General features: G+C 47.0%; 41 protein-coding genes, 3 tRNA genes and 2 pseudogenes (1 of these 46 running past the window's edge). 17 read left to right on the top strand and 29 right to left on the bottom strand.

From position 1 onward, the window contains the following. Nucleotides 1-600, bottom strand: the start of a protein-coding gene (locus ACO4R2_RS07925; RefSeq protein WP_484769823.1) for a C10 family peptidase. 1,827 nt of this gene lie to the left of the window's left edge; only the first 600 of its 2,427 coding nucleotides appear in the window; its start codon is at nucleotides 598-600; its stop codon lies off the left edge, out of view. Nucleotides 601-854: 254 nt separating this feature from the next. On the opposite strand from ACO4R2_RS07925, the gene ACO4R2_RS07920 reads away from it, so the two are divergent. From ACO4R2_RS07920 to ACO4R2_RS07905, 4 genes are all read left to right on the top strand, one after another. Beyond that, complete coding sequence (locus ACO4R2_RS07920; protein ID WP_484769822.1) at nucleotides 855-1,919, top strand: hypothetical protein; 1,065 nt, start codon at nucleotides 855-857, stop codon at nucleotides 1,917-1,919. 692 nt (nucleotides 1,920-2,611) lie between these two features. Then, nucleotides 2,612-2,686 (top strand) — tRNA-Arg (locus tag ACO4R2_RS07915). Between the two features lie 8 nt (nucleotides 2,687-2,694). Further along, a tRNA-His gene (locus tag ACO4R2_RS07910) sits at nucleotides 2,695-2,770 on the top strand. An 11-nt stretch (nucleotides 2,771-2,781) separates the two neighbouring features. Next, nucleotides 2,782-2,859 (top strand) — tRNA-Arg (locus ACO4R2_RS07905). Nucleotides 2,860-3,046: 187 nt separating this feature from the next. On the opposite strand, the pseudogene ACO4R2_RS07900 reads toward ACO4R2_RS07905, so the two are convergent. Together ACO4R2_RS07900 and ACO4R2_RS07895 are read right to left on the bottom strand one after the other, a co-directional pair. Continuing rightward, nucleotides 3,047-3,338: pseudogene (locus ACO4R2_RS07900) on the bottom strand (hypothetical protein); the annotation flags it as partial. Nucleotides 3,339-3,919: 581 nt separating this feature from the next. Further along, nucleotides 3,920-4,798: a helix-turn-helix domain-containing protein gene (locus ACO4R2_RS07895; RefSeq protein ID WP_484769821.1), complete on the bottom strand. Its 879-nt coding sequence runs from the start codon at nucleotides 4,796-4,798 to the stop codon at nucleotides 3,920-3,922. A gap of 518 nt (nucleotides 4,799-5,316) precedes the next feature. Here ACO4R2_RS07895 and ACO4R2_RS07890 point away from each other — a divergent pair. From ACO4R2_RS07890 to ACO4R2_RS07875, 4 genes are all read left to right on the top strand, one after another. Next, nucleotides 5,317-8,022, top strand: coding sequence for a SusC/RagA family TonB-linked outer membrane protein (locus tag ACO4R2_RS07890; protein WP_484769820.1), 2,706 nt, complete (start codon nucleotides 5,317-5,319; stop codon nucleotides 8,020-8,022). A 2-nt stretch (nucleotides 8,023-8,024) separates the two neighbouring features. Continuing rightward, nucleotides 8,025-9,599, top strand: coding sequence for a RagB/SusD family nutrient uptake outer membrane protein (locus ACO4R2_RS07885; protein WP_484769819.1), 1,575 nt, complete (start codon nucleotides 8,025-8,027; stop codon nucleotides 9,597-9,599). 422 nt (nucleotides 9,600-10,021) lie between these two features. After that, nucleotides 10,022-10,210, top strand: coding sequence for a hypothetical protein (locus ACO4R2_RS07880; RefSeq protein WP_484769818.1), 189 nt, complete (start codon nucleotides 10,022-10,024; stop codon nucleotides 10,208-10,210). A 30-nt stretch (nucleotides 10,211-10,240) separates the two neighbouring features. Further along, nucleotides 10,241-12,220: a hypothetical protein gene (locus tag ACO4R2_RS07875; protein WP_484769817.1), complete on the top strand. Its 1,980-nt coding sequence runs from the start codon at nucleotides 10,241-10,243 to the stop codon at nucleotides 12,218-12,220. Nucleotides 12,221-12,313: 93 nt separating this feature from the next. Here the strand turns inward: ACO4R2_RS07875 and ACO4R2_RS07870 are convergent, their stop codons facing one another. The 12 genes from ACO4R2_RS07870 to ACO4R2_RS07815 all read right to left on the bottom strand — a co-directional run bounded on the left by ACO4R2_RS07870 (nucleotide 12,314) and on the right by ACO4R2_RS07815 (nucleotide 24,914). Continuing rightward, nucleotides 12,314-13,969 (bottom strand): hypothetical protein, encoded by a 1,656-nt coding sequence (locus tag ACO4R2_RS07870; protein WP_484769816.1) that lies wholly within the window; start codon nucleotides 13,967-13,969, stop codon nucleotides 12,314-12,316. 66 nt (nucleotides 13,970-14,035) lie between these two features. Next, on the bottom strand, nucleotides 14,036-14,188 hold the full coding sequence (locus ACO4R2_RS07865; RefSeq protein WP_311490347.1) for a hypothetical protein: 153 nt from the start codon (nucleotides 14,186-14,188) through the stop codon (nucleotides 14,036-14,038). Between the two features lie 125 nt (nucleotides 14,189-14,313). Then, the gene (locus ACO4R2_RS07860) at nucleotides 14,314-14,454 is read right to left on the bottom strand and encodes a hypothetical protein (protein ID WP_484769815.1); all 141 of its coding nucleotides are present in this window, start codon (nucleotides 14,452-14,454) and stop codon (nucleotides 14,314-14,316) included. A 345-nt stretch (nucleotides 14,455-14,799) separates the two neighbouring features. Further along, entirely contained in the window at nucleotides 14,800-16,254 is a 1,455-nt protein-coding gene (locus tag ACO4R2_RS07855; RefSeq protein WP_484769814.1) for a PepSY domain-containing protein, read from the bottom strand. A gap of 212 nt (nucleotides 16,255-16,466) precedes the next feature. Beyond that, nucleotides 16,467-17,372 carry a hypothetical protein gene (locus ACO4R2_RS07850; protein WP_484769813.1) on the bottom strand — a complete coding sequence of 302 codons (906 nt, stop codon included), beginning with the start codon at nucleotides 17,370-17,372 and terminating at the stop codon, nucleotides 16,467-16,469. A 5-nt stretch (nucleotides 17,373-17,377) separates the two neighbouring features. Beyond that, nucleotides 17,378-18,076, bottom strand: a complete 699-nt coding sequence (locus ACO4R2_RS07845; protein ID WP_311490350.1) for an HmuY family protein — start codon at nucleotides 18,074-18,076, stop codon at nucleotides 17,378-17,380. Beyond that, entirely contained in the window at nucleotides 18,073-20,430 is a 2,358-nt protein-coding gene (locus tag ACO4R2_RS07840) for a TonB-dependent receptor domain-containing protein (protein WP_484769812.1), read from the bottom strand. The genes ACO4R2_RS07845 and ACO4R2_RS07840 overlap by 4 nt, the downstream gene beginning before the upstream one ends. Nucleotides 20,431-20,511: 81 nt before the next feature. Then, the gene (locus tag ACO4R2_RS07835; protein ID WP_484769811.1) at nucleotides 20,512-21,159 is read right to left on the bottom strand and encodes a DUF4903 family protein; all 648 of its coding nucleotides are present in this window, start codon (nucleotides 21,157-21,159) and stop codon (nucleotides 20,512-20,514) included. Between the two features lie 65 nt (nucleotides 21,160-21,224). Continuing rightward, a complete protein-coding gene (locus ACO4R2_RS07830; protein WP_484769810.1) occupies nucleotides 21,225-21,680 on the bottom strand; it encodes a calycin-like domain-containing protein in 456 nt (151 codons plus the stop codon). A gap of 715 nt (nucleotides 21,681-22,395) precedes the next feature. Continuing rightward, the gene (locus ACO4R2_RS07825) at nucleotides 22,396-23,034 is read right to left on the bottom strand and encodes a DUF4903 family protein (RefSeq protein WP_484769809.1); all 639 of its coding nucleotides are present in this window, start codon (nucleotides 23,032-23,034) and stop codon (nucleotides 22,396-22,398) included. A gap of 2 nt (nucleotides 23,035-23,036) precedes the next feature. Beyond that, nucleotides 23,037-23,507: a hypothetical protein gene (locus ACO4R2_RS07820; protein WP_484769808.1), complete on the bottom strand. Its 471-nt coding sequence runs from the start codon at nucleotides 23,505-23,507 to the stop codon at nucleotides 23,037-23,039. Nucleotides 23,508-23,522: 15 nt separating this feature from the next. Further along, the gene (locus tag ACO4R2_RS07815; protein WP_484769807.1) at nucleotides 23,523-24,914 is read right to left on the bottom strand and encodes a hypothetical protein; all 1,392 of its coding nucleotides are present in this window, start codon (nucleotides 24,912-24,914) and stop codon (nucleotides 23,523-23,525) included. A 500-nt stretch (nucleotides 24,915-25,414) separates the two neighbouring features. On the opposite strand from ACO4R2_RS07815, the gene ACO4R2_RS07810 reads away from it, so the two are divergent. Further along, a complete protein-coding gene (locus ACO4R2_RS07810; RefSeq protein WP_484769806.1) occupies nucleotides 25,415-26,809 on the top strand; it encodes a hypothetical protein in 1,395 nt (464 codons plus the stop codon). 477 nt (nucleotides 26,810-27,286) lie between these two features. Here the strand turns inward: ACO4R2_RS07810 and ACO4R2_RS07805 are convergent, their stop codons facing one another. The 6 genes from ACO4R2_RS07805 to ACO4R2_RS07780 form a co-directional block, all read right to left on the bottom strand. Further along, nucleotides 27,287-28,549 (bottom strand): vWA domain-containing protein, encoded by a 1,263-nt coding sequence (locus tag ACO4R2_RS07805; protein WP_484769805.1) that lies wholly within the window; start codon nucleotides 28,547-28,549, stop codon nucleotides 27,287-27,289. 165 nt (nucleotides 28,550-28,714) lie between these two features. Then, nucleotides 28,715-29,110, bottom strand: a complete 396-nt coding sequence (locus ACO4R2_RS07800; protein ID WP_484769804.1) for a dynamin family protein — start codon at nucleotides 29,108-29,110, stop codon at nucleotides 28,715-28,717. Nucleotide 29,111: 1 nt separating this feature from the next. Further along, nucleotides 29,112-29,333: a DUF6140 family protein gene (locus ACO4R2_RS07795; protein WP_484769803.1), complete on the bottom strand. Its 222-nt coding sequence runs from the start codon at nucleotides 29,331-29,333 to the stop codon at nucleotides 29,112-29,114. A gap of 477 nt (nucleotides 29,334-29,810) precedes the next feature. After that, complete coding sequence (locus ACO4R2_RS07790) at nucleotides 29,811-29,969, bottom strand: hypothetical protein (protein ID WP_484769802.1); 159 nt, start codon at nucleotides 29,967-29,969, stop codon at nucleotides 29,811-29,813. Between the two features lies 1 nt (nucleotide 29,970). After that, nucleotides 29,971-30,192: a DUF6140 family protein gene (locus ACO4R2_RS07785; protein ID WP_347720133.1), complete on the bottom strand. Its 222-nt coding sequence runs from the start codon at nucleotides 30,190-30,192 to the stop codon at nucleotides 29,971-29,973. A 380-nt stretch (nucleotides 30,193-30,572) separates the two neighbouring features. Further along, on the bottom strand, nucleotides 30,573-31,583 hold the full coding sequence (locus tag ACO4R2_RS07780; protein ID WP_484769801.1) for an alpha/beta hydrolase: 1,011 nt from the start codon (nucleotides 31,581-31,583) through the stop codon (nucleotides 30,573-30,575). A gap of 1,729 nt (nucleotides 31,584-33,312) precedes the next feature. Between ACO4R2_RS07780 and ACO4R2_RS07775 the strand changes: the two genes are divergently transcribed. The 6 genes from ACO4R2_RS07775 to ACO4R2_RS07750 all read left to right on the top strand — a co-directional run bounded on the left by ACO4R2_RS07775 (nucleotide 33,313) and on the right by ACO4R2_RS07750 (nucleotide 42,028). Next, nucleotides 33,313-36,231, top strand: a complete 2,919-nt coding sequence (locus ACO4R2_RS07775) for a SusC/RagA family TonB-linked outer membrane protein (RefSeq protein WP_484769800.1) — start codon at nucleotides 33,313-33,315, stop codon at nucleotides 36,229-36,231. After that, nucleotides 36,228-37,634, top strand: coding sequence for a RagB/SusD family nutrient uptake outer membrane protein (locus ACO4R2_RS07770; protein ID WP_484769799.1), 1,407 nt, complete (start codon nucleotides 36,228-36,230; stop codon nucleotides 37,632-37,634). The genes ACO4R2_RS07775 and ACO4R2_RS07770 overlap by 4 nt, the downstream gene beginning before the upstream one ends. Nucleotides 37,635-37,654: 20 nt before the next feature. Next, the gene (locus ACO4R2_RS07765) at nucleotides 37,655-38,347 is read left to right on the top strand and encodes a DUF4843 domain-containing protein (RefSeq protein WP_484769798.1); all 693 of its coding nucleotides are present in this window, start codon (nucleotides 37,655-37,657) and stop codon (nucleotides 38,345-38,347) included. A gap of 61 nt (nucleotides 38,348-38,408) precedes the next feature. After that, a complete protein-coding gene (locus tag ACO4R2_RS07760) occupies nucleotides 38,409-39,935 on the top strand; it encodes a hypothetical protein (protein WP_484769797.1) in 1,527 nt (508 codons plus the stop codon). Between the two features lie 40 nt (nucleotides 39,936-39,975). Then, on the top strand, nucleotides 39,976-41,367 hold the full coding sequence (locus ACO4R2_RS07755) for a leucine-rich repeat domain-containing protein (protein ID WP_484769796.1): 1,392 nt from the start codon (nucleotides 39,976-39,978) through the stop codon (nucleotides 41,365-41,367). A 28-nt stretch (nucleotides 41,368-41,395) separates the two neighbouring features. Then, nucleotides 41,396-42,028 (top strand): hypothetical protein, encoded by a 633-nt coding sequence (locus tag ACO4R2_RS07750; protein WP_484769795.1) that lies wholly within the window; start codon nucleotides 41,396-41,398, stop codon nucleotides 42,026-42,028. Between the two features lie 213 nt (nucleotides 42,029-42,241). On the opposite strand, the gene ACO4R2_RS07745 is transcribed toward ACO4R2_RS07750, so the two are convergent. From ACO4R2_RS07745 to ACO4R2_RS07730, 4 genes are all read right to left on the bottom strand, one after another. Continuing rightward, nucleotides 42,242-42,433 (bottom strand): hypothetical protein, encoded by a 192-nt coding sequence (locus tag ACO4R2_RS07745; RefSeq protein ID WP_484769794.1) that lies wholly within the window; start codon nucleotides 42,431-42,433, stop codon nucleotides 42,242-42,244. 173 nt (nucleotides 42,434-42,606) lie between these two features. Beyond that, a complete protein-coding gene (locus ACO4R2_RS07740; RefSeq protein WP_484769793.1) occupies nucleotides 42,607-42,804 on the bottom strand; it encodes a hypothetical protein in 198 nt (65 codons plus the stop codon). A 1,104-nt stretch (nucleotides 42,805-43,908) separates the two neighbouring features. Further along, nucleotides 43,909-46,677 (bottom strand): fimbrillin family protein, encoded by a 2,769-nt coding sequence (locus tag ACO4R2_RS07735; protein ID WP_484769792.1) that lies wholly within the window; start codon nucleotides 46,675-46,677, stop codon nucleotides 43,909-43,911. A gap of 39 nt (nucleotides 46,678-46,716) precedes the next feature. Then, complete coding sequence (locus tag ACO4R2_RS07730) at nucleotides 46,717-46,923, bottom strand: hypothetical protein (RefSeq protein ID WP_311491156.1); 207 nt, start codon at nucleotides 46,921-46,923, stop codon at nucleotides 46,717-46,719. A gap of 338 nt (nucleotides 46,924-47,261) precedes the next feature. Between ACO4R2_RS07730 and ACO4R2_RS07725 the strand changes: the two are divergent. Continuing rightward, a pseudogene (locus ACO4R2_RS07725) lies at nucleotides 47,262-47,495 on the top strand (IS1380 family transposase); the annotation flags it as partial. 1,108 nt (nucleotides 47,496-48,603) lie between these two features. Here ACO4R2_RS07725 and hutI read toward each other — a convergent pair. From hutI to ftcD, 4 genes are all read right to left on the bottom strand, one after another. Next, nucleotides 48,604-49,821, bottom strand: a complete 1,218-nt coding sequence (hutI, locus tag ACO4R2_RS07720; RefSeq protein WP_484769791.1) for an imidazolonepropionase — start codon at nucleotides 49,819-49,821, stop codon at nucleotides 48,604-48,606. 1 nt (nucleotide 49,822) lies between these two features. Continuing rightward, entirely contained in the window at nucleotides 49,823-51,334 is a 1,512-nt protein-coding gene (gene hutH / locus ACO4R2_RS07715) for a histidine ammonia-lyase (protein ID WP_484769790.1), read from the bottom strand. 22 nt (nucleotides 51,335-51,356) lie between these two features. Then, nucleotides 51,357-53,366, bottom strand: coding sequence for a urocanate hydratase (locus tag ACO4R2_RS07710; RefSeq protein ID WP_484769828.1), 2,010 nt, complete (start codon nucleotides 53,364-53,366; stop codon nucleotides 51,357-51,359). A 152-nt stretch (nucleotides 53,367-53,518) separates the two neighbouring features. Further along, nucleotides 53,519-55,231 carry a glutamate formimidoyltransferase gene (gene ftcD / locus ACO4R2_RS07705; protein ID WP_484769789.1) on the bottom strand — a complete coding sequence of 571 codons (1,713 nt, stop codon included), beginning with the start codon at nucleotides 55,229-55,231 and terminating at the stop codon, nucleotides 53,519-53,521. Between the two features lie 247 nt (nucleotides 55,232-55,478). On the opposite strand from ftcD, the gene ACO4R2_RS07700 reads away from it, so the two are divergent. After that, nucleotides 55,479-56,318, top strand: a complete 840-nt coding sequence (locus ACO4R2_RS07700; protein WP_484769788.1) for a DNA/RNA non-specific endonuclease — start codon at nucleotides 55,479-55,481, stop codon at nucleotides 56,316-56,318. The last annotated feature ends 1,353 nt before the right edge of the window (nucleotides 56,319-57,671 follow it).

Genomic DNA, 57,671 nt, shown 5'->3' with positions numbered 1-57,671 from the left:
ACTCTTCTGCGCCTCGGAACCTTCCGATTTTATGTATGATTCGGGGCGCGACTTTGGCCACTTGTGAAAATATAGAAGTTGGGCAGTGGCAGTAGCCACGCATCCCGTTGGCGTGTTCACGCCATCCTGCTTGGGGGTGTACTGATTAAAAGGATAATTCTGCTCCCAATGGCAAGTGAGCAAGGGCAACACTTCTCGTTTTTGGGGAAACTTTGCCGCGGGAACTTGTGACGTTTTTGTGCGCACTGCCGACACCACTCGTTCGTAGCGTTGGAGCATCGTTTTGAATTCTTCGGGAATGGGATTCTTGGCATTGTCAGCACTCAGCGTCCCGTACCCCACCAATTCATTCAATTGGCTTTCGCCCGAAATAATGACAAACTGGTTGTTGCTGGTGTTCGTGAAAAGATAATAGGCCGGAGGCGTATCAGTTTGCGGAGCTCGTGTGAGAGCTGTTGTTTGCTGCATTTCGGGATTTGCAATATACTTTGCCGCGATTTTTCGTGCTACATCTTTCCCTACGGGCTCTGCCCATGCTAAAGAGGCCACTGCACAGGAGGCAGCAAGCAACCACATTTTTAGAATGTAATTCTGTTTCACTTTTGTATTTATCGGTATAATGGTTTGACTTTTTTATTCTCACTATAGTTTAGATCAAAGTTATGTAAAAGAACTTCAATCGTTTATAAAGAAAGAGCTTCATTGTTCTAACGTAAAGTTGGAAAACATTAATTCCCAAAAGATAACTACATGCTGCAAAAATAAAAAAACTTTTCAGATCGAGAGCAGAAAATGGGATGATTTGAATCCTTTATATATCTTTGCACTCAAAGGAAATAAACACAATCTCCCGTATGAAACGAATCATGAATCTATTGCTTTTGTTGTCCCTCTCTTGTAGTATGTTGCTTGCCCAGAATGTGCAGCTGTGGAACGACAGTACGAAAGTGACCTTCGCACGCTCAATAGTGTCCTTGGCCGAAATCAAAACCACTTACAAGAACTTCATAGAAAGTGGAGGTAAAACAACTGTTATACCTCACGAACTATTAGGCGAAATAAATTGGTTTGTTTCTCCGATTTGTTCAGATTCACTCTTTTTCAAACAACACAATGTAGTTCCTCAATGGATATCGTTGAACCTGAAAGATGGCAGTTGGAGAGTTATGCGCATCACAGGTTTATGTAATGCAACGACAGGAAAAAAAGATTCTGTGGCTTGGAGCGAGGCCGTTCGTCGGTATGGTAGTGAAGAATTGACGACTGATGGCGATGAAACCGTTAAAGTTCTTCCTTTCCGTATCCCAGATGGGTTCCACTTGATTGCTGGACACACTTTCCCCTATGTGGGTTTCACAGCTTGTCGCAGGACGGCGTTTTTAGCTATCAAGGACGGATGTTGTCGAGACATTGTTTTTGATCAAAACGTCCTAACATCGCCGTATGTTTCTCGCGCTATAAGCTATGTTAAGGGGGGTGACGAGGCAAGAGGCGACTGGGACAATCCATACTATATGGCCACGGCCTATATTCTGCTGGCGCACGAACTTTCCATATATATGAAAGATGTAAAAGTAGACGAGTTTCACCGTACTTTTTTTGCAGAAATAGACAAAACAGGGCATTTTGTTCTCCATCAGCTGGACGACAACTATACTAAAGAGGAGCTGCGAATCTTTAAGGCTCTTCAGAAGCAAATACGCCGAATTGAGCCTTTTGCTCTGCAAGGTATTCTGCTTGCCGACGGGCGTTACCTGCCAGGGCATTTTATGGAGATTGATAAATATAAACCCTATAACGGCGCTGATAAGAAACTGGCTGAACGCGAAAAAAAGACCTTAAACAGATGGAAGATCAGTCTACCTAAATATCAAAGATTAGAAAAAGGAAATATACAGAGCCTTTTTAGATACTGGTAAATCTGGAGTTTTTTCAAATATTATCGGGAGAGGGCGCATGGTGTTGCGCTCATAAATATCCTTATTGCGTCAGCTCACACGCTTATTTTTCTGGTAGGGGAGAGAGGTCCTATTTCCGCCCTCGCGTGAGTATAAGCCGCTCCCTCCACGCTTTCAGTGCGACGCCGCCGGCGTCGGAGTGTCCTCTGTCCACTTTCCCACGGGTTCCCCCTCGCTTATTGCTCGGGTATCACCCGCGGTTACGCATGGTGCGCCTCCTCCGGAGGCGTTGTCGGTGCAGGCGGCTGCGGTAGTGAGGGCATGGCTGAGTGTGTCTACAGATAAGTACATAGACATCTCATGATGCACGGAAGAGAGGCCACGGAGTATACTCCACGTGCTCACCCACTGTCCCCAGCGGGGACACACCATGCTTAACCGTGGGTGATGCCCGAAGGGTGAACCCGTGGAGTGGTGACGCCGTCCCCCCCTCCGATACCGGCGGTGTCGCACAGCATCCACTTCTGCCCGCCCAAGTTGCTCCCTTTAACTATGAAATTTCTACAAAAAATGAAATCTTTTTTTGTTACGCAAAAAGGCTGCATAACCCCTTTCTAACTTTGCATCGTCAAACAAAAGGAAGAACGAGCGAACGGCTAAAAGCAGCCCATAGCTCATGCGGATGGAGCCGCAAGCTTCCCCCCTTAAGAAATGGCGAGGTAGCTCAATTGGATTAGAGCAGTTGCCTACGAAGCATCAGGTTATGGGTTCGAGTCCCATCCTCGTCACAACACATGGAGTAGGTAGCTCAAGTGGTTAGAGTGTCAGATTGTGGGTCTGAATGATATGGGTTCGAGTCCCATCTTACTCCCTTCTTTTTTATGCTCCAGTAGCTCAGTTGGATCAGAGCATCTCGCTACGAACGAGGAGGTCACAGGTTCGAGTCCTGTCTGGAGTACCACACAAAGAAAAGGCTTTCGAGTACGATCTATTAGATGGTTTCGGAAGCCTTTTGTGATTATCAGGAAGTTTTTATAGCAGGAATAGTAACTTTCCTTTTAGTTTTGAGAGAACACTTTTCAGTTCTTTCGCGGTTTCGCTTTCGGGAATCTCACCGATGAGGCATACCGCCTTTTCCATGAGGTCGTAGTCCTCTGCATTCAGAGGGTTCTCATTGATAGAGTATTCAGGGTCGGCGTATCTATAGAACTTATTCTCATACACCTCGATAGGAGCGTTGTATCCAAGTTTGTCCGATCTCATGATCTGAATATCTCCTTGCACCGTTCTCATCGAAACGCCCTTGTCGATGCCTTCCATCTCGTAGAGAGCATCAGAGCAGGCATCAACCAAATCCTCTATTGTCCATCTTCTGTATCTGTTTCTTAAGCATTTGTCTATGGTTTTGTACCGTATTAACGCGTTCTTGTTGACTGGCATGGCTATGATAGGAATCTTTTTTGTTCATTATTGTTTTTTGAAAATCTTGTTTTTAAGGTGCCATGTCAGTGATAAAGGAAGCTGCGCTGCAAGGCACAAAAAAGTCGGAAAGCTTTCTGGGCTTCCCGACTATCCTTTATCTCTTGCAAATTATTTTTCAGTGAAAACACATCTTTTTATCTGTCAGAGAAAGAAAACGTTTCATCGTCGAAACAATCCCATAAGCACACGATAAGATGAGTTGCGAAACCGTGAAGTTTGGCAACTATCCTCCAAGCGTCGATGGGCATGGAGCAGTGAGCTAATGTGGATGTTCAGATTAGAGTTCATTTTCTTTTATCAGATAGAATCTGCTTTTTTGCGTGCGCAAAGTTATTCATTCTTAGCGAGAAATCATCCAAGTAAAGAAAGTTTCCGCTTTTCGAGGTGCAAAACTACAACGAGGCTACGCAATCTTTTTGCGTATCACCCATCAATATAGTTTTGTTCACTTCTTCCATTTGCTTTTTCTTTAATATCCCGCCATTTCCTATGGGCATCCTATAATGTATGAATGTATGTATGAGCCTTGAGTCTCGTTTTTATGAATTTCGGTATTCCGAAGGAGAAATGCCGGTGGCGTTTTTGAAGTATTTCCCCATGAAGCTCTGGTTGGGGAAGTTTAGTTTTTGTGCCACTTCCTTCACGGATAGTTCGGGGTCGAGGAGCAAGCCTTTTATTTCGAGCACCACCATGTTGGTGATCCATTGCCCCGCGGTGCGACCGCTCACGGATTTCACCACCTCGGAGAAATATTTTGCGGAGAGGCAGAGTTGCTCACTATACCATTGCACGCTGCGTTCTCGGCGGCAGTTTTCTTGCACCAGGCGGAGGAACTTGTTGAATATGTCATAGCTACGCATGGAGGCCTCATCGGGTTTGCCCACGCGCACCTGTAGCATGTTGCAAACGTCGAAATAGAAGAGGCGCAAGAGAGCCAGTGTGGCTTCGGTGTGAAAGGCGTAGCTCGTGTCGCTCATGCGCTCGAGGAAGAGCGTGAGGATGTCGGCAACGCGCGATTGCTCTTTGGGAGTGAGGCGGATAACGGGGTGGTTGTAGAGATAGAGAAGATTGGGCCAAAGGTTCTGAATTCCCACGAAGCTCTCGCGGCAATAATTCTGCGAAACAACGACAATACGCCCCAGAAAGTCCTCGCTCGGCTTTGTTTCTGTGATGGTGAGTTCGTTGAGGCCTACAATGAGGTCGCCCGGTTGCACATGATAAGCAGTATCGTTGATGGTTAAATTTACAGTTCCTTGCTTACAAAACACGAAGAACATGAAGCCCAGTTGTAACGTTTTTTCTTTGAAGTCTATATCGTGGAATTTGTCTATAAAAAAAAGATTCCCATCTGTTCCTGGTACCTCATACGATGAGTAGTGTCGTGCATCGTTTAAGTTTATTTGTTTAATAACTGTCATGAAATTAATCCTACTAAACTAACTGTGTGCCAAAAGTGCAAATAAAATTTCGGAAAAGAAAGAAAAGGTGTAAAAAAACGATATAAATAGCCGAAGAAAGAAGTGGTTTGTTCTAAAGCAGATTGGCTGAATTTCGTGGAAACTCTGATGTCGTTGTAAATATCCTTATTGCGTTTGAAAATACAATAAGGCTGTCAGCCAGCGCCCTTATTGTGTCAGCCGACGCCCTTATTGTGTCAGCCAGCGCCCTTATTGCGTTGCGCTCACCCCCTATTCCCAGCAGGTGATGCCCGAAGGATTCACCCGCGGTTACGCATGGTGCGCCTCCGCCAGAGGCGTTGTCGATGCTGGTTGCTGTGGTAGTGGGACGGAGATATTTATGCACATTATTTATACATTGATTAACGTTTCTGTGTGTCATTTTGAGAAAAGTTGTATTTTCGCAAAAGAATGGATATGAGCGAGAAAAACTGTCGGTCTCTTCAGGATATATATAACCCCTCTAAAAACAGACGCACATGAAAACGAAACTGTCGTTTTTGTTACTGGTGTCGGAAATGTTGGGAGTGTCCGCCGTGGCACAAACCACCATTCCGCAGTTGTACACAGATAGTATATTGTTCGGTCAGAAAGGTTCGGCAGATGTCATCACCCGCGACCGCATGAACAAAGGCTTAGTGGGCACTCCGCTGGAGGCACTCAGTGGGCAGGCGGCAGGTGTGAATATCACCTCGAGCGGTGCTGACCGCATGGCGATGCTCTCCTCGGTGCGTGTGCGCGGTACTACTTCTCTAACGGGCGGTAACGACCCCTTGGTGATAATCGATGGGGTATATAGTGACCTCTCCGCGCTCAATAGTATCTTCCCCGCCGACATTGAGAGTTTCGCCATCTTGAAAAACGCAGCAGAGACCGCTCCCTACGGTTCGCGCGGAGCTTCGGGCGTCATACAGGTGACGACGAAGAAAGGCGCGGGCAATCATTTCCATATCTCCTACGATACCAATTTGGGACTGGAATCCGTCTATAAAACCCTTCCGATGCTCACCGCCGCGCAGTATAGGAGTGAAGTGGCACGCCTCGGACTGACAATTCCAGACGGTGGATTCAACACCGACTTTCAGCGCGCCATCACGCGCACAGGTTTTATCCAAAATCATCATTTAGCGTTCAGCGGGGGCAGTGAGAACTCCAACTATCGCGCCTCCTTGGCGCGCATGGACCATAATTCTATCATTCGCCTTCACGGCAGCAACAATTTTGCCGCAAAGGTCGATTTGATGCAGCGCGCCTTCGATGGGTTGCTACAAATCGACATGGGACTCTTCGGCACCTCGATGCAGAAGGACAATATCTTTGACGTACAAAAACTCTTCTACTCCACAGCCGCGCAGAATCCCACCCTCGGCTATGCCGCTAAAGCTTCAGGCGGTTGGGACCGCAATTCGCAAGCCTCACAAATCGTACCGCCAGGCGCGCTCCTTAATGAACAAGATAAGGATAAGCTCCTGAATTTTAACACCCATCTCCGACTGACAGCGCGCCTGTCGAAAGATGTGAGCCTCTCGGCTTTTGGCTCTTATTCCTACAACTCCTCTTCCAACGGGCAGTATCTCCCCACCTGGTTGTGGGCACAAGGGCAGGCCTATCGCTCCGAACTCAAGAGCGAAGACTGGTTGGGCAATCTGGAAGTGCGTTGGAGTCACACCTTTGGCCGTCATGCACTGAGTGCGCTCTTCTTTGCCGAATTGCAAAAACTCGAACAGCGCGATTTCTATACCACCGTGAAAGGCTTCACCAGTAACGAATTCGGTTTCGACAATCTGGCAGCTGGCAGTCTGCGCCCCTATGGCGGCACAGGCAGTAGCTATGAAAACACAAATACCACTTCCTTTATGGCGCAAGCCGAATATGGATACCGCGATTTGTTCACGCTGACGGGCAACATCCGTGCCGACGGTTCTTCCATTTTTGGCGCGGGCAACAAATGGGGCTTTTTCCCCTCCGTGTCGGCAACGTGGGACGTGCTCAGTACGCTTCCCCAAATGCGCACAGCGTGGTTCAATACGTTCAAACTGCGCTCCGGCTATGGTCTTTCGGGTAATACGGGCGGCATACGCTCCTATAATTCGCTCCTCCTGCTCAATCCCGTTGGGGTGATTTCTTGGAAAGGCACACCTGCCACCACGTTTGGCATCCTCTCCAATGCCAACCCCGATCTGAAGTGGGAAACGCGCAGTTCCTTCAATGTGGGAGCGGATATGGGCTTTTGGAAAAACCGCGTGGTGCTGACGGCGGAGTACTACTACTCTCGCACGCGCGATATGCTCTATATGTACGATGTGCCCGTACCGCCTTTCGTTTATCCGCAAATGCTGGCGAATCTGGGCTCTATGAGCAATAGCGGTTTTGAATTTGGGCTTGGCGTCACCCCCTTGCAGCGCAAGGATATGGAGCTGAACATCAATGTGAACGTGTCGTTCCAGAAAAACAAACTCCTATCGCTGAGTGGAAACTATCAAGGACGCTATTTGTCAGCCCCTACGGTGACGCCCATCGGAGGCTTGAACGGTGCCGGCTTCCACGGTGGCGACAACAATATTGTTTATCAAATTATTGGACAGCCCTTGGGTGTTTTCTATCTGCCCCATTGCAAAGGTCTTGTGAAGCGTGCCGATGGTAGTTATGCTTATGATATCGCTGACTTAGACAACAATGGAAAAGTAGACCTTTCCGACAGCGGCGACCGCTACATAGCCGGACAAGCCACACCAAAGATGACACTCGGCTCGAACATTAGTTTCCGCTACAAAAACTTCGATGTGGCACTGCAAATGAATGGCGCGTTCGGACATAAGATATACAACGGCACTGCGCTGACCTACATGAACATGACCAGCTTCCCTTACTACAACGTGATGGCGAAAGCACCTGCCGCCAACATTACTGACCAGATAGCTTCCGACTACTGGTTGGAGAGTGGAAACTATCTCAATTTCGACTACCTGACGGTGGGGTGGAACATCCCCGTGCAAAAATGGTCGCGCTATATCAGCAGTTTGCGCATCTCTATGTCGGTGAACAATCTCGCCACAATAACGAGCTACAGCGGACTGACGCCGATGATCAATAGCTATGCCGTCAATAGCACTATCGGCATTGACGACAAACGCACCTATCCCATTTATCGCACCTATAGTTTCGGACTTTCAATACAGTTCTGATTATGAAGAATTCGCTCTTTACCATAGCACTTTGCCTGCTGCTGACGGGCTGCCTCAGTGAGGATCCCAAAGGGCAGCTGCCGGAAAAGGAAGCTTACGCCACAGCTGCAGGTGTGGAGCTTCATCTTGTGAACAATTTGTACAACTATATCGGAGGAAACCAAGATAGTCAGGGATTGATGGGGACGCCGCGCGGCGTTTACGACTTCAATTCGCTAACAACGGATGAGCAAATGCTCCCCATTCGTGGCGGCGACTGGTATGATGGTGGTTTCTGGCAACGCCTGCACACTCATCAGTGGACAGCTTCGGAAAAGCCGCTGCGCAACACTTGGAACTATCTCTACAAGGTGGTGATGCTCTGCAATCGTTCGCTTTATAAAATAGACCGCAATCGCAATGTGCTGACTTCAGCGCAATATGAGAGTTATACGGCAGAGGTGCGCGCCATTCGGGCAATGTACTATTTCTACATCATGGACCTCTTCGGGCGTGTGCCACTCGTGACCAACTATTCCGAAACTCCTGAGACAACGGGGCAAACAGAGCGCAGCGCAACTTACGCCTTTATCCTGAACGAGCTCAATGCTGCTCTGCCCAATCTCTCTATGGGGCGGAGCAACTATGTGGGAGCATATTACGGGCGAGTGACAAAACCTGTGGTGTGGTTTCTTTTAGCCAAACTCTATCTCAATGCAGAAGTGTATGCCGACGATGATTGGACGGATGCTCACCGCCCTTCGGGGAGCAGTTTGTTCTTCCAAGTTGATGGGCAGAAGCTGAATGCTTGGCAGGCTACTATAGCTTATTGCAAAAAACTCACAGCGGCAGGTTATAGCCTTGAAGCCGATCCTGCAAAGAACTTCTCCGTTCAGAACGAAACTTCAGCTGAAAACATTTTTGTCATTCCGATGGATAAGCTTCTCTATGCCAATCAGTTCGATTATCTCTTCCGCAGTCGCCACTATGTCCACGGTTCAGCCCTTGGTATGGGTGCCGAAAACGGCACATCGGCCACTCTCTCCACCGTTCGTGCTTTCGGCTACGGTACGGAGAATCTCGACACGCGTTGGGCGATGGATTTCTTTGCCGATACGGTCAGTGTGGATGGGAAGGTGGTGATGCTCGACAATGGCGAGCCGCTCGTTTACAAACCGCTCGAAGTGTTGCAGAGCCTCACCGGATCGCCCTATGAACAAACAGCGGGTGCGCGCATGAAGAAATATGAAGTGGATCGCCAGGCTTATTCTGATGGGAGATTACAGAATAACGACATTGTGCTCTATCGTTATGCAGATGTGCTACTCATGCAGGCCGAAGCCCTTGTGCGCAATGGCGATGATGGCTCAGCCCCCTTTGATGCCGTCCGCGCCCGCGCTGGAATGCCCCTCCGCTCGTGTACGCTGACAAATCTGCTCACTGAGCGACTTCTCGAACTCATGTGGGAAGGTTGGCGCCGCAACGACCTCGTTCGCTTTGGCGAGTTCGACACTCATACCTATCTCACTGTCTTCCCCATCCCTCAAAGCGTGCTCGACCTTAACGGAAAATTGACACAGAACAAAGGGTACAAATAGCGGGAGAAAGCCCCTTTGCAACGCAATATAGAAAAGCATCTGTAAGTACATGTTTGATGATACTGGCTTACAGATGCTTTTCTATATGATTGTGTTTTTTTCATTCATTCCTTTCGGAGAGTTTTTAGAAAAGAAAGGTCAGGATGTGTGCAAGCGCTTTCATTCTAATAAATAAGAATTTATCCTTTTCTTTTGTCTTTCTTATTCTATAATAGTATCTTTGCATCGATTTCACGGTATATAAAGATGAAACATTGAATAGATAGAGTTCTATTTTTGATATAAATCGTTAATAATCAGTGCGTATTTTTATAGCGCTGTTAGTGATGATGAGTGAAGAGATTGTTCTATATATCGTCTTATTATTGACGGAGAATAATAATAGAGAGTGTAATTAATAATGTTTGAAAAAAAATTAAGTTATGAAGAAAACAAGAACACTTTATGTTCAGCCTAAATGCGAAGAATTTTGGTTGGATAATGAGCCTATTCTTGCAGAGGTAAGTGCAGGCATCTCCAAAGGAGATCCTACGCATGGTGGGGAAGATGATTTAACACGGAGACAGAACTCCTGGGAGAAAGAAAGTCACAATGATAATCTTTGGGAATGATTCCCGATCTACTAAACCAATTTACACCAGATGAAAAAGAAAAACTTTTTATCCCTACTTTTGGGGACGATAGCACTCTTCGGAATCTCGGCTTGTAGCGATTCTGAAAATATAGAAGGAGAGGAAAGCAAGGGCTATACCTATCAGGTGGAGCTCTCTGCTGGCAACAGCTTTGCGGGAGAGTCCACAAGCCAGAATCCTTCAAAAATCAGCACGCGTACACTAAAGTTAGACGAGAACAACAACGTATTATCCTTTTGGGCACAAGGCGACAAAATTCTTATTTATAATCTCAACGACAACAATCAGAGCGCAGCCACAAGCTATAGTATGCTGACTGCTGTGAACGGTGGCAATAAAAAATCTGATTTCTTAGGTTCTGTTGTAAGTAAAAACAAACTACAGCAAGGACATAAGTTCGCTTTCTTCTATCCGGGAGATGCTCTTGAGAGCGATAAGACGGTGATGCAGGTAAATCCCGATTCAACCAAAGACGAAGACGGAGGTTATTTCCATATCCCTGTTAGTGACAACAAGATTAAAAGTACTGTTTCGCTCGATATGAAGCAGCAAGACGGTACGCTCGCCACTATCGATAAGAAATTCGACTATAATTGGGGCGTTGCTACACTGTCTGAAGTACCCGCTGAAGGAGGTAAACTCAAGTTCGATACAAATTTGAACCGATTGGTGACCATCTGGGGTATGAGATTCAAAGATGCTGACGGCAATATCATCAAAAACATTAGCAGCGTAAAGATAAATAATTTACGCTCTTATGATGTGCTCAATATGCAGGACGGAAAGCTTATTGGAACAGAAGATGAAAAGGAGCGAATCATCAATGTTGATATTAAAGATCGGTCGAGCCTCGCAAAAGATGGATATGTGTGGGTTGCGTTCTTAGCTGATAATGCTGAAACAGAATTCACAATTACTGTTTACACTCCAACTGCGACCTATACAAAGACGGCAAAGAAAGTATTCAATAAGGGCTACGACTATCACTCCAATATCACCATGCAAAAAGTGATGCCTCAACCCTATGTGGAAGTGAATGGCGTGCTGTGGGCAACGGGTAACTTCATTCGCTACGTCGACCCCAACAACTCTTCGAACGTGTATTGGGGTATCGCACCTGCACAATGGTGGATTAGCAACTACGGCGAGAATCCAACAAGCGCCAACAAATGGAATGGAAAAGCTATCTCTTACGATGATTTAGGTTCGCAACATTGGTATATTGACAACCACAATGGCCAGTTTGCCCAAACTGCAAATGATTTAGATCTCTTCCAATGGGGAGTTATTGCAGATGCCTTAAATTTTAATGATGTTTGTTATCTGCAAGGAACTTCCTACAACATGGAAGGGAAATACTATAAAGGTAGAGGAGGTCCGATCAATGTTACTGCAACGACAACGAAGTCTGAAGCAACTCATGGAGATATTGTGAAATACTGGACAGAAGGTAGCAATCATAACTATCATTATCAGTATCCAACTGAGGCTGATTTTGATGCCTTGGTGAGCGCCCGAACCATTGTTCCTGCTTTCTGCTATACGGATAAAGGCAATAAGGTGTATGGTGCTTACTTTAGTGATAGCCCCATACATAGTGCTGGACCCAAGGATAAATTCCCTACAGGAAGAAAACTTTGGAAATATAGAGACGTGTCTGCACTTGTCATTGCCAACAAAGGTCTGTTTATTCCTATCGCAGGGCGTAGACCTATTAGAGGGGCAAACGTGGAATATCGTCATGTTGCAAACAATAGTTCTTTCACTGGGCAATACTACTGCTCTCGTGGTAGAGGATATTCCACAACGCCTGGTCTTATGTTTGGTTCAGGTAATGCCGTGCGTGTTGGTGTCCCTTCCAAGGATCAGGGAGCATCCATCCGCCCTGTCTACGTTGGGAAGAAGACCGATGATAAGACGAAGCCGCTGGATGCTGCCAACTTCGCCCCATTCCATAATATTCTTACTCCCGCAGGCAGATTGTACTAAGCCTTTCTAACTATCCAAAAAATCCCAGCAACTTGAATGTGTTGCTGGGATTTCTTTTATCTGTAGAAAGGCTCTTTGTAGCCTTATGTGATTTTAATAGTGAATGAAAGCGCGGATGAGGACTTTATCATAAATGCCTATAGAATGGTTCCCATCGGTTGTGTTATTCTTGAATACTTGCGCTAACCCTGTGTCAAAGTCAGAATAATAGGTACTTGACCAATAAGTTTTACCATTCTCATTTCCTCTGACACTGAGCGTAGTGCCTCCTGCTTCTTCAAAGGCCTTATCCACAACGTGATAATACCAAGCCTCAATATAGCTATCAGCATTCACCTGTGTGTTCGTTCCAAAACCAACATAGAGATAAACATTCTTCCAGTCGGTATTGGCGCCAAGATACCATCGTTTCAAGTTTGTCACGGCTACCCCCGGATTGTAGTGAGCAGCATGATAGAAGGCTGGGCAGTTTGTAGGCTCATTTGCCTTGATCGTTACTCCATCTAAACTCCCGCTGGCATCCCATGTGAAATGTTCGCCAAGAGAAGTCTCCGAAATCTGAGCCCTCCGACTGGGTCGCTCTGACACGGGGTTGTTGTAGACGTTTCTATTTGCAGTCCAAATATCGGGATTACCATTGTTTGCATCATGCAGGGCAATGGCTGAGCGGTCTGTTTCGCTGATTACTAACGCGATAGGTGTGCGCGTACCCTTGTTGCGAAGAAAATCCACTGAACCATCATTGAACAGATACTTGAAAACCTTGGTGAGCTTCACATTCAGCAGATACGTCCCATTGGCCTCTAAGGTTGTGCCGTTGTAGGAAGTGAGTGTACGTCCCACCAAATCCTTATGGTAGATCTTATCTCCTTCGGTAAACTTCAACTGAATAGCCGTGCTCTCGCTCGGCAAGAGATAGTGGTAAGTGCTTGTTTTTGAAGTATAAGTTTCTTGGAAGAAATTTTGATTAGTAGCCGGAAATTGATCCGGAGTCTCTGCCAGTGTGCCTGTTTCGATGGTTGTATAAGTTCCTGTGATAGGATCATATTTTGTCACGGTAGGAGTTTTCCCACTGTTGTCAACAATCATCGCTTTCAACTTGGGGATATTCACCATGGCTTCCAGACCAACACGGACACGCAAGCCCACATGATTCATAACAAAAGGAACTCTTGCTATGGGTTCGCTAATCGTCATCACAGTGCGGCCAATTCGTGCCGTTGCAGCATTGGCTTTTGACACACTTATAACGCCTCCCGAATAGTCAACTTTATCGTTGAGACAAACAAAGGTATAAGTTCCGGGATCAAGCTCCATGACATCTCTGTTAGCAAACTTCCCCGAAGCCACCGTGGCATTGATTTGGCCCTTCAAGGTGCCAGCAGCATCAAATGCAAGCACCGTATACCTACCACTGCTCAATGGCGCAGTGGCGCGTGTTGCTATATGCGCGGCAGATCTTGACAGAGCAGGAACGCGAAGAGCGCCTCTATCTCTTGTAACACTTACTTCACCCAATACGCCATCACCTAAATCTGTCGTATCGGTAGGATTGGGCATACTGTTAATCTTACGTCCTCCCATCACTACTTCTTCGCCAAAATCGGGTTCTGTCAGAGTAAAACTAACACCTTTCGTCGGCACCGCATCAGGATCGTTATCGATGAGGTCGTTGCTGGAACAGCCCACAAGGATGCTGGCAAACAGCAAAAGCATTGCTGATGAAAATTTCCGTGATATAAAATTCATATTTTTGTCATTGTTGTGTATGGAACATGCAGTGTTCCATACATTCTTTATTGATTGAATACGCTCTTAAAATTCTACTTCTCCCCACTCAATCCCCTTTTCTTCCTTAAAATCCGACTCGGAAGAATCTACAGTGGTTGGGCGAGTGGAAACGGCAAATAACTGGACCGTCTCTACGGATAAACTTTCGAATGAAGGTTTGAGATATTCCTTTTTCATTGTTCTTATCTTTTTTGTAAGTATAAAGAATTGGACTCTTCCAAAATCTTGATACCTTTTTATTGCATACTGCAAGTCTGTTTGAATAGTGATAAAAGAGAGGGTGTGTTGCTTCAAAAGTTCTCTTAGTTGTAGCGCCCACATTCTAACAATATTGTCAGAATATCAGCATTCACAACCTTTCCTGCATCATGATATTTCTTTTCAGATAGTTCTTCTTTCTTTCTTTTCGTAAAATCAGTGTGCAAAATTACTTCTTTTTTCATATAATAGTATAAAAATGCATATATATTTATTATTCTTTAGATGAAGATAGGAAAAATCATACGCTGAAAGAGTTTAGCTATATAAGCTTCTCAAGAGTGGTTCCGTAAGATCTCTTCCAAAGTTTTTCGAGAAAAGTTTAGAAAAAAATAAATTTTATGGGGGAGAGGCGCATCGTGGTTGGGCGCGTAAATATCCTTATTGAATTTAAGAATACAATAAGGCTGTCAGCTGACAGCCTTATTGCGTCAGCCGACGCCCTTATTGTATTTTTACAAAATTATCCTTCCCCTCGCTGCTTGTTGTGCGAAAGGAAGGACAATTATTGTAGGTGGCGATATGTGCCGTTAGCGTTTGGTCCGGCGATGAGGGTAGCGAATTTTCCAACCTGTCCAAAGGCACCAGGCGAGGGACAGACCCATGAGGAAAATGTAGAAGAGTGTGCCTTTGCCCAAGAAGGTGTAGATGCGACCAGTGTGGATTTCTATGCAGACATTGCGCAGCGACATGGGGAGAGAAGCCATGCGCGAAGGCATGGGAAGGGCGGGAGTGCCGCGATAGTAGTCGACAACGATGGGAGATTTACCGAAGTGAGAGGTGAATCCCGCCACGGCATTTTTCCCAAAGGGGATTCCGCGAATGGGTTCGGCGGGGCGCCCCGTGAAATAATCGGTCACAGTGCCTTTCTTCCTGTCCCAGCGAAACATACCATAGAAAGAGCCGATGAGCCACTGCCCATGCTCGTCCTTCTCCTGCGCGTTGATGCCCATCACGCTCACGGGCGGTTGCACAGTCACGGCTTGCGGTTGTGCGTGTAAATCCTTGAGAGAGAAGAAACCTTCTGAGGAATAGAGCAACCATTCCTGTGCATCGCTGTCGTAGCGCAGTGTGCGGAGCTTATCTTGCCAAGGATTGTTGCTGTCCATGGTGGTGAAGGGGATGGGAGGAATTTTGCCCGAAGCAAGAGCTATGAGTGCTGGTGGGCGCAACATCCATCCCGTGATACAAAGAAAAAGTGTCAAGGCGATAGTGAGTTTTCCAATGTGGTTGTGCCATGCCGAAAGTTTGCGTCGAAGCAAGCGCCCTCTTTCTTTGCTCAAATGGGGGAGAAACCAATACACAACGCCCGTTAGCGTTAAGAAAATGAGGACGAGTGCGATGCTATCAACGAGGAGTACGCCCACGATTCCGAAAAGCTCGCCACTGTGTAAGAGCCAGATGGTGCGAAAGAGCGATACTTTGCCGTCGTCGGTAGAGGCTCGCGGCAGACTGATACGGGTGAAGTTCGTATGGGGCGATTGAGCCAAGAAAATCTGTGAGCGACCCGTCACGATGAGGCTGTCGCCCAGGGTGGTGATGTCGCTTAGTTTTTCGCTCTCTTCCCGAGGTAGCACTATTTCGCTCCATCGCCCATTGGGTTGCAAACGATAGAGCCCATACTGACCCAGCGCAAAGACTTCTCCAGCGGGCGTTGTGACCATGCCGCGAATCTGACGGAAGTCGGCCCCATGGGGGAGTCCTTGGTTGAAATCCGTGACGGACGACGCCGTGCTATCCGTTCGCCAAATGCCGCTGTTGCCATAGATGAACACCTGCTTTTGCCAACGCATAGTACCGCGCAGAAGTCCGCCGTTCCATTGTGTGTAGCGATAGTCGGAAGGAAGTACGGAGCGACTGATATTGACATTTGAGAAAAGTTCAGCATGGTTCAACACCAGTCCCGACACGCAGAACATGATGATGAAGAAACCCAATATCAGTCCAAACCATTTGTGGTGCTTGCGCCAAGCTGCCTTTTTCATTTCTTATTTTTCTTTTTATACGTGATTACAAAAATATGAATTTTCTGCTTTATTCTTTTGTGGAGAAGCAGAAGAGAAGGAAAGAAAATGGTACACCGATGCACAACCTGCTGTACATCGGTGTACGATTCATTCTATACTAATTTTGAAAAGCTTGAATCTCATTGCTATTTGCGCTCTCTTCTTCTTAAAGTGTGGAGGAAGCGTACCTCTCAATTTTCTTTCCCTGCCGGAGTTTGAGGAGCATTGGTGCGTTTCTTCACCGCCCCTTTTCGCCAGAGATAGATGCCTAAGGCGATGAAAACAACGAGGATGCTGCTCATCTCGAAAGCATACTTATCGGGCTCTACCCAAAATTCGTGGAAGAAATTCATACGTCCCAAAATCTCTACGGGCGTCCAGAAGATGATGACCGTAGCGATGGACATACGGATGTTAGCTCCCCAAGAAGCCAACTTGAGTTGATTCTTAAACATGAAGATGGAACCGATTAAGCAGCCCACTCCCACGAGGAACGTGATGGGGTGGTGATCGCCGAGAAAGTTCTTATCGTAGCAGAACATCAAGAGCAAATAGAGCGCCCAAAGAATCATGTTGATTTCCATAAAGGTGACGATACTTGTGTGGCGCGTCATGGGTTGCGTGACGATAACCTTTCGTTTGTCCTTGAAACATACTTTCTGAATCCATGTGATGAAGTCGCAACCGTTTCGCGTGCTGAAGACGTACATCACCATCATCATCATCCACATACCAAAGGAAGCAGGCAAGATGAGGTATTCAGGCTTTGTCACAACTACTCCATTCTCGATTTCAGGATTCACGCCGTAGCGGCGAGCGTAGTAGAGGAAAAGAAACTCTACCCAACCTGTCCAGAACAGTAATCCGCCGATGAGTCCCCAAAGCGTTTGGCGCGTGTCGCCTTTGACAAAGACGCCTATGATGACCATGCACAAACCCACAAAGCCCAGCATGAAGCCTGCAACGTGCATCGCGCCTTCGCTCATAAATTTCTCCATCATAATCATCAACCCATGCCCCAACGGCATAGAGAAGAGAACGAGGAGAAAGGAAGCGATGGTTCTTCCCCAATAATTCTTTTTCGTTTTCGTTTCCATTTTCCTTATTTTAATTCGTCACAATAATAACTAATCTGTCCGCCCGTGTCGCCAATCTGAGTGTCGGCCTTGTACCAACTGATGAGCTGCAATTTGAAATAACGCTTTCCGTCGGCGGTTCTCACAACGTAAGTGTGGAAGGATGGTGCATAAACGGGAGGAGGGCCTGTAAAGGTCATTGCCTTTGCCAGGATGGGGTTGGCATCTGTCAGAGTCGTTGCTGGTCCTTTGTTAGGGTCGAACCAAGGGTTTTCTTCAAAGTTGAGATGGTTGGCAATGAGATATTTGTTCCAATCGTTGCGCGACATGGTGATAGAAACCGAATGGTCGTCCACCGCCCATTGCAAATCAGCAGGGAGTTGCGCCACGGTAGTCCATTTCTCATACTGCCCGTTGCCCAAATCGGCCGCAGCTCCTTGTCCGTTGCCCGAAGTGCCACTATTGGTGCGTAGGCGGTATCCGCAGAAAGCGATGTCCCAATCAAGGCGGTTTTTCTGTTCTCCTTCGGTGATGTCTTCATTCACCTTGTTGCGGTTGAACATTTGCCCCGTGCGCAGATTGATATAGAGCCAATCGTTGGTGACACCTGTGGAGTAGCCCGTGGTGCGTGGGAGCACTTTCCCCGTGAAAGGTTCAGAGTCGTAATCAACGCAGGACGTTAGCAGAGCGGCCGCTGCTATTATGGTAAAAAGAAAGTGTCTCATTTCTTACGTTTTAATGATTTAACAATGTCGTCGACGAGGAATTCCAGCTGCATGTATCCTCTTGCTCCGCAGGTGGCAGGTACGTTGAACATGGTGATACCCGAGCCCAAAGTGTGAGGCACATAGTTGAAGATGTTATCAACACCCAGCGTCACTTTCACCTTGTTGTAGAAAGTTTGCACCACAGCCAAGTTGCACAAAACATAGGCGGGGAGCGTACAACGGAAATATGCATCGTAGCTCTTCTTGTGTTCCTCCACCCACACGCGATCTTGCACGTCGAATTTCTTTTCGCCCATGAGCGAAGCACTGAAGATGGTTTTCAGACGATAGTTGGGGCGACTGAAAACATAGTCGAGACTACCCGTTGCTGCATGAGGCGAAGTGGTATTTACCTGAATGCCATTTTGCTTGCTCACATTCACATAACTATATGTGGCGTTGAGCGTGAAGTTGTCCGTCATGCGCCATTTCAGCAGTGCTTCAACGCCCAACATACGCTGACTGCTGAGGTTGATGTATTCGAAGTTGTACTGCATATCATAGATGTGCCAGATACCTTCTATCTTTTTGCGGAAGAAATTCCCGTAAGCGTTCACGTTGATGAAAAAGCGGTCTTTGCTGTATTCTGCACCAATGGAGAAATAGTTGTTCTTTTCTGGTTTGAGCTCCTCACTACCTCTGATTTGGAACATACCCAAGTGGTCCCAGTTGAAGAAGAGTTCTTTGATGCTCGGTGCGCGATACCCCATAGAATAGTTGGCGCGGATAGCCCAATGGTTGTCGGGTGAGAACTTCACCGCAATTTTCGGCATCCACATGAAGCCGAACGCTTTGGAGAAGTTGGTGCGCACGCCCGTGGAAAGCATCCAATGGTCGTTGGGTGTCCACTCGTCCTGCAAGAAGTATTCTGTTTCGTGGAGCGAGCGGGTGGTCATCTTGCGATTAACAAAGCGGTCGCTTGTGAGGTCATCCGTAGTGTGTTCCACACCAAAGATCATGCTGTGTGCGGCGAAGTAGGTGCTTGTTAGCGTGAGGCGCGGTTCGAGAATACGACTTTTGTAGACTTTCTTTCGTTCGTCGATGCGCTCATGACGCTTAAAACGGTCGTAGAAATCGCCGTGCAAACTTAGGTTCACAGAGAACCAATTCTTCACGTCGTATCTTGCTTTCATTCCCGCCATAAAGTCGCGACTCTGCGAGAAGGTCATGTCCTGAATCAAATCGTAGGAGTTGAGGAAAAACATAGAGCCATACACCTGCAAGGAGAGCTTGTCGCTGGGTTCGTAGTAGAACTTCTGCGCCACAGAGATGTGCTCCGTACCTTCAATACCCATGGGCGAACGTTCGGCCGCACCTGTCAGTGTGATATCGTGGGGGAGGAATGGGTTGGCCTCTTTTGTGTACACTTTTTTGTCGTGCTCCGACTGGTACATATAGAACGCATCGCTTTCGCTGTACAACACATCCGTTTGTGAGGTGAATGCTCCCTGCTTCATACCGGCCGAAACCCACGCTTGCAGGTTAGGGCGGTCGCTGTTTTTCTCAAACATATAGAGGAAGTCCTTGGGTTGTGGGTTCTTGTAGTTGCGCTCATTCCTTTGTGCCCATCTCATACCCGCCTGAATATCGAGCGGCTTTGTGGCCTTTTTAGAAATGAGATTGATAACCGCTCCCGAAGCACGGCTTCCATAGAGCGTACTGCTCGCACCCTTCACAATCTCTACGCGGTCGATGGCATGGAGGTTGAAACGTTCGTAGTCGAGATTGCCCGCCATATCGCCCGTCATGCGCTCTCCGTCTTGGAGAAACAGGACATGGCGCGCATCGAGTCCCTGCATAGAGATTTCGTTGCCGAAGCCCACTTTCTGGATGTTCATACCTGGTGTTTCTTGTTGCAAGGCGTGTTGCAGATCGCTATACCCGGCGTCCACAAGTGCCTTTCCGCCCAACACCTGCGTGGTGATGGGGGAGAGCTTCACGGGGCGTTCTGTTCTGGAACCCGTAACTACAGCTCCGTTAATATACATCACGTCCTCGTTCATCTCCACCTTGAGTTCGTTTTCGGTAAGAGGGAGAGAGCCCGTGATAGGAATATAGCCCGTCACACTTATCTTATAAAAATAGTGGGGCATATCACCCGTTTCCAAATGGAGAAGCGCCTTACCATCGGTATCTGTAACCGCCTTGACGGCATGGGTAAGTTCTTTGTTGGTAGAAAAGCTCACCAGTGCGCCTGCCAAAGGATGCCGTGTGCCTTTCTCTACCACAGTCACCTTCACCTTGTGTTGCGCCAAAACGTTCATAGAGCAGGCGAGGCAGAAGAGTAGAAATAGTATGATTTTCTTTTGCATAGTCGTTTGTTTCGGAAAAAGGGAAGTGAAAAATTCTTCATTCCCACTACCCTTTATCACTTTATTTCTTTTCACGGCTCCTTACAAGCCGTGTTCTTTCTTATAGGCAGCGAGGTCTTCTTCGAATTTTTTAAATTCCTCCTCATACTTATTGGTGCGGCTCTTATCGATGGTTTGCAAGAAACATTCGGAGCTTACGTTCATCATATTGAAATCGATGATGAAGTTGATTTCGTGCGTCTTAACATTGTAGAAGCCCTTTACCGAACTACCTTTCGATACGGAATTCTTGGCTTGGTTGTTGACCACCAGGTGGCCATCTGCACCTTGAAACTTTATCCAGCCATCTCCCTTATATTCTTTCTTTTCCCACGAGGAGAGCTGCATAATTTTCGCATCACAAGCAAACGTGATGACAAGGGGCATTTGTCCGACTGTAAACTCGTTTAACCGAACTGTAAGGGCGTTCTTGTCTGTTTTGCTCCAACTGAAATTGACCTTCGTGGGGCAGCCTTGTGGGAGTAAGGTTTTGTTTACGCCGTTCATCAAAACGCGTGTGTTGAGAACGAAATCTCCATTCAAGAAGCTCTTAGCCTCAGCCACCAAAGTTTCAGACGTATCCTTCTTGTCTAAATTCTCATCTGAAGAACAGGAACCGAGCAAGAGGAAGAAGCCAAAAATGAGTAGATACTTGATATTTGCCAAAATATAGTTGTTTAAATGTTTCATTCTTTATTGAATTTGAGGTGTTGTTTGTATCGTTTTTAGAGAGAACTCTGCGGGTGTTTTGTTCTTTATGCTTGTTTCGTCCCTTTGAAGCTGATGCTCGCTGTGAACGATATTCCCAAATAAGAAGCGTTGATACTCGTTACAGTGAAATTCAGTACATTGTTAACAACTTTGCCTGATACTTTTGCGCTATATGCCGTACGCTTCCAAAGGATTTTGATGAGGATGCCTTTGTCAACTGTTTGGCTGAAACTACCATCGGGTTTCAGCACAATGTTGTTGGCATCGATGGTGACATTGCCCGGCATACGCCCCAGTTTGAACGCATCAATGTGGAGATTGATGGAAGAACCGGACTGACTCACTTTCGTGGTGAAATCCTTTGCGTCCACTTTCTTCTCTCCATTCATGTAGATGCGGGTGAATTGGCCTAAATAGTTGCCGCTGACAACCTGCTGTGCTGATATTGTTAGGGCCATGCTGAGAAGCAGCACAGCCATGAGTATGAACCGTCTTATCATGCGAAAAACCTTAGAGAATCTAAGTTTTAATAATTCCTCCACTTTTTATCAGTGGATGAAACCACTGCAAAATTGCACAGATTTGGAGAGATTCTAAATACCCTCTTATGGGGATTTTTCACCAGAAAAGAATCCAAAAGTTGGAAGAAATGGCAGAAAATCCTCTTCTAAAAAGCCTCTCCTCATTTATGAGGAGGCCGTATAGTAAGGAATTCATCACTATTCTGAAGAAAAAGTAGCGTGAATACCCCCTAAAGTGTAGTGGATTTGTGGTAATGTTAGCAGAAAACCAAACTCTCTGGAGGGGAAAGAGGCTGCTGTGCGACCCTACTGGTGTTGGAGGGACACTCTCTGCGGAGTCCCCCACAGGGTCCCTTTTCGGGTGTCACCCGCGGTTAAGCATGGTGCGTCTCCTTCGGGGATAGTGGGTGCATACATGGACGTTCTCTGCTCTCAACTTTTCCTCCACGTGGTCACCTCTCCTTCTCTCTCCGAGAAGCGGAGGGGGGGGGCACGGCTATATTCAGCGAGGCGTGGATACAATAAGGGCGTGAGCTGACGCAATAAGGATGTGAGCTGACAGCCTTATTGTATTTTCAAACGCAATAAGGATATTTTCGGCCGTGTCGAGACCTATTGTGTAGCGTAGAAGAAAAAAGGAAGAGGAACGTATTTCATTTCCTCTTCCAGTTATCATGCGCTATTCCGCGAGTCGTTACAATCCATGTTGTTTCTTGTATTCGGCAAGCTCTTCTTCATAGCGTTTGAAGTCCTCTTCATAGTGCTTGATGAGGTTCTTGTCGATGGTTTGCAAGAAACATTCGGAGCGCACATTCATCATATTGTAATTGACGATGAAATTGATTTCTTGCGTTTTCACATTCAAGTAGCCAATAACCGTAGCCCCGCTGCCTTTCTCTACTGCCGAATTGTCTTTTGGATCACCGGTCACCTGTCCGTCTTTTCCTTTAAACTTTATCCAGCCGCTTCCCTTGTACTCGTCCTTTTCCCACGAGTTGAGTTCCATGCATTTACATAAGCAGTGGAAATAAATGGTAAGGGGCATATTCCCCACGGTGAAGCCATTGAGCGAGAGTTTTAAGGTGTCGCTACTCGTCCATTCAAAATTGAATTTGGTGGGGCACCCTTTGGGTAGCAGTGTTTTGTCGACCCCATTCATCGTGGCTTTGGTGTACAGAACAACATTGCCGTTGAGCAGTTTTCTTGCCGCTTTGATATATTCCTCTGTGGGGTTTTTCTTCTCTGAGTCGTCATCGCTGCTGCAAGCGGAAAGTCCAAAAAGGAAGAGGACTACAATGCCCAGAAGCCAGAGGTGTGTACTTTTCTTTTTCATTGTTAGAGCTGAAGAGTTCCATCAAACGTAACAGAAGCAGGGAAGACAGGAGCGAATTTCCAACCTGCGTATGTGTCAAGAACGAAGTGGAGTTCATTATTTACAAGAGAGCCTGTAAAACTGGATAATTTAATATTAATGGGTAATCCACCATTCAACAACATCAATTTACCGGCATAATCGCCTATGGGGGTCGTTGCTGTAAGAACTCCATTGTTGATAGAAACTTTAAGTTCTACTTTGATTTTTCCCGGCATCTTGCCAATAGGTCCCACTGTACCTCTCAAATCATACAGGTTACCACCAGCGCTTGTCAATGTAAAGCTCTGATTTGTAGCATCATTGTATAATTTCCCATTCATAGTAATGTTACTCAACGTACCATTGTAAGTACCTGTCTGCGCATTAGAATTTACTGCAAATCCTAAGATGCTGATTACCGTCAATATGGTAGAAATTAAAAAATGTCTCATCTTTTTTGTGTTTTGTTAATTATTAATTAGTGATGACCATTCAACTCCATCTTCTATGTAGCCACCACCACCGGACAAGACCTCGAGATACTTCTTGATAAAGTCTTTTGTTTCCTGTCTGTCAAATACGTCTTGCGTACACGCAAAAGCGGTTTTTTTATCGTAGGTATGAAATTCCGTCAATTTCGGATAGGTAACACGACAATTCGGAGATAAACCGCCAAGTTCCAAACTAGATATCATCTTAAATTTGGACAAATCTACCTGTTCTAAACTCTTCATATTCGCAAATGTTATCATATAAGATCGCAACCCGCTTTTTTCTGGTAAAGCTATCTTTTTCAAATCTGGGCAGTCTACAAAAACAAGTGAGGAACCATCGGGACCATTCTGTTCCTGCTCAATCGCTCTCTGACCAAACAGGGAACTATGGCTTAAATCTATTACGCTAATACCGCTAACATTTACCCATTGGATACCTGTCATGTTTGTAGCATCCTCAAGATTGATGCCTTCAGAGGCATCCACGTTTGTCAATGTCAAGATCATGAGACCGCTACTGGGTCTCAGGTACGGGAGTTTCACTTTGTTTGTCAGGCTTACAAAAAGAATTTTGCCGTCCCAATAAGGATTGTCCACAATGTATTGTACCCCTTCCAGTGTTTTAGCAGTGGCAACTCCATACCACTCATTAAATGCACAGTTATTCAACCTATCTTTGTTGCTTAACCGCTTACTGATGTCTATATGAATACTGTCCTTATCAAAGATACTTGAAAAGTATTTTTTGAAATTAGCCCTTATATTCTCATCAGGTATCTCGCGAATGGTATTGTATTTCTGCAAGTCGCCTTTTGCTGTTTCCATCTTCACGTCTATACTTCCAGACTCAATCTCTGCCTTCTTCTCTCGATAGAAACGCACAAGGTCTTTGATGTTGAACTTTGCTGTCTGTGGCAAGTACAATTTTGTGATTTTGTGCAACTGTGTTACGGTTTCATCACCATTCTCTTCCGTCTTTACATTCACCAGTCCTTCAAAGTCATAAATATCATTGTCTGTCAAATCTACACCGGTAATTTGTGCTGGCAGCTGAGCGAAGTCGAAAGTAGGTCCGTAGCCATTATTGGAGAGTTTAACCTCCTTGAGATTGGGTAGAATGTCGAGTCCAGAGAAGTCGGAGAGTTTTGTTCCGCTTAAGTCGAGCGAAACAGTGGATTTAACCAAATCGTTGATTTCTAACTTTCCATCTTGGGAAAAAGTGTATCCCTTTGACTTCAGAATGTTCATGAGTTCCGTGTTCTTCAAGGTCGTGGAACTGTAAGAAGGGCCGTTGTCATCGCTGCAGGAGCTGAGGCCCAGAAAGCAAAATGCCACTAAAGGCATGATTAAACTTTTAATATTCATGTTTCTTGTAAATGTTTTTAAGCGGTGCAAAATTGCGAAGAGTCTTAAAAAAACTAAATACTCCATTATGGGCATTTAGAGCGGAATATGTTAAAAGAAAAATGAACAGAACCCATAAGAAAGGACATAGCAGAAAGGTATCTCTTCTTCCTTAAGAAGCCTTTCTGCTACGCCATTCATCGCTTTTTATGAGGAGAAATGGACGGATACCCTCTGAAGGGTAGATGAGATTTTTTGTCTTATTTGTTAATGTGAAGAATGAAGAAGTTGGGAAAATCTGAGACTTCATAAAATTGCATTCAATGCAGACATCGAAGTGCCTTATCTCTGCCAATAAACTTAGAGGAGAGAATGCAGTGGAAGGGGAAAGAATATGTGTTCTGTTTTGTAGGATGATACATTGTACTTGTGTTTATTGCGCGCTTTTGAGTAGAATTCTTCTGTGCTATTTGTGCTGAGATAGATTTCGAAGTACATTTGCAATAACAAAAAAGGAAACGATGAAGAAGGAGCAAATAAAGTATGAAGAATGGCTGACAACGATAGCGAATACTCGCCTTGTTTACAACACAATGGCGGAGTTGGAAGAGTTTCTCGACAACCGTTCGATACACAGTAACGGTATGAAGCGAAGTTTTGCTTCTTATCAGAAACTTCGCTCTACTTTTAGAGATCTGAAAGTGGAAGTTGGGTTGCAAACAGATAACCTCGTAAATCTGGAAGATGTTCTGATTCAATATAAAAGAGCGTGGCGTTTTTTCCATGCAAATCTGTATCGTCGTGCAAAACCCGAGAACATCGCCCTTGAGTTGATGACTTATTGTTGCTCGCCCAATGTGACTACCGATATAGGCGCAAAGAAAGCAGCTATCTATGCGCAAATTGTAGAGCAAGATATTAGTATTCCCTTTCTGGTTTTGATGCTGATGAAAGTTATCCCAGGCTATGATTCTAAAGAAGGCGATGTGAATGATATTTCTCGACAGTATGAAAATATCATGCAGCTAATGGAGAAGTTTATCAACGATGACTTGTTTTTTAGTAAACTTCCCCTTATCACGAGAGCAAGAGAAGAGCGGCATAAAACCCGGCTGAAGTTACTCTTCTCTGTGCAGCAGATTCTCGATACCTATATGTCATACATGAATGCCGATCTTCTTTATGATTTAGCCGACAGGATGAAAGAGGATTCAGTTGATTTGGATATTGTGGGGTATTGGAATGAGTGTGGAGGAGGGCTTCTCAATACGAGCTTTTGGCACATTGAGAAAGCTCTCAATGCTGGCACATATTTTATGACCCATTGGCACAAAGATTCTGAAAACAAACTGACGGGTATCACTTATACACTCTTAATTATCAAGGACTCCAGCGGGAATCTGATTTATTATATGCTCCATCCCGAAGCCATTAAGCATAGAATGAAAGGTTTGCAGTATGGCGATGCGGACAATGTGTGGTATCATACAGATATGTTGGACTATATTCCCGAACAGCTCCCACTACTTCGGCTTATGCACTCCGGCGTGTGGCCCTCAAAGATTCTTCTCACGCGTTGTACAGAAAAGGACGTTGTTACTACATACGACAAATGGCTGCATCATGATTGCCAGATTGTGAAGCCGTTTCAACATCTTGAATACGACTTCCGCCCCTGTCTCTATGCCGTTACCCCGACGCATCTGTACATCACATCCGAGAAAGCAGGCGAGTACTACAAAGTCCCCAAATCTTCATTTGAAGGTTTCGACCGTATCCAACTCTCCGACAATGTTGGACTCATGACCATGAACGGTAAAATATATTTAGTCTTCGATGAGTTTATGCTTTACATCCACACCAACAGGAACGAGTTGAAGAAGCATAAAATAGAACGAGTCAACAGCATAGATTAGCTGTTGACTCGTTAGGGTTAGAAGTTACTTGAAGTGGAAATATGTACAAGTGAGAGTCTTTCTCAATGTTAAAGAATAGAGGCCTTGAGGTCTGAAAAATTAAATTGGGCTTATATGACAAAAAGAGACCCATTTTAGGTCTCTTTTTGTCACTTATGCCCATTTTTGATACATAGCCATTGTGGCGGAACCATTTGTGCGCCCAGTTGGGTACCATAAAGATATAGCCAGAGATGTCCTCGTGTGGCGCACAATCAAGTTGGTTGCCTATGATGTCTGCAGCTTCTTGTACAGATGTACCGTATAAACGTGCTAATTCTTCACGTATGAGCGTATATGTGATGTTACGGATAGTTGCAGCGTTGATGGGTTGATCACCTAACAGAGAGCTAAAACTTGAGACAGGATTTTAGTCCTTAATTTTTATCTAACAAAAATGTTTTACCAGACAGCAGTATTTCTATAGTTCTTTTGGATTTATTTTCCTGTCAATTCTTTTTTTCTTATAGATGCTAATCCATCATGTTTGTAGTAATCATGTATTGAGTTTGGTACTATTTGTATTGTACCATCTTCTGCCTCATGAATTGTATGGTCTAGTGCCCCAATTATTTGTCCAGCTTGATTCGGTGTAATATTATACTTATCAGCAAATGCTTTTCTTGCAAATTCATAATGTATTGCACGAATATTTTCAGAAGATGGTTCTAATTTCTTTTCTTTTAAAATCTTTTGTAGTTCTTCTTTTGTAGGAAATCTTCCAATTGTAATAGCCATAGGTGCAAAGTTTGCATGTCTGTCTTTTGGTTTTGAGCATATAAAACGACTTTTTCTAAAATCCTTTAAAATTTTTTCAGTTTTATCTTTTGGTACTCCTATGTCTTTAGCAATTTTCTTATAACTTTTTGCTAAAGATGCAAGTATCGGAGTTTGTGCTATTTCTCGAAAAGTCCTTTTCTCCTTGTTTATTCCATTTTTATTATCTGGAATTACATTTCTATTTTGTAAACGTTCTTTTATTTCTTTAAACTCTTTAGGGTTAATCCTTAGTATAACTATAAGAATTAAAGCTAATATGAATAAAAGTGTTACAATTATTATGATTGGTAAGTAAAAGTAATATAAAAGTGTATTTGTTTTCTTCTCTATATTTTTTGTTGTATTATTTCTTTTGATTGTATTTATTTTTTGTTTTGTTATTGGCTTTTTTTTCACAATATCTTTAAGGTTATATATGATAAACATATTTCTTTCTGTCTCAAATATCCTTGATATTTTATTATTTTGGTATTTAGGATGTAATATTAGATAGTATGCTTCTATTTCTGCTTTAGATGTTATCTTGCTAAAAGATTTTAGTTCTTGACTAAGTTTTCTAGTATCTACTCCGCAGTTTTGATGCCCATCTGTGATAAGAAAAAGCAAGTTTCGTTTGGAGGTATCAATCTCTTTGATACCTGTATACCATGCAGTATATATATCAGACTTTCCTTTAAGAACTTTGAAATCTTTCACTTTTTCACTTAGTTCATTTCCATTTCCTCGTAAAGTTTCTGCAGGCTTTTCTGCAAATGGTATTATGATAGTTTCAATTTCAGAGTCGAGTGATGATAATGCATTAGATAGTTGAGTAATCTCTTTTTTAAAGACATTGATATCTGAATGATATCCAGCCATAGATCCACTCAGGTCTATCATATAGATACGTTTCTCTGATTTTTCACCTGCCCATAAAGTCATATTTATGAGGCACATTAGCAGTATACAAATACTTTTTTTCATTGTATGTCTTATTTATGTTGATAATATACTTTTGTAACTTACCCCAATTCGGGATAAGCAGTTCTTCTTTTTCCTCAAAAAAAGTTTTAATAAAAGCCTAAAAAGAGGATTGTTTTTGTATATTTACTGAACTAAAATTGTGGTTGATGGTATTGTTTTGGAAGTATCAAAAACTGTTACGACTCTTGCATCTGCAAGGGTGTCGTTCTTTAGTTCTGCAAGATCTACAATATCATGAATTTCCCCCTTTTCATCCACAATTTTTGCATGGCAAGATTCACTACCGAAATGTACTTCGAAAATTGTAGCAGTAGTTGGTTTTGTTGCTGTTTCTAACTTTTTGCTATCTGTGAGAGCATTTATAAGTGTTGTCTTTCCAGAACTGAATTCACCTACTAAAGGTAAAATAAGGCTTGCATTCTCTTGTTTAGCGCGTAGGTCTATGGCTTCTAATTCAGAAACAATATTCTTTAATCCTAAATATTCAGCGATGTTGCGTAATGATTCTATATTTTCCATTTTAGTTTAATTTTTCTACATTTAAATACGCAGGGTTTAAAGCATTCATCTTCTTTAGGTCTACACCAAAGTGGTTGAAGAAGAGAGTGTTGATTTTGTCTCGTTCTTTGTCGTTTGAAAGAACGTTTGGAAAGAATGCAGCATACTGGATGCTCATGCCTGGTTCTATAACCATTCCATCGCAGTGCTTTGACATCTTCACGGTAATTTTGAATAGTGCCATAATAATATTGTTTTTAGTTATGTTTGTATTAGATGAGGATAAAAGAAGAAAGGGGATACGGCCCGCTTTATCTTTATTTATCCGGTTCGGTTCTGGAAAACACCTTGGAGTCAAAATAAAGTAAAGACAGTCCATGCCCCCATATAGGATAGGGGCACAGAACCTGCCTAAACTCGATTAATGACGACTCCTTAGTTGAATTTTCCAGATTTAACCGGGTCGAATAACCTCGTTTGCAAGTTTTGTGCAATGAATGGTGAGTCGTTTGTAAAGTGCCCACCAAACATGGCACAAATATAGGGAATTTTTATTGGGAATAGCAAAATAATAATGAAATAAAGTAAATAAAACACAATGAAAAGTATATATTGATACTACTCTAAAGAATATAATTACGATATATTTGCTTGGTAAAATATGTTCAGTAGAAGGCTTGTTAACAGTTGTAGCTAATGAGAACTATTAGCTGTCAGCCTATTAACCCCAATTCGGGATAAGCAGTTCTTCTTTTTCCTCAAAAAAAATAAGGCTTGCACTCTCTTGTTTAGCGCGTAGGTCTATGGCTTCTAATTCAGAAACAATACTCTTTAATCCTAAATATTCAGCGATGTTGCGTAATGATTCTATATTTTCCATTTTAGTTTAATTTTTCTACATTCAAATAAACCATATTTAAGGCACCTGCTTTCTTGATATCTATGCCATAGATGCGCATGAAAGCATCGGCAACGGCTTGACCACCATTGGTGAGAAGGGGGTTGTTCATACTTTGAGTCACGACTTCAACAGTCATGCCTGGTTCGATGCGAACTCCGTTGGAGTTTTTCATCATCTTGGTTGTGATTCTAAATCTTGCCATTGTTATTGTTTGTTTTGTTATTGATGCAAATTTAACTGGGCGACATTTAGGGCATAATAAAGAGGTACGGCTTTTAGTTCCTTTTTGTTTGAAATGCTTACATCGTGTAGATGCTTACGAAATGCGAGCAGGAATCTTGAGGGGGAGCAACGGTATATTTATGAAAGCTGTACTTTCTTTGTGCCTATTTATTCTTATGGTAGTGCCTAATTTGTTTTACTTTTAGGGTTAGCAGTTGTTCTCTTGGTTCTTTTTGTGTTTTGTGAAAAGAATTTGCAAAACATTTGTGTTTTTTTGTTAGTAGAAGCGTTTTTAAGTTAACATCTACGTGCGTTTTTAATAGAAAACAAGGGGGGCAAGGGAGGAGGAGTTATCCTTTTTCATTGAATGCCGTTGAGGAAATTGCTAACGGTTTTGACTGCTTCGGAAAAGGCTGTGGGCTGTCCAGGAACGGTGATGAACAGATGCGAAGCGGTTGGGTAGATATGATAGCTTACGGGATGGTTCAGGCTTTGCAAGCGTTTGACAAAATCGGCAGTTTGATCCAGCAGAATATCGTGACCGGCAGAGATAAAGAGTGCTGGAGGCAGTGCCCTCAAAGTTTCATCGCTACATAAACCTACTGACGCAAGCGGGTTCTGTTCGTTGTGATGAGCATAAGCCTCATTGAAAGCTTCAAGCAGTTCTGCATCATTCCCATATCCTTTCGCATACTTTTCCCACGAAGCCGTTGGCTCTGTAAAGAGTTTTGTTACGGGATAGATGGAAATGACTTTGAAGATATTGGGTACAGACATGGTTGTGGCTAATGCCAAATTTCCTCCTGCACTATCCCCTCCAATGGAAATCTGTGTAGAGTCGCAGTTCCACTCTTCCGCATGCATTTTAAGAAAGGAAATGGCTTGCTGACAATCTTCAAGTGGGAGAGGGAAAGGGTGAGCAGGTGCGAGGCGATAGTCGAGCGCGGCAACAACGCAGTCTGCTTCCAAGGCAACAGCAGCGCAGAAACGGGCGCAACTGTTGATACTTCCAAAACACCATCCGCCGCCGTGCAGATAAAGCAGTATGGGGCGTTTGCGCGTGGAAGTTTTCTTCGGCGAGAACAAACAGATGTTTGGCGATGGGTAAAACGCTTTGACATCCTCTGGCAGTGTTGGTGCTTGATTTCTGCTCTCTCTTATTTTTTGCAAATCCGAATCATTACCCTGCATGGCCGCACGAACCGCAAGCATCTGCATGTGTTGCAAACCTGGTTTCATCTTAGTCAGAAAGGTTTGTTCCTCAATCAGCATCTTTTGTTGGAGAACAGAATCGGGATATATGGCATGAACTGTTAGTGAGGATAACGCCATAGATGCCGAAAGGATATATTTGAATGCGTGGAGCTTCATTGGTTAAAGTTTTTAATCTTTTGATGTTGTGCGAAGTTATAGCTTATATTCTTTCTCGGCAACGGCTATCCGCTAAAACTTTTGTTACTGGATGTGTTTTTTATGCTTTGCAGGATAGATTGTCTTTGTGGATGTTGTGCGACACCGCCGGTGTCGGAGGCTTCCCTCTCCACTTCTCCACGGGTTCGCCCTTCGGGCATCACCCGCGGTTAAGCATGGTGTGTCCCCGCTGGGGACAGTGGGTACGGCTCTCATCATAAAAAGTCTGTATAGTCTCTGTGGCTAATCTATCTCAGCTTTGCACATTGCCCCTTTACGATCTCAGTTGCATCCTCGCAGCGTAACTTACGCCTCCGGCGGAGGCGCACCATGCTTAACCGCGGGTGATGCCCGAGCTGTGGCGAGGGTGAACCCGTGGGGGGTGTGCACAGAGAGGACTCCGACGCCAGCGGCGTCGCACTGAAAGCGTTGAGGGAGTAAAGAGATGTGTGAGTAAAAGTGGTTGTTGTGCGACACCTCTGGTGTCGGAGAGAGGAGTGGAGTTCTCTCCACGGGTTCGCCCTTCGGGCATCACTCGCGGTTACGCATGGTGTGTCCCCGCTGGGGACAGTGGGTCGAGTTCTCATCATAAAAAGCCTGTATAGTCTCCGTGGCTAATCTATCTCAGCTTTGCACATTGCCCCTTTACTATCTCAGTTGCATCCTCGCAGCGTAACTTACGCCTCCGGCGGAGGCGCACCATGCTTAACCGCGGGTGATGCCCGAGCTGTGGCGAGGGTGACCCCGTGGGGGGTACAGGGTGGACTCCGACGCCGGCGGTGTCGCACTGCAAGCGTTGAGGGAGTAAAGAGTTATGTGAGTAAAAGTGGATGCTGTGCGACACCTCTGGTGTCGGAGGCTTTCCTCTCCACTTCTCCACGGGTTCGCCCTTTGGGCATCACCCGCGGTTAAGCATGGTGTGTCCCCCGCTGGGGACAGTGGGTGCGGACTGGGAGGTTTCTTTTTTCTCTCCCTCTCCACTTCTCCACTTCTCCACGGGTTCACCCTTCGGGCATCACCCGCGGTTATGCATGGTGTGTCCCCTCTGGGGACAGTGAGTGCGGGCTGGGAGGTTTCTCTTTTCTCTCCCTCTCCACTCTCCACGGGTTCTCCCTTCGGGCATCACCCGCGGTTACGCATAGTGTGTCCCCTCTGGGGACAGTGGGTGGACAATGAGTTATTTCTTCTCCTACCAAGAAAAATAAACTATGGGGAGGAGTGTGTTTTCTCATAGTTGCGGCCTTATTTGTCGCGCTCAAAAATACAATAAGGGCGTGGGCTGACGCAATAAGGATGTCAGCTGACAGCCTTATTGTATTTTCAAACGCTATAAGGATATTTTTGATGGCGCATATAGCTGTTCTGTTTCCTCTTCAGGAGCTTTTGTTTTTTAACCGTTCGGAACAAATATAAGTATCTCTATCTAATTCTTCTATTCCGTTTGCTACACCGAGTGTCAGCAGTCTGGAAAAGCTGCGATGTTGTTAACCTTGCTGCATTTACTTACTTCATAAAATACCAACTTGAGGGTATTGTCCTATTTTCGGAATTGTGCCTCCTTTGCACCGCAAAATAAACCCAAACTTAGGTGATGATAATATCTCGTTGCTTTTTTCAAAGTAGCCTTTATATACTTGTCTTATTTTTTTTCTGTTTGCCGCTTTCAGCCCAAAAGGGTATGGTAAGCGGCATGGTGCATGCTGACGACGGAACGCCTTTGGAGCATGTTTCTATAAAAGCTACAGATGGCAAAAAGGTTTTGGCTACCACGCAATCCGATGCTAAAGGGCTCTTTACTATCAAGTTGCCTGCAACGGCTGTTGAACTTTCTGCTCAGTTGCTGGGGTATAAAGCTGCAGTGTTGAAAGTGTCGGAAAGTCGTACGACTTATCATTTTGTTCTCAACGAACAGGCGGAAAAGATAAGCGAGGCAGTTGTTACGGGGTATGTAAATAAGCGCAAAGAAAGTTATACGGGGGCGAGTTTTGTTATTGACCATGAGACGCTCATCAGGCAGACAAATACGAACCTGCTGGATATGATCAAGAACAATACTCCGGGGTTTGAACTGATACCCAATAACGACTATGGTGCAGACCCCAACCATATTCCCGATATGGTTTTGCGTGGACGCAGCAGTTTTGTGGAGGGCGATCGTACTAATTTGCCGTTGTTTATTCTCGATGGAGTGGAAACAGATGTGCGCGTGATCTTTAGTTTGCAGCCTGCTTCTATTAAGCAAGTTTCGGTGTTGAAAGATGCAGCTGCTACTGCATATTACGGTTCTAAAGCGGCCAATGGTGTGGTTGTGATTACTTCGATGCCCACAAAAGCCGGCCGGTTGCAGGTTGATTACGACGGGCGTTACCAACTGTCTGTTGCGGACCTTTCGGCTTACCGTCTGCTCAATGCCGCAGAAAAATTGGAATACGAACGCATGGCTGGTATTTATGGCGACTTGAAAGGCAGTAGTCAAACTGACTTGGAGCGACAGAAAGTGTATTATGAAAAACTGGATCGTGTGAAAGCAGGCGTGAATACAGATTGGTTGCGCATGCCACTACGTACCGGCGTAACACATCAGCATAACCTGTCGTTCATGGGCGGTAGTGATATTTTTCGTTATCGGCTCATGGGAGGCTACAGTGGTACGAACGGAGTGATGCAAAAGAGCAATCGGCATACGGCATCATTGTATGTCAATCTGGTCTATGGAGACTGGACACGGCTTTTCATCCAATATACGGGTAGGGTGGAAAGCGCCTTGACCGACGATGTACCTTACGGTAGTTTCAGTAACTATGCGCTGCTTAATCCTTATGATGCCCCCTATACCGCAGCAGGGGTATTAAACAACGAACTTTCTTTTGGAAAACCCAATCCTCTTTATGAGAAAAGTTTGAGCAGCTATATCAATAGTAGCGCCCGCACCATGAGCAACAGTCTGCGCCTGCGATGGAACCTTGGCGGCGGATTGCGAATAGAGGGAACTGCAGCTTTGACCGAAACACAAACCGATGACGAGAGCTTTTTCTCACCACTGTCGCAACGCTTTCTGTATGTGGAAAAGCAAAAGCGGGGGAGTTTCGACATCTTGCACAGTCGTCATGCCGATATATCGTCCAGTATTTTTGCCGTATGGAATAAAGCATTTGGCAAATATGGGCAGCACCTGCTCAATCTTACGTTGGGAGCAAACGTACAAGCCATAGAGCAAAAATCTGATGGGTTCATTGCAACAGGAGTGTTGTCCGACAAGGTGGATCATGCTTCCATGGCGAAATCTTTTGCCGAAGGGTCTACTCCGCAGGGCAACCGAGATCGTGCACGTATGTTGGGCGGCTATATCAATGCGCAGTACGTCTATGATAACCGCTATTTTATAGACGCTTCTTTTCGTCGTGAAGGGTCTTCTAAATTTGGTGCACAGCAGAAATATGCTCCTTTCGGAATGTTGGGCATAGGTTGGAACGTACACAAAGAGAGTTTCATGACCAATAGAGTTGTAACGCTACTCAAAATTAGAGCCAGCGCAGGCATTGTGGGCAACGTGAATTTCCATTCTTATCAAGCAAGGCAGGCATATAGCTATCGTTCGGATTTGATTTACAACAACCAGATAGGAGCTGTACCAACGGCATTGGCAAATACCCATCTGAGATGGGAACGCACCTTGAAGCGTAATGCAGGCATCGACTTCGCGCTATTTGACGATCGTGTAAGCGGTAGCTTCGATGCTTATCTAAACACCACCAACGATTTGGTGATGACTGTTGCCAAACCGGCTCACACAGGTTTTCTGAATGGCAAAGAGAATTTGGGGCAGATACGCAATGCTGGTGTTGAACTTTCGCTGAGAGGGCGCGTTTTCAGCGGCAGACCGTTGGGCTTGAATGTTTACCTAACGATGAGCCACAACCGTAACCGAATAGTGAAGATAAGCGACTATCTGCGCAATCGCAATGCCGACAACGTGAAGCAGGGAAACAGTCGTTTGCCCGTTCCGCTTTATGCGGAAGGCGAATCGCTCACGGCTCTCAAAGTGATGCGCTCTGCGGGCATCAACCCAGCCAATGGTAGAGAGGTGTTTATCAAAAGAAATGGTGAATACACATACACCTATGACTATAATGAGCGACAAGTGGTGGGCGATACCTCTCCAGCGGTGCAAGGCACATGGGGATTTTCGGCAACATGGAAAGATTTTTCGCTTACAGCTGCGTTCAACTACCGATTAGGTGCAACATTATATAATAGTACGCTTGCCACAAAAGTGGAAGGGGCAGATCCTCTCACCAACGTAGATAGGCGTGTTTTTTACAGTCGTTGGCGGGAACCAGGCAATGCGGCACTTTTTAAGCACATCGCCTTGCGCGAAGCAACGCCACCAACGTCGAGGTTTGTTGCCAAAGAATATGTGCTGGAGGGTACATCGTTGATGCTGGCATATCAAGTTCCGAGCAACCTTTGTCGCGTATGCCGCGTTGCAGATGCGCGCATCTCGCTTTCTACGGGGCAGTTTTTTTATCTATCCACCATCAAGCGTGAGCGCGGACTTGCCTATCCTTTCGCACATGTTTTTGAAATAGGACTGAATGTAAAGATATGAGAAATATAATAGTCACTTTATTATTGCCGCTTGTTCTTACAACAACAATGTTGCAAGGATGCGGATTTGTGGATATAGATACGCCCGGACAAATAGACGGAAAGAAGATGTATGCCGATGAACAAGGTTTCGAGGACGTACTTACAGGAATATATGCAACATTGGCAAAGCCAAATCTTTACGGCCGCCAATTGTCGTTCGGATTTGTTGACGAGATTGCGCAGTTGTATTACAACGACCACGAGGCAGCACTCACTACGCTGACAAAAACTTACGACTTGCAATATCGCGACACTGACGTAAGGAAGCAAATAGATCGTATTTGGGAATCGGCGTTCTTTGCAGTGTATACCATAAACGATTTGCTGCAACAAGCCGAGGGGAAACATTTTGCACGTTTAGATACTTATAAAGGTGAGGCGTTGGCTTTGCGAGCTATGCTACATTTCGATATGTTGCGTTTGTTTGCTCCGAACTATTCTCGTCCTCACGAGCTTTCCATTCCCTATGTCACCAAAACAAGTACGCAGCCCTCGCCACGACTCACCGTCGACGAATGCTACCAGCACATACTTGCCGACCTAAATAAAGCCGATAGTTTGTTAGCATCATCGTCGGCCAAGCGCACACCTGCTGAAATGTATGTAAGTCGTTATGCGATAAAGGCTCTTAAAGCACGAGTATATATTTGGGCAGGAAACAAGAGCGAAGCTGCCAAGTACGCCAAAGAGGTGACGGAAGGGCCTTACCGAATGGTGAAAGAAGAGAAAGTGTTGCAACTCTTTATGGGATATGCCGCCACGAGCGAATGTGTTTGGGTGCTCAATGCGCCAAAGGCTTATCTCGATGTTCGGCAAACGTTCTATCCAGCGCGCAGTACCGCCACCTGTAATATGGTGCGAAATAATTACAAACGTCTGTTCAGTACGTCTACATTTACTCCAACCAACAACGATTATCGTTTTCAGGCATACTTCACACAAACCAATTGGGGACGGCCAATTGTGGCTTTCACCAAGCTGTACGACAAAAATTATGAAGAGACGCAAGAGTGGCAGGCGGGCAGAATACCGGGAATAAATATGATACGATTGCCCGAGATGTATTATATCCTGGCTGAAGCATTGTACGATACTGACCGTAACGCCTCTCTCGAAGCGCTCAACACTGTGATTACCGCTCGCGGATTGCAGCCTCTTTCATCTTCAGAAATTGCTACACCAGAACGTTTCCGCCAAGTGCTTGTTGATGAAATAAAGAAAGAATACTGGGGAGAGGGGCAGATCTTCTTTACTTACAAACGCTTTGAAATGCCGATGGAGGGGCTCAATAGTAAAGTGTTTGAGCCTAACGATGCAACTTACATACTGCCGCTGCCTCAGAGTGAAGAAAATAAAGACTGAAGAAGAAAATACGAACCGCAATGAAAAAAGCATACACTATAATGTGGCATTTGTGCCTGTACGCTATGTTGGCATTGAGTGCTTGTTCGTGCACGCAGGATGAAAGCTTTTCTTTTCGAGGCGCATCGGGAATCAGTTTTGAACGTGCTTCTTATCGTCTCGCCATGGGCAGTTTACCCTATTCGGTTGCCGATACGGTGATACGCATACCCTTAACAGCAGTAGGTTCGGCGAGTACATCACCAAGAAGCTATCGTTTGAAGGTGATAGATACGGTAACAACAGCAAAAGCAGGTGTGCATTTTCAACCATTCTCCACCGAGCGAAGATTATCTGCTGGCGCAACAAGCGACACGCTCCGCATCAATATTCTTCGGAGAAATCTGAACGAAGATAGTTTTTATGTGTTGGCAATAGGCATCAGCGAAAAGACCGAATTGCCTCCCATCATTGCCGAACTGTCAAAGATGCAACTCGTTTTTGATAATCGCCTCGATATGCCGATATGGTGGCCAGAACTGGCATATTGGTTGGGCGAATATGACAAGAAAAAGTATCAAAAGTTTATCGAGTGGAACGGCTCGCCTGTCACTCAAAAAGAGATGAACGAGCGCAAATACGAATATCTGCGCATTTTCAAAAAAGTGAAGGCGTATTTTGAGGCTCATCCGCAGGAGGGCGTCAACTTCCCCGATGTGCATTGGGAGGTGTAATTCCAAACTTAGAATCAAAATAGAAGACGTGTGAAATATAATTCAAAATAACAATATAAAAATGAAGAAAATTTACAATTTCCTTTATGCCTTGCCGCTTCTAATAGCACTTTTCGCGGCATGTAGCGATAAAGAACCCAACAATGTCGAAACTCCTACTGCAAAACTTGTTGCTGTGACGGGAATAGAAAAAGCATACAGCATAAAGCAGAATGCGCATTTGAAGCTTAAGCCAGTGCTTAACTTCTCGGAAGGAACAAAGCAGACAACCACCTATGAGTGGATTATTGACAATAATAAAGTGAGTACGGCAGATTCTCTTGATTATGAATGTACTGTATTGGGCAAACATACGGGTACGCTGAAGGTTATTGCCGAAGATCAAACGGCTAAGTTTGCCGACTTTACATTTTATGTATATTCTGGTTACGACCAAGGCTTACTACTCTTTACCGAGGGAAAAGACGGCGCCATGCTTGCGTACAAATCTCTCGATGTACAAGAAGCACCTGCTGTGCGCAATGTTTTTGCAGAGAGCAATCCAACACTTTCGTTAGGTAAAACGCCATTAGCACTTTGCTGGACAGGCGAGTGTATCACCAACCCGAATAATATTGACGATACGGGAGGTCTTGAAGTCATCGTAAGTACCGATTCTCCGCGACGCATCTATGCTTTGAATGCCAGTACGATGAACGTGTTAAGCAAGATTGACTACGACGGAACGGCAACCGATTTTTCACCGAATCACGCCTTTGTACCTTTCGGTATGCAAAACCGACTTTGGGGCGCAGAGGGCGGAAGTGTTTATTTCACCGGCAACGGGAAAGATTATCTTATGACACCCGAGCGTCGTTTTGTTGTGGGGAAACGTCGTCATCAGTTGCCTGCAGGTGCAAAAATTGCGGATCTTTCTTGCAGTTTGATAACCAACCCCATGGATATGCTTCGCGTTTACTTTGACACGGCTTCTAAACACCTTATTTATATTGGCGGCATACGTGGTATGGTAGAGGGAAAAGTGAGCTGTCCTGTTACGCCGATGGCACTGTTGGCGTGCGATGGTAGTTACGCTGAAGCAAATGCTGATAACCGTTACGAGCCTAAACATGCGCTGCTTGTAGGCAGCAGAAGTGGTAATGGTGTAACAGTTTACCGTTTTGCCCCAACCGCGAATAAAGCAGAAGAGAGTTTGTTGGGCGAGATGGACGCCACGGGGCATATTCTGCCCACTTCTGCTGTCGGCGTAAATCCTGTACGCCCATTGCTCTATTATGCCGATCATGCAGGCAATATCTACGTTATGAACTACGAGGGGAAGAGCTTTTCTTCTACTCCTTACATCAGTCTTGGTCAGCAGTATGACGTAAAAGCTATTGTCTTTAATCCGTATAATCCCAACCGCATGTATGTGGCCGCCGAAGACTCAAAGGCTGAAACAACGGCGTGTGCATCTATCTTCATTATCGATGTCAGCAACAAATCTGCGGCAAAGGTTCTTTATAAAGAAGATCGTGTAGGCGGTAAGATACACCGACTGATCTATAAGGGCAACGGCAAAGAGAACCGAGCAGCCACACACGACTGATAAACCAAAGAAATAAATCATCAAATTTAATTTTATACAAATGAAAAGAACTTTACTTTTTTCTATGTTGTTTGCTGCTTCAGCAGTCTCTACTTCTGCTTTTGCGGGAGAAAGAGCAACAACATTCTATCCTCTTCAAACTCTGATGGCGGCAAACAAAACACCAACGCCGATACCGGACGGAGTGAAGATAGAAAACAATGTCGTGGTGTCATGGCCCGCTGCACTTATTCCTGAGGACCGACAAATCGTTCTGCCAGAAGGTATCGTGGGTATTGGCTATCAAGCATTTGCCGAAACTCCGTTGCGCAACATCGTTCTTCCCTCTACGTTGCGCACCATTAGTAAAGAGGCTTTCTTTGCTTCTGCTCTTCAGGCGATTGTCATACCAGAGGGCGTAGAAACATTGGGAGAAGCGGCTTTCTCCAACTGCCATTCGTTGATTGCTGCTTCTTTGCCATCGACCATCAAAAACATGGGCAATAACATGTTCATGTATTGCGACAAACTTAACAATGTACAACTCAAAGAGGGGCTTACTGCCATTGGCGAAAGTGCGTTCTTCAAATGTACGGCATTAGCAAATATCGCTCTGCCGAAATCGTTGGAGAGCATTGGCGACGGAGCATTTAATGGCTGCTCTGCTTTGGAAGAGATTACCATTCCTAATGGGGTTACAGAGATTGGAAACAATGTTTTTGATGAATGTAGTTTTTTGCAAAAGGTAAACTTCCCCGAAAACCTGACAAGAATCGGACGTTCTGCCTTCCACAATTGCGTAGGTTTATCAGGCATTTCTCTTCCCGAAGGATTGAAGACAATCGACGGACTGGCATTCTATGGTTGTACGTCGCTCTTCGAAATCACAACTCCTGAAGGTCTGGAATTGCTGGGAGCTTCGGCTTTTGAAGATTGCACGGCGCTCGCCTCCGTAACATTGGGTAAGGGCTTCACTGTTGTCAATCAAAAGGCTTTCAAAGGTTGCAAGGCTCTGCAACAGATAACGCTGCCCGAAGGCGTTGAAGAACTGAAGCCTTTTGTCTTCCAAAATTGTACGGCACTGACGGAAGTGACCTTCCCCTCTACATTGAAAAACATCGGTCTGAATGCTCTTGTGAATTGTTCGAGCCTGTCGAAGGTTACTTGTAATGCCACAACGCCCCCAGTTCTGAAAGGTAATGTGTTCAACAAAACGCCCAACGGAAAGACCTTAGTGGTGCCCGAGACCAGTATCGAACAATATAAAACTGCTCAATATTGGGGCGCTCCCAGTTTTGCAACGGTTGTGACGGGCATAAATAGCCTTGAGCCAGCAGAAGAGCAAACAGCAGATGTATATACACTACAAGGCGTTCGTTTGGGTACGAAAGCCATCTGGCCCTCACTACCAAAGGGACTTTATGTGGTAGGAAATAAAAAAGTAGTAAAATAATTTATTTAAATTTTTAATATATACAACAATGAGAAAATATCTACTAACAGCAGTTATTGCGCTCTTAAGCATGCAGAGTTTCGCACAGAGCGTTGCCGTGTTTAATTTTGCAGCTAATCCATGGGGGATAGAAACCTCAACATTGGGCGACGAACCCGAAGTGGGGAAGATTGAAGATGGCAAACCTCTCGAGCAAGATGGCATCAAACTTTCTTGTCAAAAAATAAGCGCAAGATATTGGAACCGCATAATGGACGATAAGTTCAAATGGTACACAAACAACACCGTGAGCTTCACTGCTCCGGAGAATGTGGTGATAACAAAAATCGTCTTCAAATGCCTTCCATATCAATGCGACTTGGCAGAGATTACGCAGACTGGTGGCGTTTACCAATGCGACGACGATGAAAAAGACAATCAATATTCATGGACGGGACGTGCCGCAATGGTAATGTTTAAGGCAACAAATACTTCTACGTTTAAGAGTATAGAGGTCACCTACGCCCCCGAAACAACCACTTCCATTGTCAACCTCAAGACGAAGAAGGCACAAGGCAATTATATATATACATTGCAAGGAAAGCGCTTAGGTACGTCAGATTTGCTCCCATCGCTGCCGTCTGGCATCTATATCGTTAACGGTAAAAAGATCATAAAATAAAAAAGTTGCGTTTTTGTTGTCACGCCGTCAGATATAACCAGCGCTGTTTTGATAGCGAGATTTTTAGATAGCGTGACAACATTCTTTTTTAACTCATCCCCGAATTGCGTTGGTATTATATCCGTGCAATTTCGGGGATGAATCATCTTTTCTCCTCTGCATCAGTTGCATCCTCACAGCGTACCTCACGCCTCCGGCGGAGGCGCACCATGCTTAACCGCGGGTGATGCCCGAGCGGAGCGAGGGTGAACCCGTGGGATAAGCAGCCCCACTAATTTCCGACGCCAGCGGCGTCGCACTGCAAACGTTGAGAGAGTAACAAGAGTGGGTGCTGTGCGACACCTCCGGTGTCGGAGGTAGGGTTACCTCTCTCTCCACTTCTCCACGGGTTCGCCCTTCGGGCATCACCCGCGGTTAAGCATGATGTGTCCCCTCCGGGGACAGTGGGTGCGGGTCTCATCATAAAAAGTCTGTATAGTCTCCGTGGCTAATCTATCTCAGCTTTGCATATTACCCCTTTACTATCTCAGTTGCATCCTCGCAGCGTAACTCACGCCTCCGGCGGAGGCGCACCATGCTTAACCGCGGGTGATGCCCGAGCGGAGCGAGGGTGAACCCGTGGATAGGCAGGACACCATCAACTTCCGACGCCGGCGGCGTCGTACTGAAAGCGTTGAGGGAGTAAAGAGATGTGTGAGTAAAAGTGGTTGTTGTGCGACACCTCCGGTGTCGGAGAGAGGAGTGGAGTTCTCTCCACGGGTTCTCCCTTCGGGCATCACCCGCGGTTACGCATGGTGTGTCCCCTCCGGGGACAGTGGGTGCAACTCTCATCATAAAAAGTCTGGCATAAGTGACAAAAAGAGACCTAAAATGGGTCTCTTTTGCTCTTATATGACAAAAGTCTGTATAGTCTCCGTGGCTAATCTATCTCAGCTTTGCACATTACTCCTTCATTATCTCAGTTGCATCCTCACAGCGTACCTCACGCCTCCGGCGGAGGCGCACCATGCTTAACCGCGGGTGATGCCCGAGCGGAGCGAGGGTGAACCCGTGGAGGTGTGTATAGAGAGGACTCCGACGCCAGCGGCGTCGCACTGCAAGCGTTGAGAGAATAACAAATGTGGTTGTTGTGCGACACCTCCGGTGTCGGAGGTAGGATTCCTCTCTCTCCACTTATCCACGGGTTCTCCCTTCGGGCATCACCCGCGGTTACGCATAGTGTGTCCCCTCCGGGGACAGTGGGTACGGCTCTCATCATAAAAAGTCTGTATAGTCTCCGTGGCTAATCTATCTCAGCTCTGCACATTACTCCTTCATTATCTCAGTTGCATCCTCGCAGCGTAGCTCACGCCTCCGGCGGAGGCGCACCATGCTTAACCGCGGGTGATGCCCGAGCTGTGGCGAGGGTGAACCCGTGGGGGGTGTGCACAGAGAGGACTCCGACGCCAGCGGCGTCGCACTGAAAGCGTTGAGGGAGTAAAGAGATGTGTGAGTAAAAGTGGTTGTTGTGCGACACCTCCGGTGTCGGAGAGAGGAGTGGAGTTCTCTCCACGGGTTCGCCCTTCGGGTATCACCCGCGGTTACGCATGGTGTGTCCCCTCCGGGGACAGTGGGTGCGCATGCGAGGATGTTCATCTCCAATCATCTTTCACAGAATTTATAAAAAGTCTGTACATTGTCTGTGGCACGGCGTTTTTTCTCCCTCGGGGTTGTCTCAATGTGTCAAAGAACGTGGGCTGCGGGTGCCGTAAGGGCGGAGCAGCCCGGGTGAATACTGTTTTTATATGATCGGCGGTTTTCCGCCGGAGAGGGGCAAAGCACCGAAAAAAAATATTGCCTGTGGCTTTGAAGGCCACAGGCAATCAATCAAATGAATCGAATTATTCTGAGACGGGACGGACAGAGAACCCGTACGACCGACTGCTGACGAACTGCGGGCACACGCTGCCCGAGCCGATGCTCAGGTAGCAACCGTCGGTCGTGTAGTTCGGGACTGCCGACCAAGAGTAGCCGAAGCTGCCCACGTTGCGCAGCGAACCGTCGTAGTAGTCGCGATAACCCGAAGCAGGGAAATATACGGCGGCATCGGGAGAAGTGATTTTGTTGTTGAAGTTCCAACCCCAATCCCAAGCACCGCTAACGTTAAATTGGGACTGTGTATTTACTGTGTTTTTCCCCGTGGTGGTGAAGCCGGTGAAAGCGTTGGAGGCAGGCATCTTGAAACCGGCGGGGCAAGGGTCATAGACGGTCTTGACAACGGCATTGTCATTATAGCCTGTAACGGTGTTGTCCATTGACCAGAGGTTGTATTGATTGTAACCGCTATCCCAAGTTGAGCCATAAGTGTAGAAAGTCTCGGGATGCTGGATACCGTTCTGGAGGGACATGCCGCCGTTCTTGTTGAACGAACCGTCGGGAGTGGTATCGGTGCCAGGGAAGGCATCCTTGCGACCGAACTGGTAGAGAGTGGAGGAGATTTCCTTGACGCTGCCGGGATTTTGAGTGATGTCGATGTAGGCAACCTGCTTTGTGCCGCTGTTGGCGATGCTCTGCTCCACCTTCACGCGGGCCACGCGCGGCTTGTTGTAGGTGGAGCCGTCCCATTTGCGGTAGGCGAAACCGAGCGTCTGCTTGGTAAACTTATACGTAACGCCTTGATGGTTGACAACGGGGATGGTGTTGAGTACGTCCTTGTGGTCGAACCACAGGTGCCAGGACCAGACCACCGTGCCGCCCTTCGTGACGGCGATGACAGCGTTACCGTTCTTAATCTTGTCCTGCGGCACATGGAACTGTACAAACTTTTTGTCGGCAGAAAGAGAAAGACTACTTGCTTCTACAATGCCGCTTTGGTCTGTCCAAACAATCTTTGCTCCATCGGGCACATTCGCGCCTCCATTGCTCTGCGTAATCCAAGGATCAGTAATATTCTTACCTGCATGATCCTTGAAGTTTTTCAAGACATCAGAGCCTGACACAGTGGTTTTATAGGAATGTTCATTAGTAGCACCGCCCGTGATAGCGTTACCATAAACCAACGGAATGCGGTAGTAGCCCGGAGCAGAGATGAGGTAAGAGTTGGCAGTGTTCTCAACGGAGGCTGCACCCGTGGCGTTGGAGAGGTTGTAGTAGTTGCCGGCAGAGCCTTTTTGCGGAGCATCCTGCAGCACTTCGTTATACTTAGCAAGGAAGTCGGTAATATTCTTGGTAAGGGTAGCTGTGCCACTCTCGGCAGATGTGCCGCCATTGCCCTCCTCTTTGCTCAACTTGGTGAGCCATACAGGCTTGGTTGTGCTGAGAGATGTCCAGGTATTGCCGCCATCAGAACTTTCCTCATATCCTACAACTTTCCACTTCACTGCCTGCTGAACATGTGTAATGGGATCCTTGCGATAGCTCTGAACTGTGTAATATTGAGCGGTAGTTTCTAAGTAACTCGCAGCTGCAGGGCTGGTCACAGTAAGTTGATACTCCCAGGTGCTGGTCTTCTGCGACAGGGCGTAAGTCTTCGTTGTGCCGGGCTTCCATGTGCCGGAGAGGTTGGCAGTGATAGCAGGTGTAGTGCTGTTGTCAAAGTAGATCTTTACACTCACGCCTGCAAGCGATTGCGGAATCATGTAGAAAGTGAAATTATCGCCATTATTGCCCATGATGATTTGGTTAACGGCTTGCGAAGTGCTCACATTGAGCGTACCGTCGCCACCAAGGGTGAACGTGGCGGGAGTGCTGAGATTGCTCCACGCAGCCCCCGTGCCGTCGGCTTTCGAGGAGAGCGTGTAGCGTCCCTTGCTCTGCGCGTTGATGATCTCCACTTTCGTTATTTTCTTGTTCCATGAAAGATTCTGCCCCACTTTGAAGCGCACTGCCGTCAGTGCGTGATGGAAATCGAGGTTCGTTGTCGGAGCCACGTAGCGAGTGGCATACTGCACTTCGCCAGAGCAGGCCGTCATGAGGTCTTTCTGATTGACCACCTTCGGCTCTACTTCGAAATCAACATAAGGTGTAGATGTATAGCTCTCGGGAGACAGCTGCAATTTGTTATAGCTGGAAGTCACTAAAGGATAAACAGCATAAAATTTTCCATAGGGCTGTTCCCACGACCACAGAATCTCATTGACGAGCGTACCGTCGGGATTTGTGTCCTTGTTGTAGAACCATGGTGTGGGGCTGAGGGTAGAAGTCGTTCCACGGTAGCCGATGGAGGAAAAATGGTCTGCAGCGGAGAATGTTTCAACAACATTCGCACGAGGAGCGATGCGGGAACGGTGTATCGTTCCGGCTTCCGTGCTCGTCTCCGCCTTGCGCGGCATGCTTTCTATGCCGGCCGTAGTGGTTTCTATAAGGCAGGTATTGCCGTCGCCGCCCTGCACATCGAGCTTTTGTGAAGTGAGATCTTCAGGAGTGAGGCTCAAGGGCGCAATCTGTTCCGCAAAAGCAGCACGACTCAACGAACTGCCGGGCAGAGCACGAGCAGCAGCTGATCGGTGCGCGCCGTTCTGCGCATTAGAGACAATATAAGAAACCGCAGCGCCACGGTCGCCGGTTTTGCCCGTATTATCAAGGTCGTTGTCGGAACAAGCGCTGAAACTTATTCCTGCAACGCACGCTAAAGCAAGAGCTGTTTGCTTATTGAAATGTTTGATGTTCATGTTTTCTACATTTTCTGTCTTCTTTTTTACTTGTTACTTTTACTCCCACAACTTACTGCCGGAAAACTTGCGGGTTCCTTCCAATTCTTCGTCTTCGTCCTTTTCAGGAGGCGTGATGGTTACACTTCCGCTGCCTCCGCCACCAGGCTGCACAGGAGGGCTGCCAGCCATGAGCGTGTTATCGCCATCGAAAGCGTACACTTCTGTTGCAGGCTTGAAATAAGCCTTTTTTGTAAACTTGTTCATAATAAAATAAATGTTCCTACTATTATATTGTAAAATTGAAAAAACACAATTAGGCACGAAAATAATCTTTTGCAGAAGACAAATTTATGTGTATGCCACACTATAAGTCTTGAGATATTATCTCTTTTCTATCTTTCTTCTCTCAAAGTTCTGTTTTCAACTTATAAGTTAGAAAATCCTATTTGCCTAAAATTTGGTGCATATATATATCCAAAATTTTCAATAAAAAGTTTCTTAAATATCCTATTTATTTCCTTATAGTATACCTTAATTCCGCAGCATAAATTCTTGTGACATATCTTGGTGCTGCAAACATAACAAGTAAGCAAAAATTTGACATGGCAAAGGTCGCAATTAAAAACGAGAATACCACTTCTTTCGGTGAAATTTATCATATTATGGACGTTTTTTCAAAGTTGGGCTTTGAAAAACTTACCGAATCTGTATTGGGCAAACGTGGAAATAGTGGCAAAGCATTCAGCCATGGAAGTATTTTCGGCTCTCTCTTCTTCAGTTACCTTTGTGGTGGAGAATGCCATGAGGACATCAATGTGCTTATAGGGCAGTTCAAGGTCATAGCTTCCTTTATCATTTTTAACTATATTGCTGTTTGGTAAGTTTTAAATTATTATGGTTTACTACACTGCAAATAGATTCTATTTTCCTCTCCGCAATACCTCTAAGTAGGTATTGCGGATTTTTGTTGGAAGCGTTGCACGGCAAGCGTAGAGAGAGAATCACATGAGCAAAAGTGGGTGTTGTGCGACACCTCCGGTGTCGGAGAGAGGAGTGGAGTTCTCTCCACGGGTTCGCCCTTTGGGCATCACCCGCGGTTACGCATGGTGTGTCCCCTCTGGGGACAGTGGGTGCGGCTCTCATCATAAAAAGTCTGTATAGTCTCCGTGGCTAATCTATCTCAGCTTTGCACATTACCCCTTTACTATCTCAGTTGCATCCTCGCAGCGTAACTTACGCCTCCGGCGGAGGCGCACCATGCTTAACCGCGGGTGATGCCCGAGCTGTGGCGAGGGTGAACCCGTGGGGGGTGTGCACAGAGAGGACTCCGACGCCAGCGGCGTCGCACTGAAAGCGTTGAGGGAGTAAAGAGATGTGTGAGTAAAAGTGGTTGTTGTGCGACACCTCCGGTGTCGGAGAGAGGAGTGGAGTTCTCTCCACGGGTTCGCCCTTCGGGTATCACCCGCGGTTAAGCATGGTGTGTCCCCTCCAGGGACAGTGGGTGGACAATGAGTTATTTCTTCTCCTACCAAGAAAAACAAACTCTGGGGAGGAGTGTGTTTTCTCTTAGTTGCGACTTTATTTGTCGCGTTCACAAATACAATAAGGGCGTGGGCTGACGCAATAAGGATGTGAGCTGACAGCCTTATTGTATTTTCAAACGTTATAAGGATATTTGCGGAGAGAGTTGATAGTGCCTGCTCCTCCTCTTCAGGAGTTTTTCAAAAGTGTTTGGAACTTTAGATGCTTCATGAAGTTTTAACTGGGTGATAATAAGAAGTGGCTAATTTGTGGTGAAGCTTCTGAAGCTTTTCTCAACCTTTGGAAAGAAAATGAGTGTAGCGGAGTTGCAATAAGTGGATGACTTGTTGCAGGACTCCGCTACTATTCTTGACCATTTTCGAGAATTCACGAAAATGGTTCGATTTGTTGATTTTGTGTGACTCAGAGGATGACTTCTCGAACGGGGTTAGAAGTGTAGGCGTAGGGGAGATAAGCCAGCGAGGGGGCATTGATGAGTTGGAGTGCTGCCCGCTTACCGCGGGTGATGCTGCCGTGAGTTTGGCTGAGCCCCATGGCGTAGGCCGCGTTGATGGTGGCGGCGTTGATGGCCTCTTCCGGAAGTAGGCGTTGCTTGATGCAAGCCAAGGAGAGGATAAACTTCATGCTGCCCGAAGGCGTTGAACCTGGATTCCAATCGGTGGCGAGTGCCACGGGGAGGCCTGCATCGATGAGTTTGCGAGCGGGAGCATAGGGCATATTGAGGAAAAAGGACGTGCCGGGGAGCAGCGTGGGCATGACATCGGACTGCTGAAGGAGCGGAATGGCGCTGTCGGGCATTCGCTCCAGATGGTCGACGGAGAGAGCGTTGTGCTCTACTGCCACGGTGATACCTCCCGAAGCGGCCAACTCTTCGGCGTGAATCTTGGGGCGCAAACCATAGTGAGCACCTGCCTTGAGTATGCGCGCTGTTTCCTCGGGCGTGAAGAAACCTTCATCGCAGAAAACATCGATGAAGTCGGCCAAACCCTCTCGTCCCACTTCGGGAATCATCTCATTGATGACGAGGTCGACATATTCGCTCTGTCGGCCCTGATAGGCGCGCCCAACGGCATGTGCACCAAGGAAGGTGGCGCGGATTTCGAGGGGGGACGTTTCCCGCAGGCGGTGGATGACGCGCAACATCTTGAGCTCATCCGCCGTGTTGAGTCCGTAACCGCTTTTGATTTCTACGCTGCCCGTTCCGCCAGCGCGCATCTCGTTGAGTCGCTGTTGAGCCTGAAGGAAGAGTTCTTCCTCCGTTTGCTCGTGTAAGCGGTCGGCCGAATTGAGGATACCTCCACCGCGACGGGCTATTTCCTCATAGCTGAGGCCGCGTATCTTGTCCTCAAATTCTTGTTCGCGACTACCAGCATACACAATGTGGGTGTGTGGGTCACAATAGCAGGGCATGACGATACCGCCCTGGGCGTCGATGGATGTGTATTCGCCGTCAGCAGGCAAGGGAGAGCCATCGCCGAAGTCCTTTATCAACCCATCTTCAATCAAAAGCCACGCATGGCGGATCGTTTGGATGGAGCGCATTTCCTCACCGGCTAATTTTTCTTTGCCCGAAGGCAATATGCCGGCGAGGATGCCTATGTTATGAATCAGACTTTTCATTTCAGAGAGTAGGGTTGGTGTCGGGCAAAGACTGGGTTTGGAGGAACTCTACCGATTTGGCAATATAGGGATACATCACGACATCGTCGCTGATAAAGGGAACAACCTGTCGATAGTTCGCCACGAGGCGTTCGAGCGCGGGAGATGTCTGTTCGGGGCGGCGGAATTCGAGCGCTTGCGCTGCGTTGAAGAGTTCGATAGCCAAAACGCGCTCCGTATTGTTCACTACGGTGTAGAGCTTCGTCCCAGCGTTTGCGCCCATACTGACATGGTCCTCTTGTCCCTGCGAGGTCGGGATGCTATCGGCAGAAGCCGGCATACACAAACCTTTGCTTTGGCTCACAATGGAGGCTGCCGTGTATTGCGTTATCATGAAACCGCTATTTACTCCTGGATTGGCAACGAGGAAACTGGGCAATCCGCGCGTTCCCGACACCAACTTATAGGTGCGGCGTTCGGAGATATTAGCCAGTTCGGACATGGCCAGTGTTAGGAAGTCCATGGGGAGGGCGATAGGTTCTCCGTGGAAATTTCCTGCGGAGATGACGAGGTCTTCGTCAGGGCAAACGGTCGGGTTGTCCGTGGCGGCGTTTATTTCAGTGTCGAGAACGTGTTCCACATACTGGAGGGTGTCCTTCACCGTTCCGTGTACCTGCGGAATGCAGCGGAACGAATAAGGATCTTGCACGTGTGTTTTGGATTTTTCGATGATCTGACTACCAGCGAGAAGTTGGGAGATGCGAGCAGCCGTATCGAGTTGGCCCTTGTGTGGTCTCACCGCATGAACAGCATGATAGAACGCTTCGATGCGTCCATCGTAGGCATCAAGCGACAACGCCGCGATGCAATCCGCCCATTGGCTTAGCTGTTTTGCCTTTATGAGAGCCCAGCAGCCGAACGCCGCCATGTTCTGCGTACCATTGAGAAGCGCGAGTCCCTCCTTTGAAGCCAAGGCGATGGGTTCCCAATGCTTCAGTTGCAGCAGTTCAGCACCGCTCATCTGCCGTCCCTCAAATTCTACTTCGCCCAAACCCACGAGCGGCAGGCAGAGATGCGCCAGCGGAACGAGGTCGCCCGATGCACCCACCGAACCTTGCATATAGACAACAGGACAAACGCCTGCATTGAAGAAGTCGATGAGGCGCTCCACGGTGACCAACTGACAACCGGAATAGCCGTAGCTGAGGGATTGTATCTTGAGGAGAAGCATGATGCGTACAATGTCGCGCGGCACACGGTCGCCACAGCCACAGGCATGGCTCATCATGAGGTTTATTTGCAGTTGGGAGAGTTGGTGCTTACTGATGCTGATGTTGCAGAGTGAGCCGAAGCCCGTTGTAACGCCGTAGATAGGAACTTCCGAACGCGCTATTTTCTCGTCCAAGTATTTCCGGCAGCGAACGATGCGCTGGCGAGCATCCTCGCTAAGGCGCAACTGATAGTTGTGATATATGATGTCAGCCACTCTCTCTAAGGAGAGATGTTCGGCACTTATTTCGTGAATCTTTTCCATGTTTGTGTTTTTTAGAGTGAGGTTAGAAGAGGGAAGCCGCCTTATCGATGACGGCATCGTCCACAAGGTGCGGCATTGTCACGCGGAGTTGTGGCGTGCGTTCCATTTCGCGACGGATAGCGTCCATCGAACCTTTGTTGCGCGCCCAAGCTCGGCGACTGATACCATTGTTCACATCCCAGAAAAGCATATTGCGAATGTGGCGTGCAGCGTCTTCGCTACCGTCCACCACCATGCCGAAACCGCCGTTGATAACTTCGCCCCAACCTACGCCGCCTCCGTTGTGGATGCTCACCCAAGTGGCACCGCGGAAACTATCGCCAATGACGTTCTGAATAGCCATGTCGGCGCAGAACTGAGAGCCGTCGTAAATGTTGCTTGTTTCGCGGAAGGGGGAGTCTGTTCCCGACACATCGTGATGGTCTCTACCGAGCACCACAGGTCCTCTCAGTTCTCCGCGCTTCACGGCTTCGTTGAATGCCAACGCAATCTTCATTCGTCCTTCACTATCGGCGTAGAGAATACGTGCTTGTGAACCCACCACGAGGTGGTTGCGTCCCGCTTCTTTGATCCATAAAATGTTATCGTCGAGCTGATTCTGAATGTCGGTAGGTGCTTCGGCGCGCTCAGCTTCCAGCACTTCTGTCGCCAAGCGGTCGGTCAGTTCGAGATCGCGCGGGTCGCCTGAAGCGCACACCCAGCGGAATGGGCCGAAACCATAATCGAAGAACATCGGTCCCATAATGTCTTGCACGTAAGAAGGATAGCGGAAACTGCCGTCTGCTTGCAGGATATCGGCTTCAGCGCGTGAAGCTTGCAGCAAGAAGGCGTTACCGTAGTCGAAGAAGTACATACCACGCTCCGTCAGGCGGTTGATGGCGTCCACCTGCCGGCGCAATGATGCGTGCACGCATTTGCGGAATTGCTGCGGGTTGTCAGCCATCATCTGCTTGCTCTCCTCCAGCGTCAGCCCTACGGGGTAGTAACCACCCGCCCAAGGATTGTGGAGCGACGTTTGGTCGGAACCTAAGTTCACTTCAACGCCTTCATCCGCCAAACGTTCCCAGAGATCGACAACATTTCCCACATACGCCATAGATACGACGCGGCGCTCCTCCACAGCTTTGCGAATGGCGGGGATGAGTTCATCGAGCGAAGTATGAAGCTCGTCTACCCATCCTTGTTCGTGTCGCTTCTCTGCCGCCTTCGGGTTGATTTCGGCCACAACGCTCACCACGCCAGCAATGTTGCCTGCCTTGGGTTGTGCACCACTCATGCCGCCCAGTCCCGATGAGACGAAAAGCGGCATCTTGTCTTTGCCGTTCATCACTCGGCGCGCTGCGTTGAGCACGGTGATAGTCGTACCGTGTACGATGCCCTGCGGACCGATATACATATAGGAGCCAGCCGTCATTTGGCCGTACTGACTCACGCCGAGAGCGTTGCTGCGCTCCCAGTCGTCGGGGCGAGAATAGTTGGGGATTACCATACCGTTTGTCACCACTACGCGCGGCGCATCTCGATGGGAGGGGAAGAGTCCCAGCGGGTGACCAGAATACATCACAAGGGTTTGCTCATCGGTCATCTCACTGAGGTATTTCATCACGAGGCAGTATTGCGCCCAGTTCTGAAAGACAGCACCGTTTCCGCCGTAGGTAATCAGTTCGTGAGGGTGTTGAGCCACGCGCGGATCGAGGTTGTTCTGAATCATCAGCATGATAGCCGCCGCCTGTTCCGAGCGATGCGGATATTCATTGATGGGACGAGCATACATAGCGTACTGCGGACGGTAGCGATACATATATATGCGTCCGTATTGCTTGAGTTCTTCTGCAAATTCGGGAGCTAACTGTGCGTGCAGTTCCTCGGGAAAATAGCGAAGAGCGTTGCGCAGCGCCAAACGTTTCTCCTCGGGCGTGAGGATGTCTTTGCGCTTCGGCGCATGATTGATGTCGGTGTCGTAAGGAGGTAGCTCCGGCAGTTCGGCAGGGATGCCCTGTCGGATGTCAGCCTGAAATTGTTCGAGACTTATATTGTTATCCATGCTTTCCATGTTGTTCTTTTTTGAGGGATAGAAAGAGAGGAGGAAGCGAGGTTTTCAGCGAGGAACTCCCCGCTTCCGTTTGGGATTATTGAGGAACTTCCGATGTGCTCGATAAGGTGGAAGCACACGGAATCAGCTATTTATTCGCCGCAGATTTTTGCTTCGACGATGGCGGTAATGGCAGCTTCCTCCGCATCGGCTTTGCGAATGAGTTCATCGGCTTCGGTCGTTAGGGCATCCGCCGTAGCACGATCGTGGAGGGAGGCAGCGTTGATTTTCACGTTTAGTCCAGCACCGCGCACCGCTGCACGAATCGCCAACGCTCCTACGCCCGCATCGGAAACACTGTTGGGATTGCCCGTTTCAGCCATGGCGCGGCAGAGCGCAAAACCCTCGTAGGAGGCCTTCATGGTGCGCAGCGGCACTTGTGTGGCGTAGAGTGTGGCTTGCTGAATGGCTTCGGTGCGCAAGCGTTTTTCTTCGTCATTCCCCTTCGGCATACCGAAAGCGGACATAATGGCGTTAAAAGCTTCTGTGTCTTCGTCCACCAACTGGAGGAGTTGCTCCATGAGTTGTTGCCCTTTGTCGGCGTGTGTACTAAATTCTTGCCAGCGTTCGTCCCAGCCCCGCTTGTGTGCAGAGAGGTTCGCCACCATCGTTCCCAAAGCAGCGCCCAATGCACCCATATAGGCTGAAATTGTTCCACCGCCTGGTGCAGGAGATTCTCGCGAAGTCTCTTCTGCAAAACCGCGCGCCGTCAAGTCCACTAAGCGTGTTGTGCCGGGGTCTGCCTCCAGCATATATTCTATCACCTTTTCTTCGGGGCGGAAAGGCTTGAGATCGTTCAGCCCCATGGAGCGGATAGCTATTTGCACGATGTCTTTCTCCGGAATACCCGTGGAGCGTTCTTGTCGTTCTAAGAAGTAGCGACCTGCATCAAGGAGCGTTTGCTTCGGAATAAGTCCCACAATCTCCGTTCCCGTCACGCGCACGCCGCGGTTCTGTGCGCAGCGACACACTTCCTCGAAAGCGCGGTGGAGAGGGGTAACGCTCAAATCGGTCATATTCATGGACACTTGCGCGATGCCGTATTCATCGATGTACCACCCAATGGCTTTTGTAGCTTTGAGCGTGCCAGGTTGCATGATGGTTTTCCCATCGGCGTCTTTCATGATTTTTCCCGTCAGCGTGTTGCCCTCGCGCATCGGTCGTCCTTTTTCTCTCACGTCGAACGCTATGGCGTTGGCGCGGCGCGTGGATGTCGTGTTGAGGTTGAAATTGACAGCGATGAGGAAATTTCGTGCGCCCACCGCCGTACAGCCTGTGCGTGCCACGCCCTCATCGAAGGGGCGCGCTCCGAAGTCGGGCGCCTTGGCGGCATCACTAAGTTTTTCGGGTAGAGCTTCATATTCTCCTTGGCGGCATACGGCCAGATTGCGGTGTTCAGGCTTCAGTGCTGCCGCCTCATAGCAGTAGGTCGGGATGGTCAGTTCTTCCGCCAAGCGTTGTGCCAGTTTGCGCGCCAGTTCGGCACACTCTTCCAGTGTGACACCTGCAACGGGGATAAGCGGGAGCACATCGGTAGCTCCCATGCGCGGATGTGCTCCGTGATGTTGCCGCATATCGATGAGTTCGGCAGCACGGCGCACGGCCTTAAACGCTGCTTCGCAAACGGCTTCGGGTTCGCCCACAAAGGTGATAACGGTGCGGTTCGTGGCCTCGCCCGGATCCACGTCGAGAAGTTTCACACCACGACTTCCGGCAATCACTTGCGCAATGGCATCAATAGTTGCTCGGTTGCGGCCCTCGCTGAAATTGGGGACGCACTCAATGATTCTTTTTCCCTGCTCCATAGTATAAATTGGGGATGTAGTTAGTATCAATTTGTATTCTTGAGGTTGCAAAAACCTTCATTGGCAAATATAAGTCCTTTTCTGATAGGAAGCAAATTTTTTGCTAATAGCTGAAGAATATGAACCCCATCTGCTCCGCCAGTCGAGGGATTTTCGTGTGCAGGTGTTTCGGAAAAAGGGAATAACTTGAGGAGTGGCTCTGCCAAGAAATCGCTATCTTCGTTCGCAAAATGTTATCTACTAAAGAATGAAACTTACTCATATCTTAACAGGACAAATTCTCGTTCTCACTGCGTTCGCTCTGAGTTCTTGTCAGTTCGGAGCACCCAAGGGCGCAATGCTGGTATCGCAAAACGTAGCAACCGAGGCCGATTCAGCCACGGCGGTGGACGCTTCGGTGCTCGATTCGCTCTGCGTTGTCGTCACTCCCGATAGTCTCCCCTCTGTTCTCTTGCAGCGGGTGGGCTATACGGTTTCTTACAATCCCGCAATGCGTATCCCCAACTGGGTGGCGTGGCACCTAACGCCCCAACGCCTCGAGGGTGCGGCGTCGCGCAAGGGGCATCCTTTTCAAGCAGATGAGGACATTCCAGCACCGCGCGTAGACACTTATGATTATATGCGTTCTGGCTACGACCGTGGGCACATGTGTCCAGCGGCAGACAACAAATGGGATGCTGAAGCCATGCGGGAATCTTTCTTGTTCACCAATATCTGCCCACAAAACCACAATCTCAATGCGGGCGATTGGAACGAAATGGAGATGCAGTGCCGCGCATGGGCAAAAACGTGGGATGGTATCTATATCGTTTGTGGCCCTTTGCTTTATCGGCGTCAGCACAAAAGGATTGGTGAGCATAAAGTGGTAGTGCCCGAAGCTTTCTTCAAAGTTGTGTTGTGCTTGAAGGGCACTCCCAAAGCTATCGGATTTATTTATAAAAATGAGAAAGGAAATCACCCGAAGGGGGATTATGTAAATACCATTGACGAAGTGGAACGCCTAACAGGTTTCGATTTCTTTTCCGCTCTTCCCGATAGTCTGGAGAACAAAATTGAAGCCACCGCCAACCTCGAAGATTGGAACTAAACATAAACGGTAGTTTCTCTTTGTCACTATCTCGTATCAAGATCATAGCTACGTAGAGCACAACTCACGCCTCCGGCGGAGGCGCACTATGCTTAACCGTGGGTGATGTCCGAGCAGAGCGAGGGTGAACCCGTGGGGATATGGGCTAAGAGATCTCCGACGCCGGCGGCGTCGCACTGCAAGCGTTGAGAGAGTAACAAGAGTGGGTGCTGTGCGACACCTCCGGTGTCGGAGGCTTCCCTCTCCACTTCTCCACTTCTCCACGGGTTCACCCTTTGGGCATCACCCGCGGTTACGCATAGTGTGTCCTCGCTGGGGACAGTGGGTGCAGGCTGGGAGGTTTCTTTTTTCTCTCCCTCTCCACTCTCTCCACTTCTCCACGGGTTCGCCCTTCAGGCATCACCCGCGGTTACGCATGGTGTGTCCCCGCTGGGGACAGTGGGTGCGGGCTGGGAGGTTTCTCTTTTCTCTCCCTCTCCACTTCTCCACTCTCCACTCTCCACTCTCCACTTCTCCACGGGTTCACCCTTCGGGCATCACCCGCGGTTACGCATGGTGTGTCCCCTCCGGGGACAGTGGGTGCGGGCTGGGAGGTTTCTCTTTTCTCTCCCTCTCCACTTCTCCACTCTCCACTCTCCACTCTCCACTTCTCCACGGGTTCACCCTTCGGGCATCACCCGCGGTTACGCATGGTGTGTCCCCGCTGGGGACAGTGAGTGGACAATGAGCTTATTTCTTCTCTTACCAAGAAAAACAAACTCTGGGGAGGAATGTGTTTTCTCATAGTTGCGGCCTTATTTGTCGCGCTCAAAAATACAATAAGGGCGTCAGCTGACGCAATAAGGATGTGAGCTGACAGCCTTATTGTATTTTCAAACGCTATAAGGATATTTACGCACAGGGGTATTGCATAAACGCCTCTTCGCAAGGGTGTGTTGCAGGTGCGCTTCAGAGGCGTCGATGAATGAGACTTCTAAGCGGACAGATTCAATTTTAGCGGTTTCTCTCAGTTCTGGATAGTTGCCCATCCATGCGAAGAGCCAGTGTGAGGTTGAGCAGGTGGGTGGCGCGTCCTTGTGTTTTTTATATAAAAAAGATCCGTCGACGTTGTCTCACGACTACCCCGACGGTTCCTTAAGAAATTTTTTTGTTATCTATCGATGTTGCAAAGATACAAATCCATAAAAGAACTGTCAACTATCCTTGTGCGTTTTTTTGCGATAAAGCAGTGTTTTTATGGCTTGATGGGCGCAAAAAAAATCCTGCAACCGCCTTTGTACGGACGTTTCTTGATTTTGGGCATAAGTGACAAAAAGAGACCTAAAATGGGTCTCTTTTTCTCTTATATGCCAA

Source organism: Alloprevotella sp., assembly GCF_057240785.1.
The sequence above is the reverse complement of the archived record's forward strand: the minus strand, read 5'-3'. Positions and strand labels throughout refer to the sequence as shown.

Excerpts from the sequence above, each read along its gene's own strand:
- ACO4R2_RS07920 (WP_484769822.1), top strand. The coding sequence starts at position 855 with ATGAAACGAATCATGAATCTATTGCTTTTGTTGTCCCTCTCTTGTAGT.
- ACO4R2_RS07895 (WP_484769821.1), bottom strand. The coding sequence starts at position 4,798 with ATGACAGTTATTAAACAAATAAACTTAAACGATGCACGACACTACTCA.
- ACO4R2_RS07890 (WP_484769820.1), top strand. The coding sequence starts at position 5,317 with ATGAAAACGAAACTGTCGTTTTTGTTACTGGTGTCGGAAATGTTGGGA.
- ACO4R2_RS07885 (WP_484769819.1), top strand. The coding sequence starts at position 8,025 with ATGAAGAATTCGCTCTTTACCATAGCACTTTGCCTGCTGCTGACGGGC.
- ACO4R2_RS07880 (WP_484769818.1), top strand. The coding sequence starts at position 10,022 with ATGAAGAAAACAAGAACACTTTATGTTCAGCCTAAATGCGAAGAATTT.
- ACO4R2_RS07875 (WP_484769817.1), top strand. The coding sequence starts at position 10,241 with ATGAAAAAGAAAAACTTTTTATCCCTACTTTTGGGGACGATAGCACTC.
- ACO4R2_RS07870 (WP_484769816.1), bottom strand. The coding sequence starts at position 13,969 with ATGAATTTTATATCACGGAAATTTTCATCAGCAATGCTTTTGCTGTTT.
- ACO4R2_RS07865 (WP_311490347.1), bottom strand. The coding sequence starts at position 14,188 with ATGAAAAAGGAATATCTCAAACCTTCATTCGAAAGTTTATCCGTAGAG.
- ACO4R2_RS07860 (WP_484769815.1), bottom strand. The coding sequence starts at position 14,454 with ATGAAAAAAGAAGTAATTTTGCACACTGATTTTACGAAAAGAAAGAAA.
- ACO4R2_RS07855 (WP_484769814.1), bottom strand. The coding sequence starts at position 16,254 with ATGAAAAAGGCAGCTTGGCGCAAGCACCACAAATGGTTTGGACTGATA.
- ACO4R2_RS07850 (WP_484769813.1), bottom strand. The coding sequence starts at position 17,372 with ATGGAAACGAAAACGAAAAAGAATTATTGGGGAAGAACCATCGCTTCC.
- ACO4R2_RS07845 (WP_311490350.1), bottom strand. The coding sequence starts at position 18,076 with ATGAGACACTTTCTTTTTACCATAATAGCAGCGGCCGCTCTGCTAACG.
- ACO4R2_RS07840 (WP_484769812.1), bottom strand. The coding sequence starts at position 20,430 with ATGCAAAAGAAAATCATACTATTTCTACTCTTCTGCCTCGCCTGCTCT.
- ACO4R2_RS07835 (WP_484769811.1), bottom strand. The coding sequence starts at position 21,159 with ATGAAACATTTAAACAACTATATTTTGGCAAATATCAAGTATCTACTC.
- ACO4R2_RS07830 (WP_484769810.1), bottom strand. The coding sequence starts at position 21,680 with ATGATAAGACGGTTCATACTCATGGCTGTGCTGCTTCTCAGCATGGCC.
- ACO4R2_RS07825 (WP_484769809.1), bottom strand. The coding sequence starts at position 23,034 with ATGAAAAAGAAAAGTACACACCTCTGGCTTCTGGGCATTGTAGTCCTC.
- ACO4R2_RS07820 (WP_484769808.1), bottom strand. The coding sequence starts at position 23,507 with ATGAGACATTTTTTAATTTCTACCATATTGACGGTAATCAGCATCTTA.
- ACO4R2_RS07815 (WP_484769807.1), bottom strand. The coding sequence starts at position 24,914 with ATGAATATTAAAAGTTTAATCATGCCTTTAGTGGCATTTTGCTTTCTG.
- ACO4R2_RS07810 (WP_484769806.1), top strand. The coding sequence starts at position 25,415 with ATGAAGAAGGAGCAAATAAAGTATGAAGAATGGCTGACAACGATAGCG.
- ACO4R2_RS07805 (WP_484769805.1), bottom strand. The coding sequence starts at position 28,549 with ATGACTTTATGGGCAGGTGAAAAATCAGAGAAACGTATCTATATGATA.
- ACO4R2_RS07800 (WP_484769804.1), bottom strand. The coding sequence starts at position 29,110 with ATGGAAAATATAGAATCATTACGCAACATCGCTGAATATTTAGGATTA.
- ACO4R2_RS07795 (WP_484769803.1), bottom strand. The coding sequence starts at position 29,333 with ATGGCACTATTCAAAATTACCGTGAAGATGTCAAAGCACTGCGATGGA.
- ACO4R2_RS07790 (WP_484769802.1), bottom strand. The coding sequence starts at position 29,969 with ATGGAAAATATAGAATCATTACGCAACATCGCTGAATATTTAGGATTA.
- ACO4R2_RS07785 (WP_347720133.1), bottom strand. The coding sequence starts at position 30,192 with ATGGCAAGATTTAGAATCACAACCAAGATGATGAAAAACTCCAACGGA.
- ACO4R2_RS07780 (WP_484769801.1), bottom strand. The coding sequence starts at position 31,583 with ATGAAGCTCCACGCATTCAAATATATCCTTTCGGCATCTATGGCGTTA.
- ACO4R2_RS07775 (WP_484769800.1), top strand. The coding sequence starts at position 33,313 with ATGGTGCATGCTGACGACGGAACGCCTTTGGAGCATGTTTCTATAAAA.
- ACO4R2_RS07770 (WP_484769799.1), top strand. The coding sequence starts at position 36,228 with ATGAGAAATATAATAGTCACTTTATTATTGCCGCTTGTTCTTACAACA.
- ACO4R2_RS07765 (WP_484769798.1), top strand. The coding sequence starts at position 37,655 with ATGAAAAAAGCATACACTATAATGTGGCATTTGTGCCTGTACGCTATG.
- ACO4R2_RS07760 (WP_484769797.1), top strand. The coding sequence starts at position 38,409 with ATGAAGAAAATTTACAATTTCCTTTATGCCTTGCCGCTTCTAATAGCA.
- ACO4R2_RS07755 (WP_484769796.1), top strand. The coding sequence starts at position 39,976 with ATGAAAAGAACTTTACTTTTTTCTATGTTGTTTGCTGCTTCAGCAGTC.
- ACO4R2_RS07750 (WP_484769795.1), top strand. The coding sequence starts at position 41,396 with ATGAGAAAATATCTACTAACAGCAGTTATTGCGCTCTTAAGCATGCAG.
- ACO4R2_RS07745 (WP_484769794.1), bottom strand. The coding sequence starts at position 42,433 with ATGCCCGAAGGGCGAACCCGTGGAGAAGTGGAGAGAGAGGTAACCCTA.
- ACO4R2_RS07740 (WP_484769793.1), bottom strand. The coding sequence starts at position 42,804 with ATGCCCGAAGGGAGAACCCGTGGAGAGAACTCCACTCCTCTCTCCGAC.
- ACO4R2_RS07735 (WP_484769792.1), bottom strand. The coding sequence starts at position 46,677 with ATGAACATCAAACATTTCAATAAGCAAACAGCTCTTGCTTTAGCGTGC.
- ACO4R2_RS07730 (WP_311491156.1), bottom strand. The coding sequence starts at position 46,923 with ATGAACAAGTTTACAAAAAAGGCTTATTTCAAGCCTGCAACAGAAGTG.
- hutI (WP_484769791.1), bottom strand. The coding sequence starts at position 49,821 with ATGAAAAGTCTGATTCATAACATAGGCATCCTCGCCGGCATATTGCCT.
- hutH (WP_484769790.1), bottom strand. The coding sequence starts at position 51,334 with ATGGAAAAGATTCACGAAATAAGTGCCGAACATCTCTCCTTAGAGAGA.
- ftcD (WP_484769789.1), bottom strand. The coding sequence starts at position 55,231 with ATGGAGCAGGGAAAAAGAATCATTGAGTGCGTCCCCAATTTCAGCGAG.
- ACO4R2_RS07700 (WP_484769788.1), top strand. The coding sequence starts at position 55,479 with ATGAAACTTACTCATATCTTAACAGGACAAATTCTCGTTCTCACTGCG.